Annotated in this window: 3 protein-coding genes; all 3 read right to left on the reverse strand. The window is 74.4% G+C overall.

From position 1 onward, the window contains the following. On the reverse strand, nt 1–21038 hold a 21038-nt coding region (locus ABD329_RS40915; RefSeq protein WP_344317741.1), incomplete at its 3' end, for a type I polyketide synthase. 25 nt (nt 21039–21063) lie between these two features. Continuing rightward, the gene (locus ABD329_RS40920) at nt 21064–31548 is read right to left on the reverse strand and encodes a type I polyketide synthase (protein ID WP_344317744.1); all 10485 of its coding nucleotides are present in this window, start codon (nt 31546–31548) and stop codon (nt 21064–21066) included. Nucleotides 31549–31595: 47 nt separating this feature from the next. After that, nucleotides 31596–46375: type I polyketide synthase (locus ABD329_RS40925; RefSeq protein ID WP_344317746.1), on the reverse strand; the 14780-nt coding region annotated here is incomplete at its 5' end.

Genomic DNA, 46375 nt, shown 5'->3' on the forward strand with positions numbered 1-46375 from the left:
CCGTTGGTACCCGCGAACACGCCGACCTGCTGGCCGCGCAGCGTGGTCGGATCGATCCCGGCCCGCTCGAACGCCTCCCACGACGTCTCCAGCAGCAATCGCTGCTGCGGATCCATCGCCAGCGCCTCACGCGGCGAGATCCCGAAGAACGCCGCGTCGAAGTCCCCGGCGTCCGCCAGGAATCCGCCCTCGCGGACGTAGCTGGTGTGTTCGGTGGCCGAGTCCGGGTCGTACAGCGCCTCCAGGTCCCAGCCGCGGTCCGCGGGGAAACCCGTCACCGCGTCCTGCCCCGAGACCAGGAGCCGCCACAGCTCCTCCGGCGACCGCACCCCACCGGGGAAGCGGCAGCTCATGCCGACGATCGCGATCGGATCGTCGGCGACGGCCACCGCCGTGGACGGCACACCGGCCACCGTGTCGGCCGCGCTCTCGTCGCCCAGGATCTCCGTACGGAGGTGGGCGGCGAGCGCCGAGGACGACGGGTAGTCGTAGACCAGGGTGGGCGGCAGCTTCAGCCCGGTGACGGTGTTCAGCCGGTTGCGCAGCTCCACCGCCGTCAGCGAGTCGAAGCCCAGGTCCCGGAAGGCCCGGTCCGCCTCGACGGCCTCCGCGTCGGAGTGGCCCAGCACATCGGCCACGGCCGAGCGCACCAGGTCCAGCAGCATCCGCTCGCGCTCCGCCGCCGGGACCCCCGCGAGCCGCTGGGCAAGCGAGGACTCGTCCGCGCCGCCACCGGCCGTACGGGCCGTACGCCCGCCCTCGGCCTCCAGCGCCGTACGCACCTCGGGCAGTTCCCGCAGCAGCGGGCTCGGCCGGGAGGCGGTGAAGCCGGGGGCCAGCCGCTCCCAGTCGATGTCCGCGACCGTCACCGCGGTCTCGTCCAGGTCCAGGGCCCGCTGTAGCGCGGCGATGGCCAGGTCCGCCGCCATCGGCGGCACACCCGCGCGGCGCATGCGCTGCTCCAGCGCGTCGTCCGCGGCCATCCCGCCCTCGGCCCACGGGCCCCAGGCCACCGAGGTGGCGGGCAAGCCCTCGGCCCGGCGGCGCTCGGCGAGCGCGTCCAGGAAGGCGTTGGCGGCGGCGTAGTTGGCCTGCCCTGCGGCGCCGATCGAGCCCGCGAACGAGGAGAACAGGACGAAGGCCGTCAGGTCCAGGTCCCGCGTCAGCTCGTGGAGGTTGGCCGCGGCGTCGGCCTTGGCGCGCAGGACGGTGGCGAAGCGCTCGGGGGTCAGCGACTCCAGGACGCCGTCGTCCAGCACCCCGGCCGCGTGCACCACCGCCGTCAGCGGCAGTTCGGCCGGGAGCCCGGCCACCAGCGCGGCCAGCGCCTCGCGGTCGGCGGCATCGCAGGCCGCGACGGTGACCCGGGCCCCCGTGGCGGTGAGTTCGTCCCGCAGCTCGGCCGCGCCGGGGGCGTCGAGGCCACGGCGGCTGGTGAGCACCACGTGTTCGGCGCCCTTGTCGATCAGCCAGCGGGCCACATGCGCGCCCAGCGCGCCCGTACCGCCGGTCACCAGCACCGAGCCCGCGCCCGGCCGCCAGTCGCGGCCACGCCCGGCCTTGGCGGTGTCGGCAGCGTTGGCGGTCTTGGCAGCGTTGGCGGTCTTGGCGGTGTTGGCAGCGGTCTCGGCGGCCCGGGTCAGCCGGCGGCCGAAGACACCGGAGGCGCGCACCGCCACCTGGTCCTCGCCCTCGCCACCGGCCAGCACGCCCGCGAGCCGGGACAGCGCACGGTCGTCCACCGTCTCCGGCAGATCGACCAAACCGCCCCACCGCTCGGCCAGTTCCAGGGCCGCGACCCGGCCCAGGCCCCAGACCCGCGCCTGCCACGGGTCCACCGGACCGTCCGCCCGGCCGGTCGAGACCGCGCCGCGCGTGGCGACCCACAGCGGCGCGTCCACGGCCAGGTCGCCCAGCGCCTGTGCGAGGGCGGCGGTGCGGAGCAGCCCGTCGGCGCCGTCCGCGTGGGACGGCAGCGCGAACACACCGGCCACCGGCCCGTCGGCGATCGCCCCGCGCAGCAGTTCGGCCATGCCCGTACGGTCCTCGGCGGTCAGCTCGACCGTCCGCACCTCGGCACCGCGTGCGGACAGCGTCCGTACGACACCCTCGGCCAGTGCGCCGTCCGCCCCGCCGTCCGCCGCGTCGATCGGGGCGACGACCAGCCAGCGGCCGGTCAGCGCACCCTCGGCGCGGGCGGTCACCGGCTTCCAGGTCACCTGGTAGCGCCAGGCGTCCACGGTGGACCGCTCGCCCTGGCGGCGCCGCCACGAGGACAGCATCGGCAGGACGGCGCCCAGCGAGGAGAGCGCGGCGGCGTCGGCGTCCGCGTCCTCGGACTGGAGCGTCCCGGCCAGGGCCTCCAAGTCCTCGCGTTCGACGGCCTCCCAGAACCGCGCGTCCACGGAATCCATGGCCGCGACGGCCTCGCGGACCTCCTCCGGGTTCTCGACCCAGAAGCGCTGCCGCTGGAAGGCGTAGGTCGGCAGTTCGACGGTGCGGGCTCCCGTACCGGCGAAGAACGCGGCCCAGTCGAGGGGGAGCCCCCGGGTGTGCAGCGCGGCGAGCGCCGCCGTCAGTGCCACCGGCTCGGTACGCCCCTTGCGGAGCGCCGAGACGAAGGCGGCGGCATCGCCGGACACGCACTCCTGGGCCATGGCGGTCAGCACACCGTCGGGGCCCAACTCGACGTAGGTGGTGACGCCCTGGGCCTCCATCGTCCGTACGCCGTCGAGGAAGCGGACGGCCTCGCGGACGTGGCGCACCCAGAAGTCGGGGGTCGTGATCTCCTCGGCGGAGACGACCGCGCCGGTGAGGTTGGAGACGATCGGGATGCGCGGAGCCTCGTACGACAGCCCCTGCGCGACCTCGCGGAACGCCTCCAACATGCCGTCCATACGCGGCGAGTGGAAGGCGTGGCTCACGGTGAGCCGCTTGGTCTTACGACCCTGGGCCTCGAAGCCGTCAGCGATCTCGAGTGCCGCGTCCTCGTCCCCGGCGATGACCACCGAGGTCGGCCCGTTGAGCGCGGCGATCGACACCCGCTCGGTGAGCAGCGGCGCCACCTCGTCCTCGGACGCCTGGACCGCGACCATCGCGCCACCCGCCGGAAGCTCCTGCATCAACCGGCCACGCGCCGCCACCAGCTTCGCGGCGTCCGCCAGCGAGAGCACACCCGCCACATGCGCGGCGGCCAGCTCACCGATCGAGTGCCCGGAGAGGACATCGGGCCGCAGCCCCCACGCCTCCGAGACCAGCCGGAACAACGCCACCTCAACCGCGAACAACGCGGGCTGAGTGAACCCCGTCCGATCCAGCGCCTCGGCATCGTCCCCGAACAGCACCGTCTTCAAGGGCCGTTCGAGATGCTGGTCCAGCTCGTCGCACACCGCGTCCAGCGCCTCCGCGAACACCGGATAGGCGTCGTACAGCTCACGCCCCATCCCCAGCCGCTGGCTCCCCTGCCCGGTGAACAGGAAGGCCACCTTGCCGCCCTCGGCCACCGTTCCCTGGATCAGCCCGGCCGCCGACTCGCCGCGCGCGAGCGCCTCCAGGCCGGACAGCAGCCCGGCGCGGTCCTCGCCGATGACCACCGCGCGCCGCTCGAGCGCCGCCCGGCCCGTGGCCAGCGAGTGGCCGACGTCCGTGGTGTCCAGCTCGGGGTGGATGGCGAGGTGGGCGAGGAGCCGTTCGGCCTGGCCGCGCAGGGCGGCCTCGGACTTGCCCGAGAGGGCCCACGGCACCGTCGGCAGCTCCGCCACCGGACGGCCGGTCGCGGGGGTCTCCTCGGGAGCGAGGGCCGGGGGCTGCTCGATGATCGTGTGGGCGTTCGTACCGCTCACACCGAACGAGGAGATGGCCGCCCGGCGCGGCCGGTCGAGCTCCGGCCACGGCCGGGCCTCGGTCAGCAGCTCCAAGTCGCCCGCCGACCAGTCCACATGCGGGGTGGGCTCGTCGATGTGGAGGGTCTGCGGAAGCACCCCGTGGCGCATCGCCATGATCATCTTGATGATGCCCGCGACACCGGCGGCGGCCTGGGTGTGGCCGATGTTGGACTTCAGCGAGCCGAGCCACAGCGGCTGCCCCTCCGGCCGGTTGCGGCCGTAGGTGGCGAGCAGGGCCTGTGCCTCGATCGGGTCGCCCAGCGTCGTACCCGTGCCATGCGCCTCCACCACATCGACATCGGCGGTGGTGAGCCGGGCGCTGGTGAGCGCGTCGCGGATGACGCGCTGCTGGGACGGGCCGTTGGGCGCCGTCAGACCGTTGGACGCGCCGTCCTGGTTGATGGCGGAGCCGCGCACGACCGCCAGCACGCGGTGGCCGTTGCGCCGCGCGTCCGACAGCCGCTCGACGAGCAGCATGCCCGCCCCCTCGGCCCAGCCGGTGCCGTCCGCCGAGGCGGCGAAGGACTTGCAGCGGCCGTCGGTGGACAACCCCTGCTGGCGGCTGAAGTCGATGAACGTGTCCGGGGTGGCCATCACGGTCACACCACCGGCCAGCGCCAGCGAGCACTCGCCGTTGCGCAGCGCCTGCGCGGCCAGGTGCAGCGCCACCAACGACGACGAACACGCCGTGTCGATGGTGACCGCCGGGCCCTCCAGACCGAAGGTGTACGCCACCCGGCCCGAGGCGATGCTGCCCGCGCCGCCGGTGCCGAGGTAGCCCTCGAGCCCCTCGGGTACGGCGGTGAGCCGGGTCAGATAGTCGTGGTACATGACGCCCGCGAAGACACCGGTCTTGCTGCCGCGTACCGCCGCCGGGTCGATCCCGGCCCGCTCGAACGCCTCCCACGACGTCTCCAGCAGCAGCCGCTGCTGCGGGTCCATCGCCATGGCCTCGCGCGGGTTGATCCCGAAGAAGTCCGGGTCGAAGTCGGCCGCGTCGTGCAGGAAGCCGCCCTCGCGGGTGTAGCTGGTGCCCACCTGGTCGGGGTCGTCGCTGTAGAGCGCGTCGAGGTCCCAGCCACGGTCGACGGGGAAGTCGGAGATGGCGTCGGTGGCGCCGATGACGAGCTGCCACAGCTCCTCGGGCGTGGTGACCCCGCCCGGGTAGCGGCAGCTCATACCGACGATGGCGATCGGCTCGTCCTCGGTGACGGCCGCCACCGGGACCGGCGTGTGCACCTCCGCCGACTCCTCGCCCACCAGCTCGGTCCGCAGCTGGCGGGCCAGGACCTGCGGGTCCGGGTAGTCGAAGATCAGCGTGGCGGGCAGCCGCAGCCCGGTGACCGAGTTGAGCTGGTTGCGCAGCTCGACCGCCGTCAGCGAGTCGAAGCCCAGGTCCTTGAACGCCCGCCCGGAGCCGATGGTCTCCGCGCCCGCGTAGCCGAGCACGGTGGCCACCTGTGCCCGGACCAGGTCCAGCAGCAGCCGCTCCTGCTCCGCCGTGCTCAGCCCGGCCAGCCGCCCGGCCAGGCCGGAGTCGCCGCCCGCCGCGACCGCGTCCACCGCGCGCCGCGCCGGGCCCCGCACCAGGCCGCGCAGCAGCGGCGAGATGGCGGGCTGGTTGCGCAGCGCCGCGAGGTCCAGGCGCATCGGCACCAGCGACGCCTCGTCGACGGTCAGCGCGGCGTCGAAGAGCCGCAGCCCCTCCGCCACCGGCAGCGGGGGCACTCCGGCCCGCCGCATCCGGGTGATGTCGGCCTCATCCAGGGTGTCGCCCATGCCGCCACCGGCCCACAGGCCCCACGCCAGCGCGGTGGCCGGCAGGCCCTGGGCGGCGCGGTGCTGGGCGAGCGCATCCAGGTAGGCGTTGGCTGCGGCGTAGTTTCCCTGACCCGGGCCGCCGAAGACGCCTGCGGCTGAGCTGAACAGGATGAATGCGGACAGGTCCGCGTCCTGGGTCAGCTCGTGCAGGTTCCAGGCCGCGTCCGTCTTCGGGCGCAGCACCTTGGTCAGTCGTTCCGGTGTCAGCGAGCCGATCACGCCGTCGTCCAGTACGCCCGCCGTGTGGACGATGGCGGTCAGCGGGTGCTCGGCGGGGATGGTGGCGAGGGTTTCGGCGAGCGCGTCACGGTCGGCCACATCACACGCCGCCCAGCGCACGCTCGCGCCCAACTCGGCCAGTTCAGTGCTGAGTTCGGCCGCGCCCGGTGCCTGGTCGCCACGGCGGCTGACCAGCAGCAGCTGCCGTACGCCACGCTCGGCCACCAAGTGGCGGGCGAGCAGGCCGCCCAGCGAACCGGACGCGCCGGTGACCAGCACCGTGCCGTCCGGGTTCCACTCCGGGGCCGGGCTGTCGGCCGACGATGCGGCGCGGGCCAGGCGTGGCGTCTTCAGGACGCCCTCCCGGACCGCGACCTCGGCCTCGCCGCTCGCGAGCACGGCGGGCAGCGCGGCCCGGGAGTCCTCGTGGGCGTCGAGATCGATCAGGACGAGCCTGTCCGGGTTCTCGGCCTGCGCGGAACGCACCAGACCGCGTACGGCGGCCCCTGCGAGGTCCGTCACCGGCTCAGCGGTCTTGGTGGCCACGGAGGCGGAGGTGAGCAGGACCAGGCGTGAGTTCGCGAAGCGGTCGTCGGTCAGCCAGGTCTGGAGGAGGTGGAGGGCTTGGGTGGTGGCGTCGTGTGCGGCTTGGGTGGGGTTCTCCCCCACCCCGCCCCTCCCCGTAACCGTGGGCTCCGCCCCTGGACCCCGGTCCTCAATCGCCGGACGGGCTGGAGATGCCGCTCCGGGGCCTTCGAGTGCCGCGCCGTCCGCGTGCGGGTGCGGACGCCCTTCGGGCGTGTCCTCAATCGCCGGACGGGCTTGATGCGTCAGATTCACCACCACCTGGTCCGGCAGTGCCGTTCCGGAATCGACGGCCTCGGCCAGTTCCGCGAGGTCCGCGTATGCCGTGGCACCCAATCCGAACGCGTCCGTGCCCAGCACCGCCCAGCGGCCGTCGGCCGAGTCCACAGGCGCGGGCGTCGTCGTCCACTCCACGCGGTACAGCGACTCGTGGTAGGCCGTGCGCGCGCTCTCCAACCGCTCGGCCGAGACCGGGCGCAGCACCAGCGAGTCCACGGCCGCGACCGGTGCGCCGGTGGCGTCCGCGATCTCCAGCCGGACCCCGTCGCCGCCCACGGCGGCCATCCGCACCCGCAGCGTGGCCGCGCCGCTCGCGTACAGCGACACCCCGGTCCAGGCGAACGGCAGCCGCCCCTCGGTCTCGGTGCCGCCGAGCCCGGCCAGGCCGAGCGCGTGCAGCGCGGCGTCCAACAGCGCCGGGTGCAGCCCGAACGCGGCGGCCTCCTCGGCCGTCTCCTCGTCCAGCGCCACCTCCGCGAACACCTCGCCACCGCGCCGCCACGCCTTACGAAGCCCCTGGAACGCGGGCCCGTACGCGAAACCGACGTCCCGCAGCTCGGCGTAACGGTCGCCGACCTCGACCTCGGCGGCGTCCGCCGGAGGCCACGCGGTCAGCTCGAACGACGCCTCCGGCGCACCGCCGGACGCCAGCACACCGGACGCGTGCCGGGTCCACGGCTCCTCGGCCGACAGGTGCTCGGCCCGGGAGTGCAGTTCCAGCGGGCGGCGGCCGGTCTCATCGGCCGCGCCGACCCACAGCCGCAGCTGGACCCCGCCGTCCTCGGACAGGACCAGCGGCGCTTCGAGGGTCAGTTCCTCCAGCACCTCGCAGCCGACCTGGTCACCGGCCCGGACGGCGAGCTCCACGAACGCGGTGCCGGGCAGCAGCACGGTGTCCATGATCGTGTGATCGGCCAGCCACGGATGCGTGGAAAGCGCCAGCCGCCCGGTGAACAACATCCCGTCCGCGCTGGGCAATTCGGCGCTGGCACCGAGCAGCGGGTGCTCGGCCTGGCCGAGTCCGACCGCGGCCACGTCGCCGAGGAACAGCGAAGAGACCTTGGGCCAGTAGCGCTGCCGCTGGAACGCGTACGTGGGCAGCTCGGCCAGCTCGTCCGGCGCCAGTCGGGTGGCGCCGGTCCCGGCGTAGAGGGCGGCCCAGTCCACCGCCACGCCACGGACGTGCGCCCGGGCGACGGCCGTGGTCAGCGCCTCCGCCTCGGAACGGTCCTTGCGCAGCGCGGAGACGAAACCGGCCGCGTCGGCATCGGTCACACACTCCTGCGCCATCGCGGTCAGGACCCCATCCGGACCAAGCTCGATGAACGTGGTGACATCGCGCGCTTCGAGAGTGCGGACGCCATCCAGGAAGCGCACGGCCTCACGGACGTGCCGCACCCAGAAGTCGGCCGTCGTGATCTCCTCGGCGGACACCACGCCACCGGTCAGATTCGACACGATCGGAATCTTCGGAGCCTCGTACGACAGGCCCTCCGCGACCTCGCGGAACGCCCCCAACATGCCGTCCATACGCGGCGAATGGAACGCATGGCTCACCGTGAGCCGCTTGGTCTTACGACCCCGCGCCTCAAAACCAGCCGCGATCGCGACAGCCGCGTCCTCATCACCCGCGATGACCACCGACGACGGCCCATTGAGCGCGGCAATCGACACCCGCTCGGTCAGCAGCGGCGCCACCTCGTCCTCCGACGCCTGCACCGCGATCATCGCGCCACCCGCCGGAAGCGCCTGCATCAACCGGCCACGCGCCGCCACCAACGTCGCCGCATCCGCCAGCGACAACACACCCGCCACATGCGCGGCGGCCAGCTCACCGATCGAATGCCCGGAGAGGAAATCGGGCCGCAACCCCCACGCATCCGAAACCAACCGGAACAACGCCACCTCAACCGCGAACAACGCGGGCTGAGTGAACCCCGTCCGATCCAGCGCCTCGGCATCGTCCCCGAACAGCACCGTCTTCAAGGGCCGTTCGAGATGCTGGTCCAACTCATCGCACACCGCGTCCAGCGCCTCCGCGAACACCGGGTACGCGTCGTACAGCTCACGCCCCATGCCCAGCCGCTGGCTCCCCTGTCCCGTGAAGAGGAACGCCACCCGGCCACCGGCCACCGAGCCCCGCACGAGCCCGGCCGCCGTACGGCCCTCGGCGAGCGCCTCCAGAGCGGACAGCAGCCCGTCCCGGTCCTCGGCGACCAGCGCCGCGCGCTCCTCGAAGGCCGAGCGGCCCACGGCGAGCGCGTAGCCGAGGTCGGCCGTGCGGAGCCCGGTCCGCGCGGTCAGGTGGCCGTGCAGCTGCTCGGCCTGGGCGCGCAGCCCGTCTTCCGTACGGGCCGAAAGCAACACCGGCAGGGCCGCCGGGCCCTCATCGGCGTCCGCGACGGCCTCAGCCGCGTCAGCCTCCGGGGCCTCTTCCAGCACGGCGTGGGCGTTGGTGCCGCTGAAGCCGAACGACGAGATGCCCGCACGCCGCGGACGGCCCGTCTCCGGCCACTCCCGGGCCTCCGTCAGCAGGCTGATGTCGCCCGCCGACCAGTCCACATGCGGGGTGGGCTCGTCCACGTGCAGGGTGCGTGGCAGCACCCCGTGCCGCATGGCGAGGACCATCTTCATCACACCGGCGACACCGGCCGCGGCCTGCGTATGGCCGATGTTGGACTTGATGGAGCCGAGCAGCAGCGGCTGCCCCTCCGCCCGGTCCTGGCCGTACGTGGCGAGCAGCGCCTGCGCCTCGATCGGGTCGCCCAGCCGGGTGCCCGTGCCGTGGGCCTCGACCGCGTCCACCTCGGACGCCGACAAACCCGCACCCGCCAGCGCCTGCCGGATCACCCGCTGCTGCGACGGGCCATTCGGCGCCGTCAGGCCGTTGCTCGCACCGTCCTGGTTGACGGCCGTGCCGCGCACGAGCGCGAGCACCGGGTGGCCGTTGCGCCGCGCGTCCGACAGCCGCTCCACGAGCAGCATGCCGACGCCCTCGCCCCAGCCGGTGCCGTCCGCACCGGCCGCGAACGCCTTGATCCGGCCGTCCTCCGCGAGTCCGCGCTGACGGCTGAAGTCCACGAACACACCGGGCGTGGACATCACGGTCACACCGCCCGCGAGCGCGATCGAGCACTCGCCGCCGCGCAGCGCCTGGATCGCCGAGTGGAGGGCGACCAGCGACGACGAACACGCCGTGTCGATGGTGACCGCCGGGCCCTCGAGCCCGAAGGTGTAGGCGAGCCGGCCCGAGATCACGCTGGCCGCGTTGCCCGTGCCCATGTGGCCTTCGAGGCCCTGCGAGTCGCCCAGCAGCAGGGACAGGTAGTCCTGGCCGTTGGTGCCGACGAAGACACCGGCGGTGGACCCGCGCAGCGTCGCCGGGTCGATTCCGGCGCGCTCGAACGCCTCCCACGACGTCTCCAGCAGCAGCCGCTGCTGCGGATCCATGGCCAGCGCCTCGCGCGGCGAGATTCCGAAGAACGCCGGGTCGAAGTCGGCCGCGTCCCGCAGGAAGCCGCCCTCGCGGACGTAGGAGGTGCCCTCGACGTCCGGGTCCGGGTTGTAGAGCGTGTGGAGGTCCCAGCCGCGGTCGGCGGGCATGTCCGAGATGACGTCCGTGCCGGACACCAGCAACCGCCACAGCTCCTCGGGGGTGCGGACACCACCCGGGAAGCGGCAGCTCATCGCGACGATCGCGATCGGATCGTCATCGGCCGCCATGCCGCCAGCCACCAGCGAGGCGCCACCCGTGGCCGTGACCTGCCCGCCGAGCAGTTCGGCGAAGAGGTGGTCGGCGAGGGCGAGCGGCGTCGGGTAGTCGTAGACGAGGGTGGCGGGCAGCCGCAGATCGGTGGCGGCGTTGAGGCCGTTGCGCAGTTCGACCGCGGTGAGGGAGTCGAAGCCGATCTCGCGGAAGGCCCGTTCGGCGCTGATGTCGGACGCATCGGCGTGGCCGAGGACCTCCGCGACATGGGTCCGTACGAGATCCAGCAGCGCCCGGTGGCGCTCCGCCTCGGGCAGGCCGAGGAGCCGCCGCGCGAGCGCGGAGGCCGTCTCGGCGGGCGCGGCGTCGCCGGTCGCGGTGACGGCGGCCCGGCGCACCTCGGGCAGGTCGGCCAGCAGGGGGCTGGGACGGCCCGCGGTGAAGCCCGGCGCGAACCGGTCCCAGTCGACGTCCGCCACCGTCACGGCCGCGTCGCCCAGGTCGAGGGCGCGCTGGAGGGCGTCGATCGCGAGATCGGCGTCCATCGGCGGCATCCCGGCGCGGCGCATGCGCTGCTCCAGCGCCTCGTCGGCGGCCATGCCGCCCGCGGCCCACGGGCCCCAGGCGATCGAGGTGGCGGGCAGGCCCTCGGCGCGCCGCCGCTCGGCGAGCGCGTCCAGGAAGGCGTTCGCGGCGGCGTAGTTGGCCTGGCCCGCGGCGCCCACGGTGCCGCTCGTCGAGGAGAACAGCACGAACGCGGACAGGTCGAGATCGCGCGTCAGCTCGTCCAGCGCGAGCGCGGCGTCGGCCTTCGCGCGCAGGACGGTGGCGAAGCGCTCGGGGGTCAGCGACTCCAGCACGCCGTCGTCCAGCACCCCGGCCGCGTGCACCACGGCCGTCAGCGGGAGCTCGGTGGGGAGGCCGGCCAGCAGCCCGGCCAGGGCCTCCCGGTCGGCCACATCGCACGCGGCGACGGTGATCCGGGCGCCGGACGCGGCGAGTTCGTCGCGCAGCTCGGCGGCGCCGGGGGCGTCGAGGCCACGGCGGCTGGTGAGCACCACGTGTTCGGCGCCCTTGTCGATCAGCCAGCGGGCCACCTGGCCGCCCAGCGCGCCCGTACCGCCCGTCACCAGCACCGTGCCGTGGGCGCTCCAGCCCTCGGACTCCGCCGTCTGCCGTGCGGTCGCCCGCGCCAGCCGGCGGCCGAACACCCCGGAGGCGCGGACCGCGATCTGGTCCTCGTCCCCGGCCCCGGCGAGCACCACCGCGAGCCGCGACAGCACCCGGTCGGTCATCGTCTCGGGCAGGTCGATCAGACCGCCCCAGCGGTCGGGCAGCTCCAGGGCCGCCACCCGGCCCAGGCCCCAGACCTGGGCGCGGGCCGGATCCACCGGCTCGCCCTGACGCCCGGTCGAGACCGCGCCCCGGGTGGCACACCACAGCGGCGCGTCGATCGCGGCGTCACCCATGGCCTGCACGAGGGCGGCCGTGGGCAGCAGGGCGTCGGCGTCCCCGGTGGCCAGCAGCGAGAGCACACCGGCCACGGCGCCGCCGTCGGCCGCGACGCGGAGTCGCTCGGCGATGGACGCGCGGTCCTCGTCGGCACCGTCGTCGGCCAGGTCGAGCCGCCGTGCTTCGGCGCCCCGCTCGGTCAGCGTACGGACCACACCGTCCGCCCACGCGCCGGAGGTGGCGTCCTCGGCGGGGGCGACGACGAGCCACACCCCGGACAGCCGGGCCGCGGAGCCCAGCGACAGCGGCTTCCACGCCACCTGGTACCGCCAGCCGTCGACACCCGCGGCGGCGGCCAGGCCCGCCACCGGCTCCTCGGGCCAGTAGCGGCGGTGCTGGAAGGCGTACGTCGGCAGGTCCACGCGGTTCGCGCGGGTCCCGGCGAAGTACGCCGCCCAGTCCGGTGCCACGCCGCGCACATACGCGCGGGCGACGGCCGTGGTCAGCGCCTCGGCCTCCGGGCGGTCCTTGCGCAGCGCGGAGACGAAACCGGCCGCGTCGGCGTCGGTGACGCACTCCTGGGCCATGGCGGTGAGGACGCCGTCCGGGCCCAGCTCGACGAAGGTGGTGACGCCCTGGGCCTCGAGGGTCCGGATGCCATCGAGGAAGCGGACGGCCTCGCGGACATGGCGCACCCAGAAGTCGGGGGTCGTGATCTCCTCGGCGGAGACCACGGTGCCGGTGAGGTTGGAGACGATCGGAATGCGGGGGGCCTCGTACGACAGCCCCTCCGCGACCTCGCGGAAGGCGTCCAACATGCCGTCCATACGCGGCGAATGGAACGCATGGCTGACCGTGAGCCGCTTGGTCTTCCGGCCCCGCGCCTCGAAGCCGGACGCGATCGCGACGGCCGCGTCCTCGTCGCCCGCGATGACCACCGACGACGGGCCGTTGAGCGCGGCGACGCTGACCCGTTCGTTGAGCAGCGGCAGCACCTCGTCCTCGGACGCCTGGATGGCGATCATCGCGCCACCGGTAGGCAGCTCCTGCATCAGCCGCCCACGCGCCGCCACCAACTTCGCGGCATCCGCGAGCGAGAGCACACCCGCCACATGCGCGGCGGCCAGCTCACCGATCGAGTGACCCGACAGATAGTCCGGCGTCAGGCCCCACGCCTCGACCAGCCGGAACAGCGCCACCTCGACCGCGAACAGCGCGGGCTGGGTGAACCCCGTCTGATCCAGCGCCTCCGCGTCCTCCCCGAACAGCACCGTCTTCAGCGGCCGTTCAAGGTGCGCGTCCAGCTCGTCGCAGACCGCGTCCAGCGCCTCCGCGAACACCGGATGGGCGTCGTACAGCTCGCGGCCCATCCCGAGCCGCTGGCTGCCCTGCCCCGTGAACAGGAACGCCGTCTCGCCCTCGGCGACCGCGCCCTCGACCAGCCCCGGCGCGGACTCCCCCCGCGCCAGCGCGTCGAGACCGGCCAGCAGGTCGTCCCTGCCGTCCGCGACCAGCACCGCGCGTGCGTCCAGCGCGGCGCGGCCGGTGGCCAGCGTGTGGGCCACATCGGCCGGTGCGAGGTCGGGCCGGGCGGTCAGATGGGCGTACAGCCGCTCGGCCTGGGCACGCAGGGCGTCGGTGCCCTTGGCGGAGAGCGCGTACGGCAGCACACCGGAGCCGTCCCGCTCGGCGTCCGCCACCGGTTCGGCGGCGATGGCCGGGGCGATGGCCGGGGCCTGTTCGATGATGGTGTGCGCGTTGGTGCCGCTGATGCCGAACGAGGACACCGCGGCGCGGCGCGCGCGGCCGGTCTCCGGCCACTCCATCCGCTCCGTCAGCAGCACGACGTCACCGGCCGTCCAGTCGACGTGCGGCGACGGCTCGTCCACGTGCAGCGTCCGCGGCAGCACACCGTGCCGCATCGCCATCACCATCTTGATGATTCCGGCGACACCGGCCGCCGCCTGGGCGTGGCCGATGTTGGACTTGATGGAGCCCAGCCACAGCGGCCGCCCCTCGGCCCGCTCCTGGCCGTACGTGGCCAGCAGCGCCTGCGCCTCGATGGGGTCGCCCAGCGTCGTACCCGTGCCGTGTGCCTCGACCACGTCCACATCGCCGCTGGTCAGCCCGGCGCTGGTCAGCGCCTTGCGGATGACGCGCTGCTGGGAGGGGCCGTTCGGCGCGGTGAGGCCATTGCTCGCACCGTCCTGGTTGACGGCCGAGCCGCGCACCACGGCCAGCACCTGGTGGCCGTTGCGCCGCGCGTCCGACAGCCGCTCCACGAGCAGCATGCCGACGCCCTCGCCCCAGCCGGTGCCGTCCGCGCCCGACGCGAACGCCTTGCAGCGGCCGTCGGCGGCGAGGCCGCCCTGGCGGCTGAACTCGGTGAAGTGGCCGGGCGTCGTCATCACGGTGACACCGCCCGCGAGCGCCATCGTGCACTCGCCCTGGCGCAGCGCCTGGATGGCCCAGTGCAGCGCCACGAGCGAGGACGAGCAGGCCGTGTCGACGGTGACCGCCGGGCCCTCAAGACCGAGGGCGTAGGCGATGCGGCCGGACATGACGCTGCCCGCGTTGCCCGTCATCACATGGCCCGCGACCTCCGAACCGGCCTGCTCCAGGCCCGCGTCGTAGCCGCTGTAGGCCGCGCCCACGAACACGCCGACCGAGCGGCCGCGCAGCGAGTCCGGGTCGATCCCGGCGCGCTCGAAGACCTCCCAGGACGTCTCCAGCAGCAACCGCTGCTGCGGGTCCATGGCCAGCGCCTCGCGCGGCGAGATGCCGAAGAACGCGGCGTCGAAGAGGTCCGCGTCGTGCAGGAAGCCACCGGCGCGGGCGTAGTCGGACGGGCCCGCGTCGGCCTCGTCCCCGTTCGCCGCCCACTGGCTCTCCCAGTTGCGGTTGACGGGGAATCCGGTGATGGCGTCCGAGCCCGTGGCCACGAGCTGCCACAGGTCCTCGGGCGAGCGGACGTCGCCGGGGTAGCGGCAGCCCATCGCCACGATGGCGATCGGGTCGTCGGCGAGGGAGGCGGCGGTGGCGGCGAGCGCCGGATCCGCCACTTCGGCCCCGGCCCCGTTCTCGTTCTCGTTCTCGTCCGGGCCGAGGAGTTCGGCGCGCAGATGGTCGGCGAGGACGGTGGGGTTGGGGTGGTCGAAGACGATCGTGGTGGGCAGCTTGAGCCCGGTGGCGGCGGAGAGCCGGTTGCGCAGTTCGACGGCGGTGAGCGAGTCGAAGCCCAGCTCCTTGAAGGCCCGGCGCGCCTCGATGGCGTCGGCGGAGGCGTGGCCGAGGGCCGTGGCCACATGGCCGCGTACGAGGTCGAGCAGCGTCCGGCGGCGCTCGTTCGGGGACAGCGCGCGCAGCCGGTCCGCGAGGGACGAACCGGCGGCGAGCGCGCCCGCGGCGGTACGCCGGCCGGTGCTCCGGATCAGCCCGCGCAGCAGCGCCGGGACCGGGCCGGACCCGGCGGCGGAGCGCAGCGCGGCGAGGTCGAGGCGGGCCGGGACCAGCAGGGTCCGGCCGGTGCGGTGGGCGGCGTCGAAGAGCGCCATGCCCTCGTCGTCGCTGAGGGCGCCCATGCCGCTGCGGGCCAGCCGCAGCAGATCGGTGTCGGTCAGACCGCCGGTGATCCCGCCGGACCGGGCCCACAGGCCCCACACCAGCGAGGTGGCGGGCAGGCCCGCCGCGTGGCGGTGTGCGGCGAGGGCGTCGAGGAAGACGTTGGCCGCGGCGTAGTTGGCCTGTCCAGCGCCGCCCAGTGTGCCCGCGATGGCGGAGAACAGCACGAACGCGGACAGGTCGAGGTCACGGGTCAGCTCGTGCAGATTCCACGCCGCGTCCACCTTCGGACGCAGCACCCGCTCCAGCTGCTCGGGGGTCAGGGCGGCGGCCGTGCCGTCGTCCAGCACACCGGCGGTGTGCACGACGGCCGTCAGCGGATGCTCGGCCGGGACGGCGGCCAGGGTCGCGGCGAGCGCGTCGCGGTCCGCGGCGTCACAGGCGGCGAGGGTGACCTCGGCGCCCCGCGTGCGGAGTTCGGCGGCCAGCTCGGCGGCGCCGTCGGCGTCCGCGCCACGGCGACTGGTCAGCAGCAGGTGGCGTACGCCGTGCTCGGCCACGAGGTGGCGGGCGAGCAGCTGACCGAGGGCGCCGGTGCCACCGGTGATGAGGACGGTGCCGTCGGCGTCGAACACGGGGGCAGGGGACGCGTAGTTGTTGCCCAGGGCCGAGGCTGACGCCGAGGTCGAGGCCGAGCCCGAGGCCGGGGCCGGGGCTGACGCCGAGGTCGAGGCCGAGCCCGACTCCGAGGCCGAGCCCGGGACCGAGGCCGAGCCCGGGACCGAGGCCGGGGCCCAGCCCGAGGCCAGGGCCGAACCGACGGCCGGAGTCGAGCCCGAGCCCAGGGTCGAACCGGAGCCCAGGGTCGGGGCCCAGGCGCGGGTCAGCCGGGGCGCGAGGACCCGGCCCGCGCGCAGGGCGAGCTCAGGCTCGCCGGTGGCCAGGGCATCGGAAAGCACGTCGGCAAAGGTGCCGGGGACCTCGGCGACGCCAGCCGTCCCGGCGGATCCGGCGGACCCGGCAGCTTCAGCCGCCCCGGCAGACCCGACGGACCCGACGACACCAGCCGCCCCAGCGGACCCGGCAGGCCCGACAGCTTCAGCCGCCCCGGCAGACCCGACGACACCAGCCGTCCTAGCGGACCCGGCAGGCCCGACAGCTTCAGCCGCCCCGGCAGACCCGACGGACCCGACGACACCAGCCGCCCCGACAGACCCGGCAGCTTCAGCCGCCCCGGCGGACCCGACGGCTTCAGCCGTCCCGGCGGACCCGGCGGACCTGGCGGCTTCAGCCGCCCCAGCCGCCCCGGCGGGCCCGGCGACGCCAGCCGCCTCGCCGGACCCGGCGACGCCAGCCGCCTCGCCGGGCCCAACGGCGTCAGCCGTCCAGGCCACCTCGGCGGTGGCGACCCTGGCGGCTTCAGCCGCCCCAGCGGCCTCGTCTACGTCCACGAGGACGAAACGCCCCGGGTTCTCGGTCTCGGCGGAGCGCACCAGACCCCACAGGGGCGCGTGCGCCAGGTCGGTGACGTCCTCCCCGTCGTCGGCGGCCATCGCGCCCCGCGTGACGAGCACCAGGCGCGCATCGGCGAACCGCTCATCGGCCAGCCAGCCCTGCACCAGGGCCAGCGCACGCCGCGCCTCCCGGTGCGCGGCCTCGGCCACGTCCTCGTTCGCGGCGCCGGATATGGGCGCGAAGGACGCGAGGACCAGTTCGGGAGCGGCGGTGTCGCCCACCTCGACGGACGCGCCCAGCGCGGCCAGATCGGGGGCGGAGTCGGCGGCCACTCCGGCCGCGACCAGCCCGAACGGGTCCTCGCCCAGGACGATACGGCGGGCGGCGGCGTCCGGACCGGCGGAGGCGGGCTGCGGGGCCACCCAGTCCAGCCGGAACAGGCTCTGCCGCGCCACGTCCGCGTCACCGGCGAAGTCGTCCGGGAGCGGACGACACCGCAGGCCGTCCACGGCGGCGACCGGCTCGCCCGTGGCATCGGCGAGCGCCAGGGAGACCGTGTCGGCTCCGGCGGGTGCGATCCGTACACGCAGCGCGGACGCGCCCTCCGCGTACAGGGAGACGCCCTGCCAGCCATCGGTCAGCTGGGCGCCGTCGCGGCCGTGAAGGACGTGCAGGGCGGCATCCAGCAGCGCCGGGTGGATGGCGAACTCATCGGCGCCGGGCTTGGTGTCGTCGGCCAGCCGGACCTCGGCGAAGAGTTCGTCCCCGCGCCGCCAGGCGGCCGTGAGCCCCTGGAACGCCGGACCGTACCGCAGCCCGCCCTCGGCCAGCCGAGCGTAGAGCGCCTCGGGCTCGATGGCCTCGGCGGCGTTCGGCGGCCACTCGGCGAGGTCGAACGACGGGCCGGGGGCGCCGGAGGCGAGCACACCGCTCGCGTTGCGCACCCACGCCGTGTCGGCGGCGGCGTCCTCCGCGCGGGAGGAGACGGTGAACGAGCGGTGCCCGGCGTCGTCCGGTGCGCCGACCGTGACCTGGAGCCGGACGCCACCGCGTACGGGCAGCACCAGCGGGGTGTGCGCGGTCAGCTCGTCGAGGTGGTCACAGCCGAGCTGGTCACCGGCCCGGACGGCGAGTTCCACGAACGCCGGGCCCGGCACCACCACCGCGTCCCGGACCGTGTGCTCGGCCAGCCACGGATGGGTGTCGAGGCCCAGCCGTCCCGTGAACACCAGCCCATCGGACTCCGCCAGCGGCACCGCCGCGCCCAGCAGCGGATGCCCCGCCAACTCCAGCCCCACGGAGGCCACATCACCCACCGAGGCGGCGCCCGGCTCCAGCCAGAACCGCTCGCGCTGGAAGGCGTACGTCGGCAGGTCAACACGCTGGGCGCCGGTACCGGCGAAGTACGCTGCCCAGTCCGGCACCACACCACGGACATGGGCCCGGGCGACGGCCGTGGTCAGCGCCTCCGCCTCGGGACGGTCCTTGCGCAGCGCCGAGATGAACGCGGCGTCCGACGCGGAGTCGGTCACGCAGTCCTGGGCCATGGCAGTCAGGACGCCGTCCGGGCCCAGCTCGATGAATGTGGAGACGTTCTGCGCCTCCAGGGTCCGCACCCCGTCCAGGAAGCGGACGGCCTCGCGAACGTGGCGGACCCAGAAGTCAGCCGTCGTGATCTCCTCGGCGGAGACCACACCACCGGTGAGGTTGGAGACGATCGGAATGCGCGGGGCCTCGTACGTCAGACCCTCCGCGACCTCGCGGAAGGCGTCCAACATGCCGTCCATGCGCGGCGAGTGGAACGCATGGCTGACGGTGAGCCGCTTGGTCTTACGACCCCGCGCCTCAAAACCAGCCGCGATGGCGACGGCCGCGTCCTCATCACCCGCGATGACCACCGACGACGGCCCGTTGAGCGCGGCGATCGACACGCGCTCATTGAGCAGCGGCGCCACCTCGTCCTCGGACGCCTGCACCGCGATCATCGCGCCACCCGCCGGAAGCGCCTGCATCAACCGGCCACGCGCCGCCACCAGCTTCGCCGCGTCCGCCAAAGACAGCACACCCGCCACATGCGCGGCAGCCAGCTCACCGATCGAATGCCCCGACAGATAGTCGGGCCGCAGCCCCCACGCCTCCGACACCAGCCGGAACAGCGCCACCTCGACCGCGAACAGCGCGGGCTGAGTGAAACCGGTCCGGTCGAGCGCCTCGGCGTCACCCCCGAACAGCACGTCCTTCAGCGGCCGCTCAAGATGCGGATCCAACTCCGCACACACCGCGTCCAGCGCCTCCGCGAACACCGGATAGGCGTCGTACAGCTCACGCCCCATCCCCAGCCGCTGACTCCCCTGCCCCGTGAACAGGAACGCCACCTTGCCACCGGCCACCGCGCCCTCGACCACACCCGGCGCACCGCGCCCGTCAGCCAGCGCACCCAGCCCGGCCAGCAGCCCGTCCCGGTCCTCAGCGATCACCACCGCACGCCGCTCAAAGGCCGACCGCCCGGTCGCCAGCGAGAACCCCACATCCAGCGGCCGCAGCTCGTCGCGCCCCTCCACATGCGCGATCAACCGCTCGGCCTGAGCCCGCAGCGCAGCCGCACCCCGGCCCGAGAGCACCCACGGCACCACGCCCGGAGCCACCGCACCCGCGGGAGCCTCAGCCGACTCCGCGACCTCCGCCACCTCCGGCGCCTGCTCGATGATCGTGTGCACATTCGTGCCGCTCACGCCGAACGACGACACACCCGCCCGGCGCGGTTGACCGGTCTCGGGCCACGGCCGCGCCTCGGTCAGCAGGGACACCTCTCCCGCCGACCAGTCGACATGCGGGGTGGGCTCGTCGACGTGCAGCGTGCGCGGCAGCACCCCGTGCCGCATCGCCATCACCATCTTGATGACGCCACCGATACCGGCGACGTTCTGGGTGTGGCCGATGTTCGACTTCAGCGAGCCGAGCCACAGCGGCCGCCCCTCGGGCCGCTCCTGGCCGTACGTGGCCAGCAGCGCCTGGGCCTCGATCGGGTCGCCCAGCGTCGTCCCCGTGCCGTGCGCCTCCACCGCGTCCACGTCGGTGGGGGCGAGCCGGGCGTTCTCCAGGGCCTGCCGGATGACACGCCGCTGCGACGGGCCGTTCGGCGCCGTCAGACCGTTGGACGCACCGTCCTGGTTGACCGCCGAGCCGCGCACCACCGCGAGCACCGGGTGGCCGTTCCGGCGGGCGTCCGACAGCCGCTCGACCAGCAGCACGGCGACGCCCTCGGACCAGCCGGTGCCATCCGCCGAGGCCGCGAAGGACTTGCAGCGGCCGTCTGCGGAGAGTCCGCGCTGACGGCTGAACTCCACGAACACATCCGGGGAGGACAGCACGGTCGCGCCCGCCGCCACCGCCAGCGAGCACTCGCTCTGCCGCAGCGCCTGGACCGCCAGGTGCAGCGCGACCGAGGACGAGGAGCAGGCGGTGTCGATGGTGGCCGCCGGGCCCTCGAGACCGAAGGCGTAGGAGAGCCGCCCCGACGCGACGCTGGAGGCGGTGCCGGTGAGCAGATGGCCCTCGACGCCCTCCGGCAGGTCGTACTCCCCCGCCCCGTACGCCTGCGTGGACGCGCCGACGAACACACCGGTGCGCGAGCCCCGCACCGTCGCCGGGTCGATCCCGGCCCGCTCGAACGCCTCCCACGACGTCTCCAGCAGCAACCGCTGCTGCGGGTCCATCGCCAGCGCCTCACGCGGCGAGATCCCGAAGAAGGCCGGGTCGAACCGGCTGGCGTCGTAGAGGAATCCGCCCCCGCGGGCGTAGAACGTGCCCTCGCGCTCCGGGTCCGGGTCGTACAGCGACTCGATGTCCCAGCCGCGGTCGTCGGGGAAGCCGGAGATGGCGTCCTGGCCGTCCGCCACGAGCCGCCACAGCTCCTCGGGGCTGCCGACGCCGCCGGGGAACCGGCAGCTCATGCCGACGATCGCGATCGGTTCCCGGGAGGCGTCGGTGAGCTGCTGGTTCTGTTTCCGCAGCCGCTCGGTTTCCTTCAGCGAGGCCCGCAGCGCGTCAACGAGCTTTTCGTTGGGGGTTGTCATCGTGTACTCCGTGCTTGGGCCCGCGTCAGGAATCGTTGCCGTCGAGGCTGTCGAGGTCGAGCGCCATGTCGATGAGGTGCTGGACGTCCATCTCGTCGATGGACTCCGCCCCGTCCTCGGCGCGGCTGGGGTCGGAAGTGGCGGCTTGCGGTTCGGCCAGCCGGAGCAGTGTGTCCAGCAGGCCGGCCTCCCGGATCCGGCTCATCGGGATGGTGGCCAGGGTGCGGCGCAGCTCGGCGTCCTGCGGGTCGAGGTCCACATCGGGCAGGGCGTGGCCGGGGCCGTGGCCCGGCCCGTCCGGGACCAGCTCGGTCAGCAGATGCTCGGCGAGCGCGGCCGGTGTCGGGTAGTCGTAGACCAGGCTGGCGGGCAGCTTGAGGCCGGTGGCCGCGCCGAGCCGGGTGCGCAGCTCGACCGCGGTGAGCGAGTCGAAGCCCAGCTCGTTGAAGGCGCGCCCGGCCTCGACCTCGTCGGCCGAGGCATGGCCGAGGGCGCTGGCCACATGGGTGCGGACCAGCTCGAGCACCGTGTCCTCGCGCTCGGTCGCGGACAGCCCGGCGAGCCGCTCGCGCAGGCCCGGCGCGCCGTCGGCCACCTCGTTCGCCTGATCGCCGTCACCGTCACCGCCGCGCAGGGCCTTGGCCACCCGCGGCAGATCGTCGATCAGCGGGCGGGGGCGGGCGGCGGTGAAGGCCGGGGCGAAACGCTCCCAGTCGACATCGGCCACCGTCACGGCGGTCTCCTCGCGGGAGAGCACCCGCTGGAAGGCGACCATGTTCACCTCCGGTGCCATCGGCGGCAGTCCACGGCGGCGCAGCTGCTCCTCGGCGTCGCCCTCGGCGGCCATGCCACCCTCCGCCCACGGGCCCCAGGCCACCGAGGTGGCGGGCAGGCCCCGGGCCCGGCGCTGTTCGGCCAGCGCGTCGAGGAACGCGTTTCCGGCCGCGTAGGCGCCCTGGCCGCCGCTGCCCCACACCCCGGCGATCGAGGAGAAGAGCACGAAGGCGTCCAGCGGGTCGGCGTCCGCGCCGAAGAGCGCGTCGAGGTGGACCGCACCGGTCGTCTTGGCGGCCACGATCCGGGCGAACTCGGGGAGTTCGGTGCCGGTGCCGGGCTCCTGGGAGATCCCGGCCGAGTGCACCACGGCCCGGACCGGCGTGCCGCCCAAGGCCAGCTTCTCCACCAGCGCGGCGAGCGCGTGGCGGTCGGCCACGTCGCACGCCTCGACGGTCACGGCGGTGTCGGTGCCGGACAGTTCGGCCACGATCTCGGCCGCGCCCGGCGCGTCGGGGCCACGGCGGCTGAGCAGCACCAGCCGCTCCGCGCCGTGGTCGGCCAGCCAGCGGGCCACATGCCGTCCCAGGGCGCCCGTGCCACCGGTCACCAGCACGGTGCCGCGCGGCGTCCAGGGCTCGGCGGCGGCGGTGGCCGCGGTGCGCGGGGCCGGGACGAGACGGCGTACGAAGACCCCGGTGGCGCGGATCGCCACCTGGTCCTCGTCGTCGGACCCGGCGAGCACGGCCGCGAGCCGGTCCAGCGCCCGCTCGTCCACGGTCTCCGGGAGGTCCACCAGACCGCCCCAGCGCTCGGGCTGCTCCAGGGCGACCACCCGGCCGTAGCCCCAGACCTGGGCCTGGGTGGCGCTGTCCAGCCGGTCGCCGCCGCCGGTCGAGACCGCGCCCCGGGTGGCGCACCACAGCGGCGCGGGGGCGTCGCCGCCCTGCCGCGCCGGGGCGTCGTCGCCGCGCCGCGCCAGCGCCTCGGCCAGCGCACCGGTCAGCGCGAGGCCGACCGGCACCGCCGGATGCTCCGGATGCGGCCGCTCGTCCAGCGCCAGCAGGGACAGCACCCCGGCCAGCGGGCCACCGGCCGACGCCGAGGCGAGACGGTCGGCCACGGCGGCGGGGTCGGTGTCGGCGGCGTCCAGTTCCAGCGTGACGACCCGCACACCGCGCCGGGCCAGGTCGTCGGCCACGGCGGTGATCCGGGGGTCGTCGGCGTGGCTCGCCGGGACGACGGTCAGCCAGGTGCCGGACGGAGCCGGGGCGCCCGAAGAACCGCTCTGCGGACGCGGCTTCCACACCACGTTGTAGAGGTGGCCGTCGGCGGCGGACCGCTCGCGCTGGGCGCGGCGCCACGACGACAGGGCGGGGAGCACCGCGCTGAGCGGCTGGTCGCCCTCGACCCGCAGCTCACCGGCGAGCGACTCCCAGTCCTCGCGCTCGACCGCCTCCCAGAACCGCGCGTCCACCGCGTCCACGGCGCCCTCGGCCGTGGCCCCGGCCGCCAGGGCGGGCTCCGGCCAGTAGCGGCGGCGCTGGAACGCGTACGTCGGCAGGTCCACGCGGTGTGCGCCGGTCCCGGCGAAGTACCCGGCCCAGTCCACCTCGGCGCCCCGGACATACGCCTGGGCGAGCGCGGTGGTGACCGTCTCCACCTCGGGGCGGTCCTTGCGCAGCGCGGCGGCGAAGGCGGTGTCCTCGCCGGTCACACAGTCCTGGGCCATGGCGGTCAGCACACCGTCGGGGCCGAGCTCGACGTAGGTGGTGACGCCATGGGCCTCCAACGTCCGCACGCCGTCGAGGAAGCGGACCGCCTCGCGGACGTGGCGCACCCAGAAGTCGGGGCTGGTGATCTCCTCGGTGGAGACCAGCTCGCCCGTCAGATTGGACACGATCGGGATGCGCGGGGGTTCGTACGCAAGCCCCTGCGCGACCTCGCGGAACGCGTCCAACATCCCGTCCATGCGCGGCGAGTGGAAGGCGTGGCTCACGGTGAGCCGCTTGGTCTTACGGCCCTGGGCCTCGAAACCGGACGCGATCGCGACAGCCGCGTCCTCATCACCCGCGATGACCACCGAGGTCGGCCCGTTGAGCGCGGCGATCGAGACACGCTCGCTGAGCAGCGGCGTCACCTCTTCCTCGGACGCCTGGACCGCGATCATCGCGCCACCGGCCGGAAGCTCCTGCATCAGACGGCCACGCGCCGCCACCAGCTTCGCGGCATCCGCGAGCGAGAACACACCGGCCACATGCGCGGCCGCCAGCTCACCGATCGAGTGCCCGGACAGGAAGTCCGCCTTCAGACCCCACGCCTCGACCAGCCGGAACAGCGCCACCTCGACCGCGAACAGCGCGGGCTGGGTGAACCCCGTCCGATCCAGCGCCTCCGCGTCATCCCCGAACAGCACGTCCCGCAGCGGCCGTTCGAGATGCCGGTCCAGCTCCGCGCACACCGCGTCCAGCGCCTCCGCGAACACGGGATAGGCGTCGTAGAGCTCACGGCCCATTCCCAGCCGCTGGCTGCCCTGCCCCGTGAACAGGAACGCCACCTTGCCACCGGCCGCCGAACCCTGCACGAGCCCCGCCGCACCGCGCCCCTCGGCCAGTGCCGCGAGCTGGTCGCCGAGGAGGTCGCCGTCCCGGCCGAGCAGCACGGCCCGGTGTTCCAGGGCGGCACGCGAGGTGGCCAGGGAGTACGCGAGGTCGAGCGGGCGCGGCGCGTCGGCTCCGGCGGCCACGGAGGGGCGCAGCCGTGCGGCCTGGGCCCGTAGCGCGTCCTCGGTACGGCCCGAGACCGGCCAGGCGAGGACGGGCAGGGACCGCTCCGGGACGGGCGCGGAGACCGCGTCCATGGCCGGGGCCTGCTCGATGATCGCGTGCGAGTTGGTGCCGCTGAAGCCGAACGACGACACGCCCGCGCGGCGCGGACGGCCGGTCTCCGGCCAGGGCCGGGCCTCGGTCAGCAGCTCGATGTCACCCGCGGTCCAGTCGACGTGCGGGGTCGGCTCGCTGACGTGCAGGGTCCGCGGCAGCACACCGTGCCGCATCGCCATGACCATCTTCATGATGCCGGCGGCGCCCGCCACGGCCTGGGTGTGGCCGATGTTGGACTTCACCGAGCCCAGCCACAGCGGCCGGTCCTCGGGCCGGTCCTGGCCGTAGGTGGCCAGCAGCGCCTGGGCCTCGATCGGGTCCCCCAGCGTCGTACCCGTGCCGTGTGCCTCCACGGCGTCGATGTCCGTGGCCGAAAGCCCGGCGCTGGCGAGGGCCTGCCGGATGACGCGCTGCTGGGACGGGCCGTTCGGCGCCGTCAGACCGTTGGACGCGCCGTCCTGGTTGATGGCGGTGGCGCGCAGCACGGCGAGCACCGGGTGGCCGTTCCTACGGGCGTCGGAGAGCCGCTCCACCAGGAACAGGCCCACGCCCTCGGACCAGTTGGTGCCGTCCGCGTCCGCCGAGAACGCCTTGATCCGGCCGTCGGCGGCCAGTCCGCGCTGCCGGCTGAACTCCAGGAAGGCGCCCGGGGTGGACATGACCGTGACGGCACCGGCCAGCGCGAGCGAGCATTCGCCGTTGCGCAGCGCCTGCGCCGCCAGGTGCAGCGCCACCACCGATGACGAGCAGGCGGTGTCGATGGTGACCGCGGGGCCTTCGAGCCCGAAGGCGTAGGAGAGGCGGCCGGAGGCCACGCTGGAGGAGTTGCCGGTGCCGAGGTGGCCCTCGAGGCCCCGCGGCTCATTCAGCCACAGGGTCAGGTAGTCCTGGTCGTTGGAGCCGATGTACACGCCGGTACGGCTGCCGCGCAGCGCGGCCGGGTCGATGCCCGCGCGCTCGAACGCCTCCCAGGTGGTCTCCATCAGCAGCCGCTGCTGCGGATCCATGGCCAGCGCCTCGCGCGGCGAGATGCCGAAGAACGGGGCGTCGAAGTCGGCCACGTCGTGCAGGAAGCCGCCCTCGCGGGTGTAGCTGGTGCCCTCGAGGTCGGGGTCGTCGCTGTAGAGCGTGGCGAGGTCCCAGCCGCGGTCGGCGGGGAACGGGGTGATGGCGTCGTCACCCGCCACCAGCAACTGCCACAGCTCCTCGGGCGAGTGCACCCCGCCGGGGAAGCGGCAGCTCATGGCGACGATCGCGATCGGGTCGTCGCGGTCCACCGCGCTGATCACCCGGTCGGGCACGTTTCCGTCGGCCGGGTCCCCGACGATCTCCTGGCGCAGATGGCCCGCCAGGGCGGTCGAGGTGGGGTAGTCGAAGACGAGCGTCGGCGGCAGCCGCAGCCCGGTGGCCTCGCGCAGCAGGTTGCGCAGCTCGACGGCGGTCAGGGAGTCGAAGCCCAGGTCCTTGAACGCCCGGCCCTCCTCGACGGCCTGCGGGCCCGCATAGCCGAGGACGGCCGCCACCTGCGTTCGGACCAGGTCCAGCAGCAGCCGGTCCTGCTCGGCCGCGCTCAGCCCGGCCAGCCGCTCCGCGAGCGCGGAACCGCCGCCCGCGGCGGTGTCCACCGCGCGGCGCACCGGGACCCGCACCAGCCCGCGCAGCAGCGGCGCGAGCGCGCCCGCCGCGGCCTGGGCGCGCAGCGCCACGGCGTCCACGCGCATCGGGACCGGTGCCATCTCGTCCGTGGTGAGCGCGGCGTCGAGGAGCGCCAGGCCCTCCGCCGGGGACAGCGGCGGCAGTCCGGCGCGCCGCATCCGGGCGATGTCGGCCTCGTCCAGGCCACCGGCCATCCCGGCGCCCGCCCAGGGGCCCCAGGCCAGTGAGACGGCGGGCAGGCCCTCGGCGCGGCGGTGTACGGCGAGGGCGTCGAGGAAGGCGTTGGCGGCCGCGTAGTTGCCCTGGCCCGGGGTGCCGAACACGCCCGAGGCGGAGGAGAACAGCACGAAGGCGGTCAGGTCCAGCTCGCGGGTGAGCTCATGCAGATTCCACGCCGCGTCCACCTTCGGGCGCATGACGTTCGCTACGCGCTCGGGAGTGAGCGAGCCGATCACACCGTCGTCCAGCACACCGGCGGTGTGCACGACGGCGGTCAGCGGATGCTCGGCGGGGACGGCGGCGAGGGTCGCGGCGAGCGCGTCCCGGTCCGCCACATCACACGCCGACCAGCGCACGCTCGCGCCCAACTCGGCCAGCTCCGTGGTGAGTTCGGCCGCACCCGGCGCCTTGTCGCCACGACGGCTCACCAGCAGCAGCTGCCGTACGCCACGCTCGGCCACCAGATGCCGCGCCACCAGACCGCCCAGCGAACCGGACGCGCCGGTCACCAACACCGTGCCCGCGGGGTCGAAGGCGTTCTCGGTGGTCGGCTCGTCCGCGACCGGCACCCTGGCCAGCCTCGGGATACGGGCCGCGCCCGCACGGACGGCCAACTGCTCCTCGCCCGCCGCCAGCGCGGCCGGAAGGGCCGCCAGCGACGCGTCCTGGCCGTCGATGTCCAGGAGGACGAAGCGGTCCGGGTTCTCGGCCTGCGCCGTGCGCAGCAGTCCCTGGACGGCGGCGCCCGCGAGGTCCACCACCGGCTCGTCGGTCGCGGTGGCCACGGCCCCCGAGGTCAGCAGGACCAGACGTGAGTCCGTGAAGCGGTCGTCGGCCAGCCATTGCTGGAGCAGCCCCAGCACCTGGGTGGTGGCCTGGTGCGCCGTGGTGGCGGGCGAGGGGCTTTCCCCCACCCCGCCCCTTCCCGCAGCATCGATATGCGGCTCCGCCGCGTGGATGGGCTCCGCCCCTTGACCCCGGTCCTCAAGCGCCGGACGGGCTGGAGATGCCGCACCCGCGCAGTCGAGTGCCGCGCCGTCCGCGTGCGGGTGGGTACGCCCTTCGGGCGTGTCCTCAAACGCCGGACGGGCTTGAATTGCCGCACCCGGGCGTTCAAGTGCCGGGCACACCACTACGTACTCCGGCAGCGCCGTTCCGGAATCGACGGCCTCGGCCAGCTCCGCGAGGTCCGCGTATGCCGTGGCACCCAATCCGAACGCGTCCGTGCCCAGCACCGCCCAGCGGCCGTCGGCCGAGTCCACAGGCACGGGCGTCGTCGTCCACTCCACGCGGAACAGCGACTCGTGGTACGCCGCCCGCGCGGCCCGCACCTGCTCCGCCGACACGGCGCGCAGGACCAGCGAGTCCACGGCCGCGACCGGCGCACCGGACGCGTCCGCGATCTCCAGCCGGACACCGTCCGCGCCGCGCAGCTCAAGCCGCACCCGCAGCGCCGAGGCGCCGCTCGCGTACAACGACACGCCGCTCCAGGCGAACGGCAGCCGCCCCTGGCCGTCGCCGTCGCCCAGGCCGTCCAGGGCGAGCGCGTGCAGCGCCGAGTCGAGCAGCGCCGGGTGCAGGCCGTACGCCTGCGCGTCGGACGCGCCGGACTCGTCCAGCCGCACCTCGGCGAAGAGTTCGTCGCCGCGCCGCCACGCGGCCGTGAGCCCCTGGAACACCGGGCCGTACCGCAGCCCGCCGTCCGCGAGCGCCGCGTACAGCTCCTCGGTACGGGCCGCCTCGGCACCCTGCGGCGGCCAGGCCGTCAGCGCGAACGACGGCCGGGGCGCGCCCGTGGCGAGCACACCGTCGGCGTGTCGCGTCCACGGCTCCTCGGCCGGGGCGTCCTCCGCGCGGGACAGCACGGTCAGCGACCGCCGTCCGGCGCCATCGGGCGCGCCGACGGTGAGCTGAAGCCGGACGCCACCGCGTGCGGGCAGCACCAGCGGGGCGTGCAGGGTCAGCTCGTCGAGCAGATCGCAGCCGACCTGGTCACCGGCGCGGACGGCAAGCTCCACGAAGGCCGTGCCGGGCAGCACCACCGCGCCCCGCACCACATGGTCGGCCAGCCACGGATGCGTATCCACACCCAGCCGTCCCGTGAACACCAGCCCATCGGTCTCCGCCAGCGGCACGGCGGCGCCGAGCAGCGGATGCCCGGCCAACTCCAGGCCCACCGAGGCCACATCGCCCACGGAGGCGGCGCCCGGCTCCAGCCAGAACCGCTCGTGCTGGAAGGCGTACGTCGGCAGATCGACGTGGTGGGCGTCCCTACCGGCGAAGTATCCGGTCCAGTCCACCGCCACACCGCGCACATGGGCGCGGGCGACGGCCGTGGTCAGCGCCTCCGCCTCGGGACGGCCCTTGCGCAGCGCGGAGACGAAACCGGCCGCGTCGGCATCGGTCACACACTCCTGCGCCATCGCGGTCAGGACCCCGTCCGGACCAAGCTCGATGAACGTGGTGACATCGCGCGCTTCGAGAGTGCGGACGCCATCCAGGAAGCGCACGGCCTCGCGGACGTGCCGCACCCAGAAGTCGGGGGTCGTGATCTCGTCGGCGGACACCACGCCACCGGTCAGATTCGACACGATCGGAATCTTCGGAGCCTCGTACGACAGGCCCTCGGCCACCTCGCGGAAGGCGTCCAACATCCCGTCCATACGCGGCGAATGGAACGCATGGCTGACCGTGAGCCGCTTGGTCTTACGACCCCGCGCCTCAAAACCAGCCGCGATCGCGACGGCCGCGTCCTCATCACCCGCGATGACCACCGACGACGGCCCATTGAGCGCGGCGATCGACACCCGCTCGGTGAGCAGCGGCGCCACCTCGTCCTCCGACGCCTGCACCGCGATCATCGCGCCACCCGCCGGAAGCGCCTGCATCAACCGGCCACGCGCCGCCACCAACGTCGCCGCGTCCGCCAGCGACAGCACACCCGCCACATGCGCGGCGGCCACCTCACCGATCGAATGCCCCGACAGATAGTCGGGCCGCAGCCCCCACGCATCCGACACCAGCCGGAACAACGCCACCTCGACCGCGAACAGCGCGGGCTGAGTGAAACCGGTCCGGTCGAGCGCCTCGGCATCGTCCCCGAACAGCACGTCCTTCAGCGGCCGCTCAAGATGCGGATCCAGCTCCGCACACACCGCGTCCAGCGCCTCCGCGAACACCGGATAGGCGTCGTACAGCTCACGCCCCATCCCCAGCCGCTGACTCCCCTGCCCCGTGAACAGGAACGCCGTCTCGCCCTCGGTGACCGTGCCCTCGATCAGCCCCGGCGCGGACTCCCCCCGCGCCAGCGCTTCCAGACCGGCGGCCAGTCCGGCGCGGTCCTCGCCCACGAGCACCGCGCGCCGCTCCAGCGCCGCCCGGCCGGTGGCCAGTGAGTGGGCCACATCGGCGGCGCCGAGGGCGGGTTCGCGGTCGAGGTGGGAGGCGAGGCGCCGGGCGTTGTCGCGCAGCGCCGCCGCGTTCCTGGCGGAGAGGGGCCACGGCAGCACGGCGGCGGTGACCGGCGCGGCGTTCGCGGCCGGGGTGGCGTCCCCGTCCGGCGCCGGGGAATCTTCCGGGGCCTCCGGCTCGGGGGCCTGCTCCAGGATGGTGTGGGCGTTGGTGCCGCTCACGCCGAAGGCCGAGACACCGGCCCGGCGCGGCCTGCCGGTCTCGTCCCAGGGCCGGGCCTCGGTCAGCAGGGACACCTCGCCCGCCGTCCAGTCCACGGTCGGGGACGGCTCATCGACGTGGAGGGTCTTGGGCATGAGGCCGTGGCGTATCGCCATGACCATCTTGATGACGCCCGCGACGCCCGCCGCCGCCTGGGCGTGGCCCAGGTTGGACTTGAGCGAGCCCAGCCACAGCGGCCGCCCCTCGGGCCGCTCCTGGCCGTAGGTGGCGAGCAGGGCCTGCGCCTCGATGGGGTCGCCCAGCGTGGTGCCTGTGCCGTGCGCCTCGACGACGTCGATCTCGGCGGCGGACAGCCGGGCGTTCTCCAGCGCCTGGCGGATGACGCGCCGCTGCGACGGGCCGTTCGGCGCGGTCAGACCGTTCGACGCGCCGTCCTGGTTCACCGCGCTGCCGCGCACCACGGCCAGCACCTGGTGGCCGTTGCGCCGCGCGTCGGACAGCCGCTCGACCAGCAGTACCCCGACGCCCTCGGACCAGCCGGTGCCGTCCGCCGACGCGGCGAAGGACTTGCAGCGGCCGTCGGGGGCGAGGCCGCGCTGGCGGCTGAACTCCACGAAGACATCGGGGTTGGGCATCACGGTGACGCCGCCGACGAGGGCGAGCGAGCATTCGCGCTGCCGCAGCGCCTGGGCCGCCCAGTGCAGCGCGACCAGCGACGACGAGCAGGCCGTGTCGATCGTGGCGGCCGGGCCCTCGAGGCCGAAGGTGTAGGCGATACGGCCGGACAGCACGCTGGTGGCGCCGCCGGTGAGCAGCAGGCCCTCCAGCTCCTCCGGCGCGCCCTGGACATCGGAGCCGTAGCCCATGGCCGAGGCGCCCACATACACGCCGGTGCGGCTGCCCTTGACGGACGTCGGGTCGATTCCCGCGCGCTCGAAAGCCTCCCAGGACGTTTCCAGCAGCAGCCGCTGCTGCGGGTCCATGGCGAGCGCCTCGCGCGGCGAAATGCCGAAGAATCCGGGGTCGAATTCGGCGGCGCCGTCGAGGAATCCACCGCCGCTGTTGTAGAAGGTGCCCTTGCGGTCGGGGTCCGGATCGGCCAGTCCCTCGATGTCCCAGCCTCGGTCGGCGGGGAATCCGGAAATGGCGTCACCACCCTCCGCGACCAGCTGCCACAGATCCTCGGGCGAACCGACGCCACCGGGGAAACGGCAGCTCATCGCCACAATGGCGATCGGTTCCTGCGCGTCCGCCTCCACCTCGGTCAGGCGGCGTCGGGCCCGGCGCAGCTCAGTGGTCATCCACTTCAGATTGTCGAGAAGCTTCTCTTCGTTCGCGCTAGCCACGGAAACGTCACCTCCTGAGGTCGGTTGAATTGAGGGCGGTCATCACGTCAGGACCTTCCGAATTCATTGTTGATGATGTCGAAGATGTCTTCGGCGGAGGCGGCGTCGAGATCGAGTCCATCGTCGTCGGCACCGTCGGCGCCCGCCGCGCTCTCGTTCTCGTTCCAGGTCCGCAACAGCGCTTCGAGGCGCGCGGTGACCCGCTCGCGTTCCGTCGCGTCGTCGGAGACGTTGGAAAGGGTGAATTCCAGCTTGTCGATTTCGGCGAGGACGGGGAGTCCGGGTGTGGTGTCCTCGCCGAGCAGGTCGGCGCGCAGCACACCGGCGAGCGCGCTGGGCGTCGGGTGGTCGAAGACCAGGGTGGCGGTGAGCCGGAGTCCGGTGGCCGCGCCCAGCCGGTTGCGGAGTTCGACGGCGGTGAGGGAGTCGAAGCCCAGCTCCTTGAAGGCCCGGCCCGCCTGGACGGCCGTGGTGTCGTCGTGTCCGAGGACGGCGGCGACCTCCGTACGGACGAGGTCGAGCAGGGCCTTCTCGGCCTCGGGCCCGGTGAGCCCCGCGAGCCGCTGCCGCAGGGCCTCCGCCGGGGCCTCGGCCGAACCGCCGCCCGTACCGTCCGCGCCCGTCGCCGGGTCCGCCGCGAAGGCCGCGCGGACCTCCGGCAGATCGGCGATGAGCGGGCGGGGGCGGGCCGCGGCGAAGGCGGGCGCGAAGCGGCCCCAGTCCACGTCGGCCACGGCGACAGCGGTCTCGTTCCGGTCCAGCGCCTGCTGGAGGGCGGCGATGGCGGAGTGCGGGGCCATCACCGGCAGGCCACGGCGGCGCAGTTGTTCGGCCGCCTCGTCGTCGGCGACGAGCCCGCCGTCCGCCCACGGGCCCCAGGCCACCGAGGTGGCGGCGAGGCCACGGGCCCGGCGCTGTTCGGCCAGCGCGTCGAGGAACGCGTTTCCGGCCGCGTAGGCGCCCTGGCCGCCGCTGCCCCACACCGCGGCGATCGAGGAGAACAGCACGAAGGCGTCCAGCTCGGTGTCGCCGAGCAGCGCGTCCAGATGGGCCGCGCCCGCGACCTTGGCGGCCACCACATCGGCGTCATCGGCCGGGGTGGTCTCCGCGAGCGGCGCGAACTGCCCGGCGCCCGCCGCGTGCACGACGGCCGTGAGCGGGTGCCGCGGGTGTTCGTCGCGGATCCGGGCCAGCAGCCCGGCCACCGCGTCCCGGTCGGTCACATCGCAGGCGGTGACGGTCACCTGGGTGCCGGACGCGGCGAGTTCGTCGCGCAGCTCGGTGGCGCCGGGGGCGTCGGGGCCACGGCGGCTGGTGAGCACCAGGTGCTCGGCGCCGTTCTCCGCCAGCCAGCGGGCCACATGGGCGCCCAGCGAGCCGGTGCCGCCGGTGACCAGGACCGTGCCACGCGGCCGCCAGGGCGCGCCGGTGGCCGGGGCGCGCTCGGCGTGGGCGAGCCGCCGGGCCAGGACTCCGGCCGTACGGATCGCCAGCTGGTCCTCGTCGCCATCGCCGTGTCCGCCGAGCACACCGGCCAGGCGGTCGGCGGCCCGCTCGTCGAGCGTGGCGGGCAGGTCGATCAGACCGCCCCAGCGCTCGGGGTGCTCCAGCGCGACCACCCGGCCCAGGCCCCAGATCTGCGCCTGCGCGGCGCTGCCGACCGGCTCCGAGGCGGCGGTGGCGACGGCGCCGGTGGTGGCGCACCACAGCGGGGCGTCAAGGCCCGCGTCCCCGAGCGCCCGCACCAGCACTCCGGTGCGCAGCAGCCCGGTGGGCACGGCCGGGTGGTCGGGGTGCGGACGCTCGTCCAGCGCGAGCAGCGACAGCACGCCGTGCACGGGCTCGTCGGCCGCGGCCCGGCGGATCCGGTCGGCCAGGGCGTCCCGGTCGAGATCGCCGCTGTCCGCTGTGCCAATGGCCGCGCCGTCGGCCGCGATGCGGCGGATGGCGGCGCCCCGGTCGGCCAGTGCCGCCACGATCCGCCGCACGGTGTCGGCGTGGCCCGCGGACGCGGCGGGTTCGGCGACCAGCCAGACGCCGGGGGCGGCGGCCAACCGGGGCTCCTCCAGCGGCTTCCAGGTGACGCGGTAGCGCCAGCCGTCGAGCGCGGACTGCTCGTGCTCACGCCGCCGCCACGCGGACAGCGCCGGGAGCAGCGCGCTGAGCGGCTGGTCCACGTCGATGCCCACGGCGTCCGACAGCGCGGCGAGGTCATCGCCCTCGACCGCCTCCCAGAACCGGGCGCCGGCCGTGTCGAGGTCCGTGGCCTCCTGGCCTGACGTGGACCGCGCGGTGCCCTCGAGCCAGTAGCGCCGCCGCTGGAACGCGTACGTGGGCAGCTCGACGCGGCGGGCGCCGGTCCCGGCGAACAGCGCCTCCCAGTCCAGCGCCGCGCCCCGGACGTGCAGCGTGGCGAGGGCGCCGGTCAGCGTCTCGGTCTCGGGGCGCCCGGCGCGCAGCACGGGCACGAAGGCCACGTCCTCGGCGCCCTCGTTCCCGGCGGTGACACAGTCCTGCGCCATGGCGGACAGCACCCCGTCCGGGCCCAGTTCGACGTAGGTGGTGACGCCCTGGGCCTCCAGGGCGCGGACCCCGTCGAGGAAGCGGACGGCGTGGCGGACGTGGCGCACCCAGTAGTCGGCGGCCATGCCCAGCTCGTCGGAGATCTGCTGTCCGGTGACGGTGGAGACGATCGGGATGCGCGGCGCGTTGTAGGTCAGCCCCTCGGCGACCTTGCGGAACTCGGCGAGCATGCCGTCCATCAGCGGGGAGTGGAACGCGTGGCTCACGGTGAGCCGCTTGGTCTTGCGGCCCCGCTCCTGGAACGACGCCGCGATCGCGACCGCCGCGTCCTCGTCGCCCGCGATGACCACAGACGTGGGCCCGTTGAGCGCGGCGATGCCGACACGCTCGGTGAGCAGCGGCCCGACCTCCTCCTCCGCCGCCTGGAGCGCGATCATCGCGCCGCCGGAGGGCAGTTCCTGCATCAGCCGGCCGCGCGCGGCGACCAGCGTGGCGGCGTCCTCCAGCGACAGCACCCCGGCCACGTGCGCCGCGGCCAATTCGCCGATGGAGTGCCCGGTCAGGACGTCCGGCCGCAGCCCGGCGGCCTCGGCCAGCCGGAACAGCGCCACCTCGACGGCGAACAGCGCGGGCTGGGTGAATCCGGTCCGGTCCAGCGGCTCCTCGTCGTCCCCGAACAGCACGTCGTACAGCGGCCGTTCCAGGTGCCGGTCGAGCTCGGCGCAGACCGCGTCCAGCGCCTCCGCGAAGACGGGGCTGGCCTCGTACAGCTCACGGCCCATGCCCAGCCGCTGGCTGCCCTGCCCGGTGAAGAGCACGGCGGTACGGCCCTCCGCGGGCACGCCCCGGACCAGCTGTGCGGCGGACTCGCCGCGCGCGAGGGCGGTGAGCCCCGCGAGCAGCCGGTCCCGGTCCTGGCCGAGGACCACCGCGCGGTGCTCCAGGGCGGACCGGGTGGTGGCCAGCGAGTACGCCACGTCCACCGCGTCGAGCCCGGCGTCGGCCTCGAGGTGGGCGCGCAGCCGCTCGGCCTGGGCCCGCAGCGCGTCCTCGCCCTTGGCCGACAGCGGCCAGGCCACCACATCGGGCCGTACGAGGGGGCGTCGCGGTGTGCTGTCATTCGCCGCGTCGTGGACGGGTGCCTGCTCCAGCACCGTATGGGCATTGGTGCCGCTGAAGCCGAACGAGGAGACGCCCGCGCGGCGCGGACGGCCGGTCTCCGGCCACTCCACCTGCTCCGTCAGCAGCGACACCGCGCCCGCCGACCAGTCCACGTGCGACGACGGCTCGTCCACGTGCAGCGTCCGCGGCAGCACCCCGTGGCGCATCGCCAGCACCATCTTGATGACACCCGCGACACCGGCCGCGGCCTGGGTGTGGCCGATGTTGGACTTGATGGCGCCCAGCCACAGCGGCCGGTCCGCCTCCCGCTCCTGGCCGTAGGTGGCCAGCAGCGCCTGCGCCTCGATCGGGTCGCCCAGCCGGGTGCCGGTGCCATGGGCCTCGACGGCGTCCACCTCGGCGGCGGACAGCCCCGCACCGGCCAGCGCCTGGCGGATCACCCGCTGCTGGGCGGGGCCGTTGGGCGCGGTCAGGCCGTTGGAGGCGCCGTCCTGGTTGATGGCGGAGCCACGGACGAGCGCCAGCACCGGGTGGCCGTTGCGCCGCGCGTCCGACAGTCGCTCCACCAGCAGCATGCCGACGCCCTCGCCCCAGCCGGTGCCGTCCGCGCCGTCCGCGAACGCCTTGCAGCGGCCGTCCGGGGCCAGTCCGCGCTGCCGGCTGAACTCGATGTACGCGCCGGGGCTCGACATGACCGTCACACCGCCCGCGAGCGCGAGCGAGCACTCGCCCTGGCGCAGCGCCTGGATCGCCCAGTGCAGCGCCACCAGCGACGACGAGCACGCCGTGTCGACCGTGACCGCCGGGCCCTCCAGGCCGAAGGTGTAGGCGAGCCGGCCGGAGACCACGCTGGCCGCGTTGCCCGTGCCCAGGTAGCCCTCGACGCCCTCGGGGACGGTGTGCAGCGAGGCGTCGTAGTCCTGCCCGTTGGAGCCGACGAACACCCCGGCGGAGGTACCGCGCAGCGCCGCCGGGTCGATGCCCGCGCGCTCGAACGCCTCCCAGGAGGTCTCCAGCAGCAGCCGCTGCTGCGGGTCCATGGCCAGTGCCTCACGCGGCGAGATCCCGAAGAACGCGGCGTCGAAGTGGCCCGCGTCGTAGAGGAATCCGCCCTCGCGTGCGTAGAAGGTGCCGCGCGTGTCCGGGTCCGGGTCGTAGAGCGCGTCCAGGTCCCAGCCGCGGTCGGCCGGGAACTCGGCGATGGCGTCCCCGCCCGCGGTGAGGAGCTGCCACAGCTCCTCGGGCGACCGCACCCCGCCCGGGAAGCGGCAGCTCATGGCGACGATGGCGATCGGGTCGTCATCGGCGGCGGCCGTCACGGTCGTGCTGTGTGTGGGCTCGGTGGCGGTGCTCGTTCCGATGAGCTCGCCGCGCAGATAGCCCGCGAGGGCGGAGGCCGTCGGGTAGTCGAAGACCAGGGTGGCGGGCAGCTGGACACCGCTGGCGGCGCCGAGCCGGTTGCGCAGCTCGACGGCGGTCAGCGAGTCGAAGCCCAGCTCGCCGAAGGCACGGTCGGCGCCGATGGACTCCGAGCCGTCGTGTCCGAGCACCGCGGCCACCTGCGTACGGACCAGGTCGAGCAGCAGCCGGTCCCGCTCCGCCTCGCCCAGCCCGGCCAGCCGGGCGGCGAGCGAGGAGCCGTCGGCGGCGGGCCCGGTGGCGGTGGCCTCCGCCGCCGCGCGGATCTCCGGGAGGTCCGTGAGCAGACGGCTGGGCCGGGCCGCGGTGAGGTCCGGTGCGAACCGGTCCCAGTCGATGTCCGCGACCGTGACCACCGTGTCGTCGAGGTCGAGCGCCCGCTGAAGCGCGCCGATCGCCAACTCGGCGTCCATCGGCGGCAGTCCACCGCGCCGCAGACGCTGCTCCAGCGCACCGTCCGCGGCCATCCCGCCCTCGGCCCACGGGCCCCAGGCGATCGAGGTGGCGGGCAGGCCCTCGGCGCGCCGCCGCTCGGCGAGCGCGTCCACGTAGGCGTTGGCGGCCGCGTAGTTGCCCTGTCCGGCGGCGCCGAACGTGCCGCTGATCGAGGAGAACAATACGAAGGCCGTCAGCTCCCGATCGCGCGTCAGCTCGTCGAGATGGGCCGCAGCGGCCGCTTTGGCGCGCAGGACGCCGGTGAAGCGCTCGGGGGTGAGCGAGTCCAGTACGCCGTCGTCCAGCACCCCGGCCGTGTGCACCACACCGGTCAGCGGCAGCTCGGCCGGGACGTCGGCGAGGAGCGCCTCGACCTGGGCGCGGTCGGCCACATCGCACGCGGCGACCGTCACCCGGGCGCCGGACGCCGCGAGTTCGTCGCGGAGTTCGGCGGCGCCGGGGGCGTCGAGGCCACGGCGGCTGGTGAGCAGCACATGCTCGGCGCCGCCCGCGACCAGCCAGCGGGCCACCCGCGCGCCCAGCGCGCCCGTACCGCCGGTGACCAGGGTCGTACCGGCGCCCGGCGTCCAGGAGCCACTGGCGGACGCGGGCACGGAGGCCCGGACGAGGCGGCGTCCGAACACGCCCGACGCCCGCACCGCCACCTGGTCCTCGCCATCGGCATGGCCACCGGCACCGGCCAGCACCTCCGCCAGCCGTCCCAGCGCACGCTCGTCGGCCGTCTCCGGGAGGTCGACCAGGCCGCCCCAGCGCTCGGGCACCTCCAGCGCGGCCACCCGGCCAAGGCCCCAGAGCCGCGCCTGCGCGGGGCTGACCGTTCCGTCCGAACGGCCCACGGCCACCGCGCCCCGCGTGGCCACCCACAGCGGCGCACCGATGCCCGCGTCGCCCAGCGTCTGCGTCAGCGCGGCCGTCCGCAGCAGGCCGTCACCGTTGCCATCGCCGTCCGCGAGGGCCAGCAGGGAGAGCACACCGCCGGTCACGGGCGCGTCGCCGATGGCCCGGGCCAGCCGCTCGGCCACCGCGGCGCGGTCGTCGTCGGCGGTCAGCTCGACGCGGTGTACGTCGAGGCCACGGTCGTGCAGCAGCCGTACGGCACCCGCGACCCAGGCGTCCTCGGACGCCTCGGCCGGTACCACCACGAGCCAGCCGCCGCTCAGGGACGCGGCGGAACGGTCGGTGACCGGCTTCCACGACACCCGGTAGCGCCAGCCGTCCACCGTCGAACGCTCCGACTGCTGCCGCCGCCACGACGACAGCGAGGGCAGCAGGGCCTCCAGCGCGCCGTTGTCCTCGGTGTCGAGATTCAGGGTCTCGGCGAGCGAGGCCAGGTCCGCGCGCTCGACGGCCTCCCAGAAGCGGGCGTCGACGGCGCTCTGAGCCGTGGCCCCGGGGGCGGCGGTGGCCGTCCGCACGTCCAGCCAGTAGCGCCGCCGCTGGAAGGCGTACGTCGGCAGCTCCACGCGCCGCGCGCCGGTTCCGGCGTAGAACGCCTCCCAGTCCGGGGCGAACCCCCGGGTGTGCAGGGCGGCGAGTGCGGTGGTGACGGTCTCGGCCTCGGGGCGGCCACCGCGCAGGGCGGCGACGAAGCCCGCCGTGTCACCTTCGGTGAGGCAGTCCTGGCCCATGGCGGAGAGCACACCGTCGGGGCCGAGTTCGAGGTAGGTGGTGACGCCCTGGGCCTCCATCGTCCGCACGCCGTCGAGGAAGCGCACGGCCTCGCGGACGTGGCGCACCCAGAAGCCGGGAGTGGTGATCTCCTCGGCGGAGACGACCGCGCCGGTGAGGTTGGAGACGATCGGGATGCGCGGAGCCTCGTACGACAGCCCCTCGGCGACCTCGTGGAAGGCGTCCAACATGCCGTCCATGCGCGGCGAGTGGAAGGCGTGGCTCACGGTGAGCCGCTTGGTCTTACGGCCCTGGGCCTGGAAACGTGCCGCGATCTCGAGTGCCGCGTCCTCGTCACCCGCGATGACCACCGACGTCGGCCCGTTGAGCGCGGCGATCGAGACCCGCTCGGTGAGCAGCGGCGCCACCTCGTCCTCGGACGCCTGCACCGCGATCATCGCGCCACCCGCCGGAAGCTCCTGCATCAACCGCCCACGCGCCGCCACCAGCTTCGCGGCATCCGCCAGCGAGAGCACACCCGCGACATGCGCGGCGGCCAGCTCACCGATCGAATGCCCGGAGAGGACATCGGGCCGCAGCCCCCACGCATCCGATACCAGCCGGAACAACGCCACCTCAACCGCGAACAACGCGGGCTGGGTGAGCCCCGTCCGATCCAGCGCCTCGGCGTCACCCCCGAACAGCACATCCCGCAGCGGCCGTTCGAGATGCGCGTCCAGCTCGTCGCACACCGCGTCGAACGCCTCCGCGAACACCGGATAGGTGTCGTACAGCTCACGCCCCATCCCCAGCCGCTGGCTCCCCTGCCCGGTGAACAGGAAGGCCAGCTTCCCGGCCACCGGCGAGCCCTGTACCAGTCCCGTGGCCGGTTCGCCGGAGGCCAGCGCCTCCAGGGCGCGCAGGAAGCCGTCGCGGCCGTCGGCCACCAGCACCGCGCGGTCCTCGAAGGCGGTGCGCCCGGCGGCCAGGGTGTAGCCGATGGCCGCCAGGTCCGCGTCCTCGTCGGTGGCGCGCAGCCGGTCGCGCAGACGGCGGGCCTGGTCGCGCAGCGCGTCGCCGCCCACGGCCGACAGCGGCCACGGCAGCACCGGCGGTACGGCGGACGGCCGCGCCACCGCGTCCTCGCGGTCCTCGGCGGCCGACGGCTGCTCGATGATGGTGTGCGCGTTGGTGCCGCTGATGCCGAACGACGACACACCGGCGCGGCGCGGGCGGCCGGTCTCCGGCCACGCCATCGGCTCGGTCAGCAGCGAGACCGCGCCCTCCTCCCAATCGACGTTCCGGGAGGGCGCGTCCACGTGCAGCGTCCGCGGCAGCACACCGTGCCGCATGGCCATCACCATCTTGATGATGCCCGCGACACCGGCGGCGGCCTGCGTGTGGCCGATGTTGGACTTGATGGACCCGAGCCACAGCGGTCGCTCCGGGGCACGCTCCTGCCCGTACGTGGCCAGCAGCGCCTGCGCCTCGATCGGGTCACCCAGCGTCGTACCCGTACCGTGCGCCTCGACGACGTCCACGTCGCCGGCCGCCAGCCCGGCGGTGGCCAGCGCCTGGCGGATGACGCGCTGCTGGGACGGCCCGTTGGGCGCGGTGAGACCGTTCGAAGCGCCGTCCTGGTTGATGGCCGAGCCCCGGACCACCGCGAGCACCGGGTGGCCGTTGCGCCGCGCGTCCGACAGCCGCTCCACGAGCAGCATGCCCGCGCCCTCGGCCCAGCCCGTGCCATCGGCACCGGCCGCGAACGACTTGCAGCGGCCGTCCGTGGCCAGGCCGCGCTGGCGGCTGAAGTCGATGAACGTCTCGGGCGTGGCCATGACCGCCACACCGCCCGCCAGCGCCATCGTGCACTCGCCCGCGCGCAGCGCCTGGATCGCCCAGTGCAGCGCCACCAGCGACGACGAGCACGCCGTGTCCACGGTGACCGCCGGGCCCTCCAGCCCGAAGGTGTACGCCACCCGGCCGGAGGCGATGGAGCCCGCGTTGCCGGTGCCGATGTAGCCCTCGACACCGTCGGGGATGCCGTCGAGGCCGGTCACGTAGTCGTGGTACATGACGCCCGCGAAGACTCCGACCCTGCTGCCGCGCACCCGCGTCGGGTCGATGCCCGCGCGCTCGAACGCCTCCCACGACGTCTCCAGCAGCAACCGCTGCTGCGGGTCCATCGCGAGCGCCTCACGCGGCGAGATCCCGAAGAAGTCCGGGTCGAAGTCGGCGGCGTCGTGCAGGAAGCCGCCCTCGCGGGTGTACGACGTGCCCGCGTGGTCGGGGTCCGGGTGGTAGATGCCGTCGAGGTCCCAGCCACGGTCCACGGGGAAGCCGGAGATGCCGTCGCCGCCGGTGGCGACGAGCTCCCACAGCTCCTCCGGGGTGCGCACCCCGCCCGGGTAGCGGCAGCTCATGCCGACGATGACGATCGGGTCGTCGTCGAGCGCCGTGGCCGCCCCCGTCCGTACGGGCACCAGCGGCGCGGTGGTCTCCTCGGCGCCCAGCAGCTCCTCGCGCAGATGGCCGGCGAGCGCGGTGGGGGTCGGGTAGTCGAAGACGAGCGTCGCCGGGAGCCGCAGCCCGGTGACGGTCTTGAGGTCGTTGCGGAGTTCGACGGCGGTGAGCGAGTCGAAGCCCAGCTCCTTGAACGCCCGCCCGGCCTCGACGGCGTCCGGGCCCGCGTAACCGAGCACGGCGGCGACCCGGCCGCACACCAACTCCAGCAGCTCACGGTCCTGTTCGGGCCGCGCGAGCCCGGCGAGGCGCTGGGCGAGCGAGGAGCCGTCGGCGGTGGCGGCCGTGGCGGCGGCCCGCCGGACCGGGGTCCGCACCAGGCCCCGGAACAGGGCCGGTACGGTCCCGGTCGCCTCGGTGCGCAGTCCCGCGTAGTCGAGCCGCATCGGGAACAGCACGGCGGAACGGTCGGCGCGGGCCGCGTCGAAGAGCGCGAGCCCCTCGTCGGCGGCGATCGGGGCGACCCCGCCGCGCGCGATGCGCCGCAGGTCCACCTCGTCCAGCGCGCTGCCCATGCCGGCACCGGCCCACAGCCCCCAGGCCAGCGCGGTGGCCGGGAGCCCCTGGGCGGCGCGGTGCTGGGCGAGCGCCTCCAGGAAGGAGTTGGCGGCGGCGTAGCTCGCCTGTCCGGGCGCGCCGAACACGGCGGCGGCACCGGAGAACAGCACGAACGCGGACAGCTCGTGGCCACGGGTCAGCTCGTGCAGGTTGAGCGCCGCGTCCACCTTGGGGCGCAGTACGCGTGCCACCCGCTCGGGCGTCAGCGAGCCGAGGACGCCGTCGTCCAGGACGCCCGCCGTGTGCACCACGGCGGTCAGCGGATGCTCGGCCGGGACGGCGGCCAGGGTCGCGGCGAGCGCGTCGCGGTCGGCCACGTCGCAGGCCGCCCAGGTGACGGTGGCACCGGCCGCGGTGAGCTCGGCGCCCAGCTCCTCGGCGCCGTCGGCGTCGGCGCCACGGCGGCTGACCAGCAGCAGGTGGCGTACGCCGTGGGCGGTGACGAGGTGGCGGGCGAAGAGGCCGCCGAGGGTTCCGGAGGCACCGGTGATCAGGACGGTGCCGTTGGGGTCGTACGCCGGGGCGGTGACGGTTTCCGCACCGGTGCCTTCGGTGTTCGTGTCGTCCGTGACCGGCACCCGGGCCAGCCGTGGCGCGAGCGCCACGCCCGCGCGCAGCGCCAGCTCCGCCTCGTCCACGCCGAGCGCGGCGGGCACCGTACGGTACGAGCCCTCCTCGCCGTCCACGTCCAGCAGCACCAGACGGCCCGGGTTCTCCGACTGCGCGGAGCGGAACAGACCGCGCACGGCGGCGTACGGCAGATCCGCCACGCCCGCGCCCGGCTCGGTCTCCACCGCGCCCCGGGTCAGCAGCACCAGCCGCGACCCGGCGAACCGCTCATCGGCCAGCCACTCCTGGAGCAGGGCGAGCATGGTCCGGGTCGCCCCGTGCACGGCCGACGCGTCGCCGTCACCACCGATGCCATTCAGCAGGACGGTGTCGGGCGCGGGCGCCCCGGACTCCACGGCCGTCCGCAGCACCGCCAGATCGCGGTACGCCGCGATCCGGATCCCGGTCCCGAACGCGGCCTCCAGCGCGGCCAGTTCGGCGGCGTCAGCGCCGAGCACCGCCCAGTCGCCCGTGGCCGCGCCGGTCGCGGGCGCCGGAACCGCCGTCCAGTCCAGCCGGAACAGCGACTCGTGCAGCCCGCCGCGCGCCGCGCGCACCTGGTCGGCCGAGGCCGCCCGCAGCGCCACGGACTCGACCGTGGCCACCGGGCGGCCCGTGCCGTCGGCCACCAGCAGCGAGACCGCGTTCGACGACCGCTCGGACAGCCGCACCCGCAGCGCACCCGCCCCGGCCGCGTGCAGCTGGACGCCGTTCCACGCGAACGGCAGCAGCGCGCCCTCGGCGAGCGCCGACTCGCGGTCGGCGCTGTCGAGGCCGATGACGTGCAGCGCGGCATCGAGCAGGGCCGGGTGCAGCCCGAACCGCTCGGCCTCGGCGCCGGACGTCAGCGGCGCGTCCTCGGGGAAGCCCACCTCGGCGTAGAGGTTCCCGCCGAGCCGCCAGGCGCCCTTGAGCCCTTGGAACACCGGCCCGTAGCCGAGGCCCGCCCCGGCCAGTTCCTGGTACAGCCCCTCGACCGCGATCGGCGTCGCGCCCTGCGGCGGCCATACGGCCAGCTCATCGGGGTGGCCGGACTCGGGCGTCCGGGCGCCGGGGGCGAGCACACCGGTGGCGTGGCGCGCCCACGGCTCGGTGCCGAGCGCGTCCTGCCGACGCGAGTGCAGGCTGAAGGAACGGCGGCCGGACTCGTCCGGCCCGTCCACGACGAGCTGCACCCGCACCCCGGTGTGCTCGGGCAGTACGAGCGGGGCTTCGAGGGTGAGTTCGTCCAGCCGCTCACAGCCGACCTGGGCGCCCGCCGTGCTCGCCAGCTCGACGAAGGCGGTGCCGGGCAACAGCACGGTGTCCATGACCGCGTGGTCGGCCAGCCAGGGGTGGGTACGGGTGGAGAGCACCCCGGTGAGCAGGAGGCCATCGGCGTCCGCGAGCGCGACGGCGGCGCCGAGGAGCGGGTGGTCGATGTCGCCCAGCCCGATCGACTCGGGGTCGCCCGCCGCGAGGGCGGCGGCGCTGGGCCAGTAGCGCTGCCGCTGGAAGGCGTAGGTGGGCAGCTCGGCCGGGTCCACGGGCGCGGCGCCCGCACCGGCGAACACGGCCGCCCAGTCCGGCGTCACACCACGGACATGCGCGCGTGCGACGGCCGAGAGCAGCGCCTCGGCCTCGGGGCGGTCCTTGCGCAGCGCGGCGGCGAAGGCGGGCTCCTCGTCGCCTGTCACGCACTCCTGCGCCATCGCGGACAGGACACCGTCGGGGCCGAGTTCCAGGTAGGTGGTGACGCCCTGGGCCTCGAGGGTGCGGATGCCGTCGAGGAAGCGGACGGCCTCGCGGACATGGCGGACCCAGAAGTCGGGGGTCGTGATCTCGTCAGTGGAGACGACGTTCCCGGTGAGGTTGGAGACGATCGGGATGCGCGGGGCCTCGTACGACAGCCCCTCGGCGACCTCGCGGAACGCCTCCAGCATCCCGTCCATGCGCGGGGAATGGAACGCGTGGCTGACCGTGAGCCGCTTGGCCTTACGGCCCTGGGCCTCGAAACCGGACGCGATCGCGGCAGCCGCGTCCTCGTCGCCCGCGATGACCACGGAGGCCGGGCCGTTGAGCGCGGCGATCGAGACCCGCTCGGTGAGCAGCGGCGCCACCTCGTCCTCGGACGCCTGGACGGCGATCATCGCGCCACCGGACGGAAGCGCCTGCATCAGACGGCCACGCGCCGCCACCAGCTTCGCGGCATCCGCCAGCGAGAACACACCCGCCACATGCGCGGCGGCCAGTTCGCCGATCGAGTGACCGGAGAGGAAGTCCGGCGTCAGACCCCACGCCTCCGAGACCAACCGGAACAACGCCACCTCAACCGCGAACAGCGCGGGCTGAGTGAACCCCGTCCGATCCAGTACCGCCGCGTCATCCCCGAACAACACATCCCGCAACGGCCGCTCAAGATGCAGGTCCAGATGCGCACACACCTCATCCAGCGCATCCGCGAAGACGGGGAAGGCGTCGTAGAGCTCACGGCCCATCCCCAGCCGCTGACTCCCCTGCCCCGTGAACAGGAACGCCACCTTGCCCTCGGTGACCGTCCCCTCGACCACCCCCGGGACGGACTCGCCCCGGGCCAGCGCGTCGAGTGTCCGCAGCAGTTCGTCCCGGTCGCCGACGGTCAGCACCGCGCGCCGCTCCAGGGCGGCGCGGCCGACGGCCAGGGCGTGGGCGACGTCGAGCGGCGCCGACTCGGGCCGCGCCGCGATGTGGGTGTGCAGCCGCGCGGCCTGCTCCCGCAGCGCTTCGGCGTTCTTGGCCGACAGGGCGAACGGCAGAAGGCCGCCGAGGCCGTTCCGCTCGGGTGCCTCGGCCGATGCGTCGACCGCCGGGGCCTGCTCGATGATGGTGTGCGCGTTGGTGCCGCTGATGCCGAACGACGACACACCGGCGCGGCGCGGACGGCCCGTCTCCGGCCACTCCACCCGCTCGCTCAGCAGCGCGACCGCGCCCGCCGACCAGTCCACATGCGGCGACGGCGCGTCAACGTGCAAGGTCTGCGGCAACACACCGTGCCGCATGGCGAGGACCATCTTGATGATGCCCGCGACACCGGCCGCCGCCTGCGTATGACCGATGTTGGACTTGATGGACCCCAGCCACAACGGCCGCTCCGGGGCACGCTCCTGCCCGTAGGTGGCCAGCAGCGCCTGTGCCTCGATCGGGTCACCCAGCGTCGTACCCGTGCCATGTGCCTCGACGACATCGACATCGCCGGTCGTCAGCCCGGCGCTGGTCAGCGCCTGCCGGATGACGCGCTGCTGGGAAGGGCCGTTCGGCGCCGTCAGACCATTGGACGCACCGTCCTGGTTGATCGCGGAGCCGCGTACGACCGCGAGCACCGGGTGGCCGTTGCGCCGCGCGTCCGACAGCCGCTCCACGAGCAGCATGCCCGCGCCCTCGCCCCAGCCGGTGCCGTCCGCACCGGCCGCGAACGCCTTGATCCGGCCATCGGCGGCCAGTCCGCGCTGACGGCTGAAGTCGATGAAGTTCTCGGGGGTGGACATCACCGTGACGCCGCCCGCGAGCGCCATCGTGCACTCGCCCTGCCGCAGCGCCTGCACCGCCAGATGCAGGGCCACCAGGGAGGACGAGCAGGCCGTGTCGACCGTGACGGCCGGGCCTTCGAGACCGAAGGTGTACGCCACCCGCCCGGACACCACGCTCGCCGCGTTGCCCGTGCCCAGATGGCCCTCAAGGCCCTCGGGCGCCCGCATCAGCAGCGACAGATAGTCCTGGCCGTTGGTCCCGGCGAAGACACCGATCTGCTGACCGCGCAACGCACCCGGGTCGATGCCCGCGCGCTCGAACGCCTCCCAGGATGTCTCCAGCAGCAACCGCTGCTGCGGATCCATCGCGAGGGCCTCACGCGGCGAGATGCCGAAGAACGAGGCGTCGAAGTCCCCGGCGTCGTAAAGGAAACCGCCCTCACGCGTGTACGACGTCCCCTGACGATCCGGGTCCGGGTCGTACAGCCCCGCCAGATCCCAGCCACGGTCCGACGGGAACTCCG

The organism is Streptomyces javensis, from assembly GCF_039525925.1.
Taxonomy (GTDB): Bacteria; Actinomycetota; Actinomycetes; order Streptomycetales; family Streptomycetaceae; genus Streptomyces; species Streptomyces asiaticus.